The following is a 56458-nucleotide window of genomic DNA, read 5'->3' as shown; positions in this document are numbered from 1 at the left end:
CTATAGCCAACGCGGCCTTCTTTTGTGATTTCAAAAATGAGCGGTTGATTGTCTTTATGCATGAGTAGCCCCCATTTCCTGCACCGTCGCAGCCAAAACCTGCACAAATGCATCAATTTCTTCTTTTGTCCGTTGTTCGGTCACGGCGACCAGCACATGCCCTGCCAATTCTTCAAAGCTGCGGCCAAGGTCATAGCCGCCGATGATGCCTTGCTCCAATAGTGCAGCGTTCAATTCGCGGACATCGGCAGCTGCCTTGACGACGATTTCATTGAAATGTGCGCCTTCAAATGCAATTTCAAAGCCCGCTTGTTTTAATTGCTGTTTCATATAATGCGTTTTGGTGATGTTTTGAACCGCGATTTCTTTTGTACCCACTTTGCCTAGAGCCGTCATCGCGACTGACGCAGCTAATGCATTCAATGCCTGGTTCGAGCAAATGTTTGAAGTCGCCTTGTCGCGGCGGATATGCTGTTCGCGAGCTTGCAGCGTCAACACAAATCCGCGGCGTCCGTCTTCGTCTGTTGTTTCGCCGACTAAGCGGCCCGGAACTTTGCGCATCAACGCTTTTGTCACGGCAAAATATCCGCAATGCGGCCCGCCGAATGCTTCGGCAATCCCGAAAGGCTGTGCATCGCCGACTGTTATGTCCGCACCCAGTTTTCCAGGAGGCGTCAAGGCGCCAAGCGCAAGCGGATTTGCCGATACAGCAAACAAAGCGCCAGCTTCATGGATAATCGGCTCCAATGCTTGCAAGTTTTCCACTTGGCCGAAAAAGTTCGGGTATTGGATCATGACTGCAGCTGTGTTTTCATCGATCATTTCTTTTAATGCATCGATATCCGTATGGCCATCTTTCAATGGGATTTCTTCCACTTCAATCGATTGGCCAAGCGCATAAGTCCGGACCACGTCGCGGGATTCCGGATGAACCGCGCGAGACACAAGGATTTTTTTGCGGCGCGTATGGCCAGCCGCAAGCATTCCCGCTTCAGCTAAAGCCGTTCCGCCATCATACATGGAAGAGTTCGCCAAATCCATGCCCGTCAATTCGCTGATCATCGTTTGGAATTCAAAAATTGCCTGCAATTCCCCTTGCGAAATTTCCGGCTGGTATGGTGTATAAGCCGTATAAAACTCAGAACGCGAAATAACATGGTCCACAATGATCGGCTTATAGTGATCGTAGACGCCTGCTCCTAAAAATGAAGCAAAACGGTTTGTGTCCGCATTTTTAGCCGCCAGCTGCGCCAATTCTTTTGTCAACGAACTTTCGGATTTGGCCGGTTTGATGTTGTACTCGCCTTTAAAACGGACTTTTTCCGGAATATCGGCAAACAATTCATCGATCGACTGGATGCCAATCGCATCCAGCATTTCTTTTTCGTCTTGCGACGTCATTGGTAAATAGCGATGTTTCATGGAGTGCTGTCCCCTTTGCAAATTAGTTTAGTTGGATCGTTTATAAAATGGCGTTTCAACGGTCTTCGCTTTTAAACGTTTGTTGCGGATTTCAATTTCAACTTCCGTTCCAAGTTCCGCAAATTTCGCAGCAACAAGTGCCAGACCGATATTTTTCTTCAGTGTAGGAGATTGCGTCCCTGTTGTCACTTCTCCAACCTTTTGGCCGTCAATATGAACTGGGTAGCCGTGGCGCGGAATGCCTTTGTCGATCATTTCGATGCCGACCAATTTGCGCGGAACGCCGTTTTCTTTTTGAGCAGCCAGTGCCGCTTTGCCGTTAAAGTCTTCTTCTTTTTGCAATTTCACCACAAAATTCAATCCTGCCTCAAGGGGCGAAATGTCTTTTGACAATTCCTGTCCGTAAAGCGCGAGACATGCTTCAAAGCGCAATGTATCACGGGCGCCAAGGCCTGCCGGCACGACGCCTTGTTCTTTGCCTTCAGTTAAAATTTTATCCCAAAGCGCGACTGTGTCTTCCGGGCTTGCATAAATCTCAAAACCGTTTTCCCCTGTATAGCCTGTGCGCGACAGCAAGACCGTGTGTCCCGCGATCAACACATTTTCTTTAAAACGGAATGGACGGATTTCGGACAAGTCTTCTTCGGACATGCGCTGCAGCACCGATTCTGCCAATGGCCCCTGAAGCGCCAATAAACCGTACTGATCAGAAACGTTTTGAAGTTGGACATCGCCTGTTGCAGTTTGTTTCATCCATTCGAAATCCTTCTCAATATTGGAAGCATTGACCACCAGCAAAAAGCGCGTGTCGTTTATTTTATAAACCAATAAATCATCGACTGTGCCGCCGTCTTCATAGCACATTGCCGTGTATTGGGCCTGATTGTTTTTAATTTTTGAAACGTCATTGGTTACGAGGTGCTGCAAAAATGTTAAGCTGTCTGGCCCTTCCACTAAAATCTCGCCCATATGGGAAACGTCGAATAGCCCTGCTTTTGTTCTTACTGCTTCATGTTCTTCTTTAATGCTTGAAAACTGCACCGGCAATTCCCAGCCGCCAAAATCGATTGTCTTTCCGCCATACTTGGCGTATGCCTCAAAAAGAGGGGTGCGGTTCAGTTGCGTTGTTTCTCCCATGAAAAGATTCCTCCTCGGTTATCAAACTCCATTAATCAAACAGCGGCCCGTCCATTATGGACATGAAAAAGGACAGAGATTTCCCTTTAATAGGGAAATCTCTGTCCTGGAACCTGAAAGTTTACCGTAACGGCTTTCCTCTTTGGTAGCTGACATGCAGCGTTCTCCAGAGATGCGTCCTGCACGAGTCTGTTTGCCTGAGAGATTCATAACTTCCGTTATTTGCTCCTTCGGCGACGCTTTTGCGTACTCTCCCCGTGCAATCATCCGCCCAAACCCGATTGTTTGGTCCAAATCGCTATACAGAATAGTATAACTTCGTCTATATCCTAACATTGATAAGCGGTAAGCGCAATCACTTTTCATTAGATGTTTAAAACGCGAACTATTATCGCTTTAAAATAAAAAATCATTCGCCTTTTAAGCGAATGACTTGAAATGCCGCATATTGCGTAATTTGGCGGAGCGTACGAAATTCCGTCCGTATGGAAATGTGGGCTGCCGCTTTATAATGCGGATAACGCATTTTATACAACGCTTCTATTTCTTCCCGCGTGGATTTTGCCACAATCGGCCGGTTTGGATCTTTGTGGATTCTACGCCAAATTTCTTTGAATGGCGCATCCAAAAACAGCACGAGCCCGGTTTCCCGCATGATTTTCTTGTTGGCTTTCCGCATGACGGCCCCGCCGCCTGTGGAAATGATGCAATAATTGCCTGTGAAGTTCCGAAGAAATTCCGTTTCCAGGTCCCTAAAGTATTTTTCCCCATGCTGTTCGAAAATTTCCGGGATGGTTTTTCCAGTCTGTCGGACAATTTCTTTGTCCATATCGTAGAAAGGCAGTTTCAGCAAAAAGCTTAACCTTCTGCCGATGGCACTTTTTCCGCAACCCATAAATCCAATCAAATAAATTCTTTTCATCTTACCACCCGATGCTACCCCTACTCAGGAATATTATTTTTTTCGATTTCTTTTAGTAGTTGTATCGTAGCATGTCTATGAAGATTTTCCAATCCATCATATGTTTTGTAATGGACCGAATACAAGACAACGCTATGGGCTATTAAAACAAGAGCGGAGATAAAAAAAACAATTGAAATCGGATACAAGGCGCCCTGTTCGCTTTTAAGGATGCGTAACACGATATTCCGCCTCTTCCCTCTGGCCGGTAGAAAACTCCAGCTGCACCGTCAGCCGGTCGCCGTCCAACAAAAATTGGCACGTCTTGACTCCGGTGAGCATGATTTCATGGCCTTCCCTAAATTTTTGTTTTCGCAGTACATTGGCATAGGATTCAATATCGTATTCCGTTCCTTGCTGGATGATGCGGATTCCGCTTCCGCTAGTGATTGCTTCAACCGAATCCACTTGCGTTAAATACGAACGCAAGTCTTCTGTAAACAGCAGCCATTCCAATTGCTTGGCATCCAGATCTTCCGAAAACGACAACGCAAAACTGAAAAACAAAACAATCAGCGGCAGCAGCACCAACAACACCGCCAGGTCAAACAAGGAATTCAGGAACAGCATCCCTTTTTCGCTGCGCAAGGTCATTTGATGCAAATATCTCTTTGGGCATTCTGGTAATCCGTATACGCGACGCACAGGTTTTCGGTCTTCTCCCACGTGTAAACCACCCCATTGACTGTCCTCGCGCCTGTTCGAACCTGTTCCGAATGGATTTCCTTCGCCGCTTCGTGAAGCGTTTCATAGGCAGCCACCCGCTCTTTTTTCAGCTGCAGCGATTGATGCATATGCTGCATGATGGGCAAAAGGGATCCGAATAAAATAAACAGCATCAATAAGCTCACCATCGTTTCTGCCCATGAAATTCCTTTTTCATTCAGATAGAACCACTCTCCCATTACCCAAATGGACGATCAGCGACCGCTCACCCTTGCTTGTCCCAAAACGGATCGTCCCCGAACTCCTGATGGCTCCGTTCGACCGGAAATAAATTTCGGTGATGTTGCTGGATTTTTTCACCGTTACCGTTTTTGGCAATTTGCGGGTTGCCAGCGGCGCGTAAAGGTTCTGGACCACTTCATAGTTGCTGGCCCCTTCCCGAAACTTTACGGCTACGGCTGTTTGGGTGCGGTAGCTTTCGCTTTGGGCAAAATAAATATCATGGATCAATAATTGAAAAAAGCGCTGTTCTTCTTTTTCGGTTTCAAACGTTCGGTATGTCGGAATCAAAATGCCAACGACCGCCATTAAGATGGCCATGACCAGCACCATCTCAATCAGCGTAAATCCCCTTTCTTTTAAGAGGCTTTTGATGACACGATACCTTCAGTGGTGATTTCAACCAGGTCGCCATTTGGGCAACTGGTTTCATTTTCTTTTAAATAGCCTTTTGACACGAGATTTTCAATCGTTGGAATCGCTTTTTCATCCATTCGGTATGATTCCACTTGGCCTTGCACCATTTGCACAAACGCTTTACAGCCTTTTTGATCGACAGCAGACGTTTGCTTGGAAACATTCGGAATGGCGATGGCAATCAAAACCGTAATAATTAACATGACGATCAGCATTTCAATTAATGTGAACCCTTTTGAATTTTTTAATAGACGCATCAAATTTCCCCCTTAAATGGTTTGGACGAGACTGTACATCGGCAGCAAAATCGCCAAATAGGCGCCAATAATGCAAGCAGCGATCATCAGAAAAAAAGCCGGCTGGATAATGCGCATGAGCTGCTGCGTTTTTAATTCGATTCTCTCCATCAGCACTTCACTGAACAAAATCAATTCTTTTCCTAAATGTCCGGTCGCTTCGCCGTGCTGGACAAATGACGGCATGTCGCTGACGACAAAGGGAAACCGGGAAAGCGCAACCGACAGCGGCTGCCCCATGATGATTTCTTGTTCCGATGCATGGGCAATATAACCGATGGCTCTGTGATAAGTTTGGTTTTTCAGCATCCCGAGCGATTCCTGGATCGATATGCCGCTATGCAAAAGCGTACCGAGTTCGCGTGCCAATAGCTGAGACCAGTACATTTTCACGTATAGCCGGACGAGCGGAATGGACAAAAGCAGCGAAACTTGTTTTTCGATGGGCTGCTTTTTCAAGATCCACGAAAAAACAAAAGCGATTGTCCCAGTTACCAAAAACATGCCGATAAACAAATCCGGCAATTTCAGCAAATAGTCGGGCATGGCCGCTCCTTCGCTGCTAGACCTGAGAGATTCGGTCAGTTCCACCAAATTTGGCACGTAATTGGTCCGGAAAAACAAAAACAAAATGGAAGTGAACACCAATAACGAAACCGGATAAACAAGCAGGTTGCGCAATTTCTTTTGGACATTTTCCGTCCGTTCAAAACTTTTCGCGATGCTGCCAATGGATTCCGCCAGCCGCCCGTGGTACTCGGCAATTTCTATCGGAAACAGCACTTGTTCTTTAAAACCCAAAAAGTGAAGGATTTCAGCTGCGTTGCCGCCGCTTTTCAATATGGATGTTACTCCGTCGAGCGATGGCTGCAGTTTTTTTGTGTGCATCGGCAATAGCAGAGTCAACGCGGTCGGCAGCAAATAACCTTCCTGCATTAAAACAGCCAGCCGTTTTAGAAAATGGTGGCGGTCAAAAAGAACGGTCCGTTTTGATTTCGTACGAAGGTTCAATCGCACCGATTTTCACCCCTTCCCGGATTTGGCCGCCAAACGTCAAAAATTCCGGCAACGTGTAGGTTTTTTGTTCTTTAGCTGAATGCAAGGCTTCCGCAAGCCGGTCTCCGTGCAGGATCTCATATAGCGCCCGGTAGGAAACCTGCGGCTCATCCAGATCAGGAAACACCGGAATTATGCGCTGTGCAGATACCGCAATCAGCGTTTGTGCCATGTCTTCATAGGAAATCCCTAAATCAAACAGCCGGTGCAAGCATCCGACTGAATGCCGGGCGTGAATCGTTGAAAAGACCAAATGGCCAGTCAGTGCTGCCCGTATGGCAATATGCGCGGTATCGGCATCACGGATTTCACCGATCATGATGATGTCCGGGTCGTGGCGAAGAATCGCCTTCAACCCTGTTGCATAGCTGAGGCCGGCTTTTTCATTCACTTGAATCTGCAAAATCGATTGGTTTTTCCGTTCAACCGGATCTTCAAGCGTGATGATGTTGCGGCTCAGCTTTTCCGCGCAATGCTTGAGCAGCGAATACAGCGTCGTCGATTTCCCGCAGCCGGTCGGGCCAGTTAATAAGAAAAGGCCTTGCTGTGCTTCAGCTAGTTTTTCAAGCAGCCTCGCCGAGTCGCGAAAAGCCGCCAGTTCATGAATCGATTGCGCCACTTCGTCGGGAATGACGCGGATGACCACACTTTCTTTCGTCAAAACAGAAGGAAGCGTTGATATTCTAAAATAATAAGCTTGGGTGTCAATCGGCAATTGGAACGAGCCTGTTTGGGGTTTTCGTTTTTCACTCATGTCTAAAAGGGAAAGGTATTTGAAATAAGCAATCATTCGATCGCCTAAATCAAAGGGGATTTTTGTTACTTGCCGCAAAGTTTGAAACGATCGGAAAGAAACGTTGTAACAGGATGTTTCGGGTTTGATGTGGATATCGGTTGTGCCGCTTTCGGCTGCCTGTTTTAAGAGATCGGCACATCTCTTTTCGATTATCGCTTGCATAGCCACCTCCTGTTTTGAATTGAACAAAGGGCATCGCTTTGTTCCCCCATAGTATAGATGGCCATTTTTAAAATGGGAATACTTTTCCACATAATAATTATTTGAACGCTGGATTCGGGGCAAATTTCATTTTTGGACGCTATGCGCCGGATTGGGCCTGCAAATTGAGCATCAAAAAATGTTTTTATTCACTGGGAGTTGGACTATACACCGGTTTGTCACAAAGAATGGCCAACTCGTAGTTTACACAATCACTCTGATTCCTATATAATAACAAAGAGAATATTGTGTTGTGGCAAAGGAGGGATTACCCATGGATAAGATGTTCAAATTAATGGGATGGTGGACAGGAATTTTTGCTGTTCTTTTCTACGTAGGCGATATGACTGAAGTAGCGTTATTAATGGTAGCCAATACTGGATTTTTTGTACTTCTAGGATTCTTAAACATTTCAGAGCGTATGTACCTGTATATTTTCGGAGCTTACTTAACTGTATTCTTTGTCGGATTTACGTATTATACGACGTTCATCCATATTCCCGGTGCTGGACATTAATCAAAACAGAAAAGCAAAAAGCGGCCAAATTTGGCCGCTTTTTCCAATTCTTATCGTCCTTTTAAAAAAGGATTGCTGTTTTTTTCCTGCTCCGGCGTCGTGTCCGGCCCATGCCCTGGGAATAATACCATATGATTCGGCATCGTCAGCAACGATTCCCGTATGGATTGCAGCAATTTTTTCTCCGACCCGTCGATTAAATCCGTTCTGCCAATGCTGCCGCGAAAAAGCGTATCCCCGACAATCGCAAAGCCTTCATCTTTAAACGAATATGTCACACTCCCTGGTGAATGCCCTGGCGTATGGAATAAATCCATTGTAAACGAGCCGATTTGAAGCTGCTTTTCCCCGCTCAGTAAAACGTCCGCTGCGTTCATCCGGTAATCCGGCACCATGTCGTATTTGCCAGAGCCGTTTAAATTCGGTCGGCTCAGCCAGTCTTTTTCCAGCTCATGCAGATAAACTGGAATTTCATATGCTTCGCGCAAATCATCAATCGCTCCGATATGGTCGAAATGGGCATGCGTCAACAAAATTGCAAGCGGCTTCCAGTCTTTTTTCTTCAGCAACGCGATGATTTTTCCACTTTCTTCTCCCGGATCGAAAATCAGGCATTCATTTGAATCATTTATGATGATATAACAATTTGTTTGCACTGGACCGAGCTCCAGTTGATTGATTTTCAGCATTTTATTCACCTCAGCCCTATTATAACACGGCTCCATGCGCGTTCACTGTTCAACGGAATGACACTTTTAACGCTCGACAAACCGAAAGAAACTCTTTACAATATAAAGAGAACAAGACGGCACTGGCTGTTAAAGTTGAAGGGAGTGTCATAGATGAATTTACTTATGGTTATTTTTGGTCTGATTGCTATTTTTGCAGCAGTAGGCACTGTTCAAACCTTGAAGAAAAAACAAGTTTTAGGATTTCTTTTTAATTTAGTAACATTTTTGGTTTTCGGTGCATTCACTGTTGCAACCGTCATTACACAAGGTTATCCACCAGCCTTGCATTAATCATTAAAAGCTGATGCAGAAGCATCGGCTTTTTTGTTTGGCCATTTTTTCTCAGCTTCCTTCTTTAATTTATATCAATTATACTCTTTCTTTAAGGTTACATAATAAAAATATTGTCTTATGAATTTGTTTAGGAAAATATTGTTGCATCTACCGTCTTATTCTTGATTAATCTAATCCTTTGTAGGCTCATAACTGAACATGAAAAAATGCAGACCATCTCAGGATTTTGAGATTGCCTGCATTTAAATGCAAGTGTTAAAATGCTTTTTTATTTTTCGACCGGTTGAACTTGTGTCGTCAACTGCCCATTTTCTTCATTGTAAAACCTTAACAAATCGCCATTGATGATCGACTCTGAATAATCGAGTTCTGTCATCGCCTGTTCAGCGAATGGCTCACACAACGCCGGATCGGATTCTTCGCCGGTTCCCCTGTCATAGCAGACGTTTCCAGCAAACACATGGTCTTCCGTAATAAATCGGCCGTCGCGGAAAACGACAAATTCATCGTGTTCCTCAGAGAGCAAATCACCACCGAATTGGATGTCTTTCGTCGTATCCACTCCCATCATGTGAAGAATGGTTGGGCGAAGGTCAATTTGGCCGCCGACTTCTTCGTCAACATGTCCTTTTCCATAGCCCGGAATGTGGATGAAAAGCGGCACCCGTTGAAGCTGGGCCGTTTCATAAGGTGTGATTTCTTTTCCTAAATACTGTTCCATCGCAGCGTTATGATTTTCGGAAATGCCGTAATGGTCGCCATACATAACGATGACCGAATTTTCATATAGTCCGCTTTTCTTTAATTCATCAAACAGCACTTCAACCGATTCATCCATATAGCGGACAGTTTGGAAATAGCGGTTCACCGTTCCGGAAACGGAATCATACTCTTCGATAAACTGATCTTCTTCATCCAAATAAAACGGATGGTGGTTGGTCAGCGTGATCAGGCGGCTGTAAAACGGCTGCGGCATGTTTTCCATATGGGCAACTGACTGTTCCATGAAAGGAATGTCTTTCATGCCCCAGTTGACCGCATCGCCTTCTTTAATATCAAAGCTGTCTACATCAAGGAATTCGTCGATGTTCAACGATTCATACATCATGTCGCGGTTCCAAAAACTTTTTGCATTTGGATGCTGGACCGTGGAAAAATAGCCCTTGTTTCCAAGGCTTTCTGCCATCGAGTTGAACGTATTCCCGCTATGGGTGAAGAAGACGGCCCCGCCGCTCAGCGGATACAAGGAGTTCTCCAGCAAAAATTCAGAATCCGATGTTTTGCCAAGCCCGGTTTGATGATAGAAATTCGGGAAGTAAATCGTATCTTCGTCTTGCGTCAATTCGTTTAAAAATGGTGTGACAGTTTGTCCATTCACTTTATTGTTGATTGGGAACGTTTGCATCGATTCCAGCGAAACCACGATCAAGTTTTTGCCTTCTGCGATGCCATACATATCTTTTGATGGTTCCGGCTGGTTTGCACGGATAAAGTTGTTGACTTCCACCAGTTCCGAGCCATCTGCCAGAGCACGCTGCGCTTGCGACTTGGACTGAATGTAAATGTCATAAAGATGGTAATTGTACATCCCGATGTTTTTGACCAGCATTTCCCGATCAAAACTGCGGGTCAAGAGCTGCGGGCGCTCTGCTTCGGATAACCCCAAATTGAAAAACAAAATGGCGGCTGACAGCACAAAATAGGCTTTTCGCTGAGAGGCTCCACTCGTGCCTGCTTCTTTTTTCACCCGAAGAAATTTTATGGCCAGCAGCAACACGATGATATCCGCAAAATAAGCAATATCCGTCATAAAAATGCTTTCAGAGGCGCTCGATCCCAAATCACCGAAATTATCGGTTTGGAATAAAACCGGCAGCGTGATAAAGTCGCTGAAAAACCGGTAAAATGCGACATTGGCGTACAAGATGACCGAGGATAGAGTCATCACTGCAAGCAAATAACGGTGTCGGCCTTTTTCACTTTTAAAAAACAGCGCCAAGCCGTAAACAAACAAAACCAAACTTAGTGGATTGATAAACAAAATAAACTCCTGCAATGCATTATCAATGGTGATTGAAAAACTTGTTTTGTAAACGATGTAAGTTTTTATCCAAGTTGCAATAATTGCGATTGCCAGGATTGAATGTTTAGGCCATTCTTTTTTTAACACGCCGCACATCCTCCTTTACAAAAACGTCAAATTAATTTAGCCAATCTTTGCATAGGGCTCTTATCCCCTCTAGTTATCTAGTATAAACGGTTCTGTATGCAACTCAACTGAAGGCCCTCAATTCTAGACGGATTTTACAGGAAAAAGTTTCAGAATCCGAAGAACTTTTAGTTTTTTTCATTTTTTCTCTGGCGCAATATCAACAAAGCGGTTGAAAAGTCTTTAGCTGAAATAAATTGCATGCGGTAAAGTTCCTTGATTTCGTCTTCCATTAACGCCAAGTCCGCTTGGCGGTCTCCGGTATAAATGACGGTTCCGTAGCTTTTCAGCAGTTGCATGACGTCAAACAAGGTTTTCATCGATTCACCTTCTCTGTATCAATATAAACGCTTTCTGTATGTATACCCTTTACCGGGACATCATGCACCTCCACCGGCACAGATTTCTCGAGCTGCACATCAAAAGCCAGCGAACGCGTCTCGCCATTGAAAGAAACCAAATAGCGGTCGAAATAGCCGCCGCCAAAGCCGATGCGGTAGCCAGTTTCCGAATAGACGACACCGGGGACAACCATCAAATCGATGTCGTTTGCGCTGACGTATTCAGTTTCCGAAATTTTTGGCTCTTTCAGCTTCATGTAAACGGTTTCTAATTGCCCGAAATGGTCAATCGCATAAAAATCCATGGCATGGGTGAGCGGCTCGCATTTGGGGACCGCCACTTTTTTTCCGATGTTCCAGCAATGCTCGATTAGCGCAAGCGTATCCACTTCCGGAAAAGCCGAAACGGTAACGCCAATGGTTTTCGCGTTTTGGAATGCGGGATCCCCGAGCAAACTCGTTAGAATGGCCGCTGATTTTTGTGCGTGTTCCGTGCGATCCATTTTGGTTAAATGGGCTAACACTCGCTTTCTGCTCGTAACCTTATCCATTATAATCACTCCTTGGTAAAGAAAAAAAGCCAAAACCCGTAAAGGTTTTGGCGGTCAATGCATTACTTCGTTTCACGGTGTAAAGTCATTTTTTGTTCACGTGAGCAATATTTTTTCATTTCAAGACGCTCAGGGTTGTTGCGCTTATTTTTAACAGTGCTGTAATTACGTTCATTACATTCTGTACAAGCTAATGTGATGTTAACACGCATCGATATCCCTCCTAATTCTTTCAAAGATCGATTTGTTACTAAGCAGTTGATCTATACGACTTAATTATTATAGCATATCCGCATGTAAAGTCTACTGTGAAAGTTTAATATTTTATTTATTAATCAAAAAAATTCTCGGCATATTACCGCTGCCGAGAACTCTGTTAATTGTTCAAGTAATAATGCTTGCCTCGCACCAGGTAAAACAATTGCTCGGCGATGTTGGTGGCGTGGTCTGCCGACCGTTCCATATAGCGGGCAATAAAGGCCAGCTGCGTGATTTGGCTCAACTTATCCGGGTTCTGCGTGCCGCTCACCATTAGTTTGCGGATGGCTTCGCCGTACAAATCATCCACTTGGTCATCGAGCTCGGCAATTTCCTTTGCCTTAACGACATCTTCTTCGATAAATGCCTCGATGACTTGATTGAGCATCGCGGTGGCCAGTTGGCGCATCGGATTGATCAAAGCCGCTTGTTCGAGCAGCTCTTCTTTTCCAATGCGGATGGTTTCTTTCGCAATATTGACCGCATAATCACCGATGCGCTCTAAATCCGACGCAATCTTAATTAAGACAACCAAGCGCCGGAGGTCTGTAGCGACTGGCGATTGTTTGGCGATGATCAAAATGACGCGGTCATTAATGTCTTCTTCAAGTGCGTTGATATCGGCATCGTCTTCGATGACTTCTAGTGCTGCGTCAATGTCTGCGTCCATCAAAGCGTCCACTGCTTTGTTGAGCGCGGCGATGGCCAAGCCGCTGAGTTCAATCAAGTGCTGCTGCGCTTCATTTAATTCAAAATCAAATTTTTCGCGAACTGACATGGTTACTGCCTCCTTTAATCAACCGAATCGGCCTGATATATAATCTTCCGTCCGTTTGTCGGAAGGAGTGGAAAAGATGGTGTCGGTCTCGTCAAATTCAATGACTTCTCCGTTTAAAAAGAATGCCGTTTTATCTGATATCCGCGCTGCTTGCTGCATGTTGTGCGTGACAATGATGATGCTATAGTCTTTTTTCAATTCCTGAACAAGTTCTTCCACTTTCAGCGTGGAAATCGGATCGAGCGCCGAAGTCGGTTCGTCCATCAAAATGACATCCGGTTCAATGGCGAGCGCGCGGGCGATGCAAATACGCTGCTGCTGGCCGCCAGACACGCTATAGGCGTTTTCAGTGAGGCGGTCTTTGACTTCATCCCAAATCGCCGCTCCGCGCAAACTTTTTTCAACGATTTCATCCAATATTTTTTTATTTTTGATGCCGTGGATGCGCGGCCCGTAAGCGATGTTGTCGTAAATCGATTTCGGGAACGGATTCGGTTTTTGGAAAACCATGCCAACGCGCGTGCGCAATTCTTCCACGCTGTAGTCCGCGTCAAAAATATTACGGTCCCGGTATAAAATTTCTCCAGACGTTTTAACAGATGGCACCAGTTCCACCATGCGGTTCAAAGTTTTGATGTACGTCGATTTCCCGCAGCCGGACGGCCCAATAATCGCTGTCACTTCATTTTCTTTAATATCCAAATCGATGTTTTTCAATGCATGCTTGTCGCCGTACCAAAGGTTTAATTCTTTTGTTTGATAAACCGGCTTTTTGTTTGATTCAGCCGAGACGATTGTTGGTTGTTTCTTTTCCACTTTTGTAATGGTCGTCATAGTGATGCTCCTTCCGCATTCTTAAGGCTAGTAGCGTTTCTGGAATTTATTTCGGATCAAGACCGCAATTGAATTCATAATCAACAAGAAAATCATTAAGACGATAATACCGGCAGCGGCAACCACTTGGAATTCTTGCTGCGGGCGGCTCGCCCAGTCGAAAATCTGGATCGGCAAGGCAGTGAACGTATCCATAACGCCGGCCGGAAGAAACTGAATGATGACCGGCACCCCGATGACGATCAAAGGAGCCGTTTCCCCGATCGCTCGCGATAGCGCCAGAATGCTTCCTGTTAATATACCGGGAATTGCAGCTGGCAAAATGATTTGGACAATGGTCTGCCATTTGGTGGCGCCCATGCCGAATGACGCCTCACGCAAATCTTGCGGCACGGCACGAATGGCTTCTTGGGAAGCGACGATGATGACTGGCAATATGAGTAAACTCATCGTAAATCCTGCAGCCAGGATGCTGTTGCCGAGAGCCAAGGCACGGACGAAAATTGTCAAACCCAATAACCCAAAAACGATTGATGGCACACCAGCCAAATTGGCTATATTGATGCGGATAAACGCTGTAATTTTATTTTTCTTAGCGTATTCTTCAAGATAAATCGCTGAACCGACTCCTAGAATGATCGATGTTGGCGCAACTACGGCCATCAGCCAAAGCGAGCCGATGAGCGCCGCCTTGATGCCTGCCTGTTCCGGGAAGCGTGATGCAAAATTGTTCAAGAAGTCGAATGATAAATGGGCGGCGCCTTGGCCGATGATCCGGTACAGCAAAATCACCAATGCCAAAATGGCCAAAAGCGTTGCCGCTAAGAAAATGCCCTTGAATACACTATTTAATGCCTTGCGGCCGTTCATGCGTTTTATGACGCGTTCCTGTTCAATATACCTCATCTTAATATTCCTCCCTGAAGCGCTTCGATAGATAGCCTGCGAGGACGTTCATCAACATGGTAAAGACAAATAGAGTGAAGCCGACGGCGTAGATGGAATAATATATTGTCGTTCCATAGCCGGCATCCCCTTTTGATACTTGGACGATATAAGCCGTCATCGTTTGGATCGAACCGGTAAAATCGCCGTCAAATTTCGGCGTCGATCCGCCGGCTAGCGAGACGATCATCGTTTCGCCAATTGCCCGGGAAACTGCCAAAACGACAGAAGCGATTATGCCTGAAAGCGCAGCTGGAACAGTGATTTTCCAGGCCACTTCAAATTTCGTTGACCCCATCGCCAAGGCCCCTTCACGGATTTGCTTTGGCACGGAGCTCATGGCATCTTCCGATAAGGATGCGATCATCGGGATGATCATGATCCCGACAACAATGCCGGGGGAAATTGCGTTGAAGATTTTGATTTCCGGAAACATGCTTTGCAAAATCGGTGTAACAAACGTCAATGCGAAAAATCCGTAGACGATCGTCGGAATGCCAGCAAGCACTTCGAGCACCGGTTTGACGATGCGGCGGACCGTTTCGCTGGCGTATTCGCTCAAATAAATAGCGGACGCAATCCCAACCGGAACGGCAACAACGACGGCGATCAGCGTCACTTTCAGAGTACCTGCAATCAGCGGCCAAATGCCATAAAATGCTTCTTTATTCGAAAATGGCAGCCAGGTCGTGCCGAATAGAAAATCAGCAACGGATACCCGGGTGAAAAATGTAACCGTCTCTGCCACCAGCGTGATGACGATGCCGATCGTGGTCAAAACGGACACGGAGGCGATCAAAAATAAAATCACCGGCACCATTTTTTCTATGATTTTTTTGTTTTTCTTTCCTTTAGACTGCGCGATCATGTCCTGCACAGATAAGCCCATAACGAATCCCCTTTCAACCGCAAAAGGCGAGCAGTGGCTGCTCACCCCGAAATGATTTTTTAACCGCCTTTATTTCAAAGCTTCTAAGTCTTTCATCCCTTTTTCGTATTCTTCTTCAGGCAAAGCCACGTACCCGACTTCTTCTGCCATTTCCCCTGCATTTTCAATTGTGTATTTTAAGAAATCGTAAACCACTTCTTCTTCAGCTGCTGCTTTGTTGTTGGCATAAGTGAACAATGGGCGCGAAAGCGGTGCGTATTCCCCCGAAGCAATCGTTTCATGTGTCGGTTCGATGCCTCCGATGTTCACAACTTTCAAAGTGTCTTGGTTCGCCATGTAATACGCAAATCCGAAGAATCCGATGGCGTTCGGATCAGCTTGAATACCTTGCACCAAAACGTTGTCATCTTCTGAAAGCGTTGCTGCACTTACCAAGTCTTCTTCTTCAAGAATCACTTCATTGAAGTAATCAAATGTTCCGGAGTCAGTTCCTGGTGCATAAAAGACCACTTCTTCATCCGGCCATTCCGGATTGATATCGGACCATTTTTTTGTCGTGCCATCTTCTACCCATAATTTTTTCAAATCTTCAACAGACAGGTCTTCAACCCAATCATTTTCTTTGCTGACTACTACAGACAATCCGTCATAAGCTAATAAAATCTCAGTATAGTCGATGCCCGCTTCTTCAAGGCTCGCCGCTTCTTCTTCTTTTATCGGGCGCGACGCATTCGCAAAATCAGTCTCGCCTTGGATGAATTTTTCAAATCCTCCGCCTGTTCCTGAAACTCCGACCGTTACTTGGACGCCTGGCTGCGCTCCTGCGTATTCTTCAACAATTCCTTCCATGATCGGAGCAACTGTGGAAGATCCGTCGCCGGTAACTTGCCCTTCCAACTGCTCTCCTGATCCTGAAGCGTTGCCTTGCTCAGCATTGTTGCTTCCGCAAGCACCAAGCAGAAGAGATGTTCCAAGAATTGATGAAGCCATGACGAATTTCCAGTTTTTCATTGAGTAGTCCTCCTAGTGGATGTGTTTGCTTTACAAGTTTTACTATAGACTTGCTTTGTTGAGGACATATAAAGCAATTGTTAAGAAAATGTAAATGTGAAAAATAAAAAAACCGCGGCAGCTGCATGTTTCCATGCGGCTGCCGCGGTTAACGCGAGAATCTATTCTTCGTCCTTACCCTTTTCTTCTTTGCTGGTATAAGGCCCTTTGATTTCAGTCGGAGATTGTTCCGAGTGCTTGCCCTTCAATTCAAAATACTTGTCTACTGCTGCACGGGCGATTTCCGGCGTCGTTTTCGGAATAAAGCTCGTATTCGTGGTGATGTATGGAATCACAACCGCGTAGGCAATTTCCGGATCTTCATATGGAGCAAATCCAACATGAGTGGTATTGATGGAATCCGTGTTATAAAATGGACTTTCCGAATCGTCATAATACCTAATTTCCGCTGTGCCCGTTTTGCCGGCTGCCGTGTACTTGGCATCGCCAAAATAAGCTCTTGCTGACCCGGTGGCGCCCGTATAAACGCGACGCATCCCGGTTTTGATGTGATCAATTTCCTGCTGGCTGTTGTTGATGCGGTTTAACACTTGCGGTTCAATTACCGTTTCAACCGGCCCCAGTGTTTTGCCGTCATCGGAAGGTTCGCGGATTTCTTTCACCAAATGCGGCTTCATCCGGTAGCCGTCATTGGCAATAGTTGAAACATACTGGGCCAATTGAATCGGCGTGTACGTATCGTATTGGCCGATTGCCAAATCGAGGAAAGTCCCCGGTTCGCTGGCAATCGGAGTTCCTTTAAAACCGCTGCCTTCATTCGGCAAGTCGATGCCAGTTGCAACGCCTAGCCCGAATTGGGCAAATGAATTTCTAAAAACATTGTATTCGTTTGCTTTTACGCTAAAGCCACGCTTTGGCTGATACGTATTGCCGGATAGTGCAAGCGCGACTTTGAACATATACACGTTGGAAGACCGTTCAATCGCCTGCAGATCGCTCATCGGAATCCGGTTGTTCAATGATCTGTTGAAAACGGAGCTTTTCTTTTTTCCGCCAGGCAATTGCAGCGGCTCGTCAATCATGACTTGGTTCATTTCAATGGCATTTTCCTTATAGCCTGTAAGCAAGGTTGCCGGTTTGACTACTGAACCAGTCGGATAAGCGGCAGTGATGGCACCAAATGAATAATCATTAACAATCGTTTTGCCATTTTCGTCTTTGCCGATTTGTTTGCCGACCATTGATAAAACTTCTCCAGTATTTGGATCCATCATAACCAAATAAGCATCTTTGACCAATTGCGAGCTTGGTCCTGCTTTTAGTTCAAGCAGCTTGGTTTCCACTATTTTTTCCAATTCCGTCTGCAATTCCGTGTCAATCGTTAAAATCAAATCCCGGCCAGGCGTTCCTTCATCGACCGGAACCGTGTCAATCACACGGCCGCGGCCATCGGTGATGTTTTTGACCACTGATTTTTGCCCTTGCAGCACTTCTTCGTATTGCTGCTCAAGGAATGAAATGCCGACGCGGTCATTGCGGGAATAATCGCGGGCAAGATAATATTCCAGTTTATTGGCCGGTATGCCTTGTTCCGGCTTTGTCGTGCTGCCTAGAAGTGTCAAATCGCTCGTTTTGACCCGTTCCCAGTCGGTTACCGTATTGACGCCGTTCAATTTCGGATCGGTGAGCCGTTCGGAAACACGGGCGAATTCTTCCGGCGTCACATCATCGTTTTTGATGATCTGCGGCGTCATTGCATAGCCTGATGTCATTTCGCGGAAAATCGCCAAAACTTCCAGCTGGTCTTTCGTCAAGCTGCCCAGTTCTTTTTCGGAGATTTTATCCCGGATGAGTTTGTCCAGCTTTTGCTGTTTCTCTTTTTCTGGAATGTCTTCAGCTTCAATCGCTTTTCTTTCTTCGTCTGTCACTTTAGCTGTCGCTTTTTCCGTGTTCAGCATAATATAGAAATCCTGCTTATCTCGCAAGGTCACTTTTTTGTCATCTTTTTCAATCAATGATGCGAGTTCCGTCGCCACGTCCATCATTTCTTCTCTTTTGGTCGTTTGCATGGCCGTGTAGGTGATTGCATTGATGGGTTTATTGTCTACTTGGACGCGCCCTTCGCTGTCAAAAATGCGCCCTCTTGGCACATTTGTATTGACTGGAACTTCTTCCGTCCTCGCCAATGCTCGCGCAAAATCTTCCCCTTTTACAATCTGCAAATAGCCCAAACGCAAAATCAAGAGCGAAAACAAAAGGAAAATGGAGAAAAAGAGGATATTCATCCGGAAGACGGTATGAGATTTCAACTTGGACTTTGCCAAAATAACCCGTCTTTTTTGAGGGGTTTTCATGCTCGATGCACTCCTTTCACTAAAATGTGCAATTGTAAGTATATCATCCTCCATAAAAAAACACACACTTTTTCAGACGAAAAAGTGTGTGTAGAAGTTTCAATTATTGGAAATTATTTCGCAGCTTCAAAGCGGCGGGATACTTCTTCCCAGTTTACAACGCTCCAGAACGCAGCCAAATAATCCGGGCGTCTGTTTTGGTATTGCAAGTAGTAAGCATGTTCCCAAACGTCAACGCCAAGGATCGGCGTTTGGCCATCCATCAATGGAGAGTCTTGGTTAGCAGTTGAAGTTACTTCAAGGTCGCCGTTGTTGACAATCAGCCAAGCCCAGCCAGATCCAAAGCGAGTTTTTCCTGCATTTTCAAATTTGGCTTTAAATTCATCAAAGCTGCCAAATTTGCTGTCGATCGCTTCAGCCAAAGCACCAGTCGGGTTACCGCCTCCGTTTGGAGAAAGCAATTGCCAGAATAGCGAGTGGTTTGCGTGTCCGCCGCCGTTATTGCGCACTGCTGTGCGGATTGCTTCAGGAACTGAACTTAAATCAGAAATCAATTCTTCCACTGATTTTGAAGCAAGTTCTTCGTGGCCTTCTAGAGCCGCATTTACGTTAGTTACATACGTGTTGTGGTGTTTCGTGTGGTGAATGTTCATCGTTTCTTTGTCGATGTGTGGTTCTAGCGCATCGTATGCATAAGGTAGTTCGGGTAATTCGTAAGCCATGATCAAATTCCTCCTTGAGTCTATTGTTCTACTTTCATAGCGTATCAAAATTTCCAAGACCGCACAAACAAAATGCACGCCTTTGCCTGAGATTCAGACCTTTGACTGATTTAGATGACAAAAAAGAAAATGGCGACCATGACGATTTGGATCACGCCTTTTGTGATGACCGACGTTACAAAGCCAACAACCGAACCAACGCCTGATTTAATGGAAGCTTTTATGGTAGAACGGTTAAACAGAAGTTCCGCGGCAATCGCCCCTACAAATGGCCCAATCAAGATGCCGACGATAGGAATGATGAACGGCCCGACAATCAAGCCGATCGTGCTTCCCCAGAGCCCCGCTTTTGAACCTCCAAACTTTTTGACGCCGAATGCGTTCGCAGCGGCATCTGCTCCAAACAGCAGCACAACAAATAAAATTTCAATTGCCCAGAACCACCAAGGCAAATCTGCAAAATCAAAAAACAAGCCGTATACTAAAAATCCGCCGATTAAGAATAATGACGCCGGGATGATTGGATAAACCAATCCGATAAAGCCGATGAGAAAAAACAGCAGCACAACTGTCCAACCGATTGCTTCCATTTTATGTGACCCCCTAATTAAAAAACTCTCTTTCATCCTGCCTTACATTTTTTCGAATGTAAAGAAATGAAAGAGAGAATGTTTTTTTATGCCCGATTGCCTAGGATTGATTCAGCAATATTAACCGAATGGTCGCCGATTCGCTCCAGGTTGCTGACAATATCAACAAAGACAATACCGGCCTGTGCCGAACAAGCGCCTTCGTTCACCCGCAAAATATGCTTTTTGCGGAATTTCCGTTCCATTTTATCGATCAAGTCTTCTTGTTCTGCGACTTCACGCGCCAATTCATGGCTGGTTGTGTCAAGTGCATTCAGCGCTTTTTGAACGGTTTGGATGGTCAACGTGAACATTTCCGTCAGATCCTCCATTGCTTCTTTAGTCATCGATACCCGGTTTTCTTCTTGGTAATCAACCAATTCCAAAATATTCTCGAAATGATCACCAATCCGTTCGATGTCTCGGACCGTTTCCATCAGCACCGTATGGCTTGAAGAATCGGCAGCTGAAATGGATTCAGCAGAAATCAACACAAGATACTCGGTGATTTTTTGGTCCAGATTGTTGATAGCCTGTTCTAGCTGGTAACCGAGTTCTGCATTTTTTTTGCTCTTCGTCATTAAGTATTCATATGTTTCTTGAAGCCCTTGCACCGACAAGTTCCCCATGCGGATGATTTCCTCTTTTGCCTGTCCAAGCGCAATCGAAGGCGACTGCTCAATAAAGTGGACATCCAAATGTTTCGGCTTGTATTCAATTGTCACATCTTCTCCTGGAATGAATCGAGTCACCAAGTAAGCCCATGCCCCGATCAACGGGAATTGAATAATGGTATTGACGACATTGAAAGATCCGTGTGCAAATGCAATTTGCATTTTCGCTTCCAGATTGAGAACTCCGGAAATCCAGCCAACATACGCCGTAAATGGCACCAACAAAATCATGAAGATAATGGTGCCGAGCACGTTGAACAACACGTGGACTGCCGCTGCACGGCGCGCAGCAATTGAAGCTCCGATCGAAGCTAAAACGGCTGTAATCGTTGTTCCGATATTATCGCCAAATAAAACAGGAAGCGATGCCTGGAGATCAATTACGTTTTCAGCATACAACCCTTGTAAAATGGCTACAGTTGCACTGGAGCTTTGGACGATTAAGGTGAAGACAGTTCCTACTACTACACCTAAAATAGGCAAATCGCTTAAACTGACGGTCAAATCAATGAATGCGGGCAATTCGCGCAGTGGCTTCATGCCTTCACTCATCAGTTCCAATCCGAAGAAGAGCCCGCCGAAACCAAAGATCACTTCCCCGGCGTTTTGAATACCATGTTTCTTAAAGAAAAAGATCAAAAGCGCGCCTAAGGCCATAATAGGCAAGGCATAAGCGCCCACATCCAGTCCGATGATAAATGCCGTAATCGTTGTACCGATATTGGCTCCCATAATAACACCGATTGCTTGGCGCAGTGTCATAAATCCAGCACTCACCAAACCAACGACGATTACGGTCGTCCCTGAACTTGATTGAATGAGGACAGTTACTAGAATACCGACAAGCACTCCCATGAATGGATTGGTAGTGAAACGGTCAAGAATGCCACGCAGCCTGTTGCCCGCCGCTTTTTGCAAACCGTCCCCCATGTATTTAATGGAAAATAGGAATATCCCTAATCCTCCAAAGAATGTAAAGAGCATCTCTTGCCAGTTCGTTTCCATGATGTTCAACCAACTCCTAAATTAGATTTTCTAGTTTTATTATGCCTAGATTGTGAAGGCTGTGTGAAGGCTTCCTGAGAATCTTTACAAAACCTTAACAATCGAGAATAAATTTTTGAGTGCTGCATGGTAGGATATAAATAGGAACGAAAGGAAGATGGCTGTGAATTTATTTCAGTTGTTTAAAGCAAGTTTAATGGAACCAAAAAAGCAAGCCGCCGTCCGTATACTGACGATCGGAAAAATTTTAAAGTTTGTTTTCGCCATCATTGCCACCATGGCGGTCATCTCTTTTTTTGAGCTGGCGGCCGGATTAACTGTCTCGGCACAAGGGCTAGATGGTTTGTTGCAATACGTGGAAGATATCAAATGGCTGCTATATCCATTTGCACTTGTTTTCTTGTTTGTCAGCACGACGGTTTACCATTTTGTGAAAATCAGCATTTTTGCGTTTATCGGATTGGGCATGGTGAAAATGCGGAACCGGCGAGGCGAATACCGCCATCTTTGGCGGACGGCAGCACTGTGTGTAACGATTCCCACGCTTGTGTCTTTTGCCTTTAGCTTTTTCTACACCCATTGGTTTGTTTCGGCAGCTACTGCGGTATGGACGCTGATCTATCTTTATTTGGCGGTTGCGTATTATCCGAAAATGCCGCAAGCGCAAAAGAAACAGGGATAATCGTCTTTCTTGTATTTTCGGTTGTCAGACTGCTAAAATGGCTATAGGTATTGGAAACGCCAGCGAGCTTGCTGGCCCAAGAAATGAGGAATTGGCTGCTCGTATAGCTGTTCCCCAAAAGGAGAGAAATTTAATGAGTGAAATTCTTCACCGTACAAAAACACGCCCCGTTAAAGTCGGAAATTTGACTATTGGCGGAAGCAATGAATTGTTCATTCAAAGCATGGCAACAACAAAAACCCACGATGTGGAGGCGACCGTAGCTGAAATCCTTCGCCTCGAAGAAGCCGGCTGCCAAATCGTCCGTGTAGCTTGCCCGGATGAGCGTGCCGCTTATTCAATCGGCGAAATTAAAAAACGCATCAATATCCCGCTTGTTGTTGATATCCATTTTGATTATAAATTAGCGTTGATCGCAATCGAACAAGGAGCGGACAAAATCCGAATCAATCCTGGCAACATCGGACGCCGCGAAAAAGTGGAAGCTGTCGTGAATGCGGCTAAAGCAAAAGGCATTCCAATCCGCATTGGTGTTAACGCAGGTTCACTGGAACGCAAAATCCTTGAAAAATATGGTTACCCGACTGCAGATGGCATGGTTGAAAGCGCCCTTCACCACATCAAAATTCTTGAAGACTTGGATTTCCATGACATCATTGTTTCCATGAAAGCGTCGGATGTCAGCCTAGCAATCGAAGCGTATGAAAAAGCTTCTAAAGCGTTCGATTACCCGCTTCATTTGGGAATCACTGAATCGGGCACACTCTATTCCGGTACGATCAAAAGTTCTGCCGGCATTGGCGCACTTCTTGCAAAAGGCATCGGCAACACGCTTCGCATTTCCTTGAGCGCAGACCCTGTTGAAGAAGTGAAAGTGGCACGTGAATTATTGAAAGTGTTCGGCTTGTCTTCAAATGCCGCTACCTTGATTTCTTGCCCGACCTGCGGGCGCATTGAAATCGATTTGATTTCGATTGCCAACGAAGTGGAAGAATACATTTCTCATATTAAAGCGCCGATCAAAGTGGCCGTTCTTGGCTGCGCGGTCAACGGCCCCGGCGAAGCACGCGAAGCGGATATCGGCATTGCCGGCGCTCGCGGCGAAGGACTTCTCTTCATGCACGGAAAAACAGTCCGCAAAGTGCCTGAAGAAACGATGGTCGAAGAATTGAAAATTGAGATCGACAAAATCGCACAAGAATATTTCGATAAACAAGCAGCGGAAAAAGCAGAAAAAGAAGCGCTTGAATCACAAGTATAAGGTTGTGGCCTGATGAGATACCGTTTTGGAATAGACATTGATGGAACAGTGACAAGCCCGACGTCATTGATTCCGCATATCAATGAAGCATTCAATAGCGCATTAACACTGGATGACATTAAAGAATACGATTTGACGGCTGCTCTTCCCCAGCTGGCGCCGGAAGAATTTTATACGTGGTTCCGCGGAGCTGAATCCAAAATATACGCAAGCTCCCCTATCTCGGAAAATGCAAAAAGCATTTTAACCGAGTGGAAAAACCATTACGAGTTGTATTTCATTTCTGCCCGCGGCGAAAACGTTCGGGACATTACGTTTGACTGGTTTAAAGAGCACGCAATTGCTTACGACCACATCGAATTGATCGGCACGCATAAAAAAATCGAAACAGCCAAACGCCATAACGTCGATTTGTTTTTCGAAGACAAGCACGACAACGCCGTGGAAATTTCCGAAGAACTCGACATTCCCGTCTTGTTGTTCGACACTCCGTACAACCGGGACCCCATTCCTAAAAACGTCATTCGCGTCTTTAACTGGCTCGAAGCAGACGAATGGGTAAAACGTGAGTTTTCATCGGTAAAAGCATAGAAATAGTTAAGGCGCATGCATTTTTGCAGGCGCCTTTTTTGTTCAGTTTCATTATAAGAATTTTTAACGCTTCTTACCATTTACTTGCGCTTCCCCTTAAAAGCAAAAAAAGCGGAAACGGAAAAATCCGCTTTCGCTTTTTACCTGCAATCCGGGCATTTGCCGTAGATTTCGAATTTATGGTTGGCGATTTCGTATGCCGGCAAAGCCGCACCGAGCATATCCATCGGGCAAACCGGAATTTCTTTGATTTTGCCGCAATCCAAACAAATAAAATGGTGATGGTGATGGTCGCTTTCGCATTGCATGCGGAAATGCCGTTCGCCCGACAATTCCGTTTCTTCCAAAATGCCGAGTGAGACAAAAGTGGCCAAGTTGCGGTACACCGTATCGTAGCTCATGCTTGGATAGTCTTTTTGCATAACATCCAGCAAATCACGCGCTGTCAAATAGCGGTCGTCATCTGAAAACAATTCCAAAATCTGCTGGCGTTTTGACGTTTCCTTATAGCCGTTTTCTTTTAAAATGTCCCATGCTTTTGGCAAGTTCATGCGGCAGCCCCCTTTTTCATTGAAACCGAGATTTTCTTATAGGCAATGACAAGCAGCAGCAATAAAATCGACGTCACCACTATGGTGCCTCCGGGAGCCAAGTTAAAGTAAAAGGCGGTAATCAGTCCAGTGATGACCGACACTTCGCCAAAGACGATGGACAAAATAATGGTTTGCTTGAAGCTCGTTCCGACGCGCATTGCTGCAGCTACCGGAATGGTCATCAATGAGGACACCAACAAAATGCCGACAATGCGCATCGATCCGGCAATGACAAGCGCTGTCACAATCATAAATAAAAAGTGAATCGCTTTTGCGGGCAATCCCGAAGCTTTCGCGTATTCATCGTCAAAGGACAAGACAAACAATTCTTTGAAAAACAAGCGGACAAACAATAAGACGACCACTGCGATGGCAATGACGATGCCCAGATCTTCCCTGCTGACTGCGGATACCGTGCCAAACAGGTAGCCGAACAAATCAGAAGAAAACCCTTCAGCGAGTGAAATGAAAATCGCGCCAAAACCGATGCCTGCTGACAAAATAATCGGTATCGCTAATTCCTCGTAATGCTTGTACAGGCTCCGCAGCCGCTCAATCAATACCGAACCGCCGACGGAAGCCGCAATTCCTAAAAACAATGGATTTAAGGTAGAAAACAACGCGACGCTTTGGCTCAAATAAAGGCTCCCGGCAATTCCGGCAAGCGTCACATGGCTGAGTGCATCCGCAATGAGCGACAACCGCCTAACGACGATAAAGACGCCAAGGAGCGGTGCGATAATGCCGATAATCAATCCTGCCGCAAAGGCATTTTGCAAGAATTCATAAGTAAAAATAGCTTGGATCATCAATGGCTTCCTCCGATATGGTGTATTTTCCGTACCGAGTGGCCATACCAGGCTTCGCGCTGTTCATCGCTCATTGTATGAAGCTGGTCTTTAAATCCGTGGAAATGAATGGTCTGGTTGAGGCAAGCGACATGCGTAATGCGGTCTGTCACCGTATCGACGTCATGCGTCACCAAAACGAGCGTGATGTGCTTGTCGCGGTTGAGCGATGCCAGCATATTATAAAACGACTGGACGTTTTTATGGTCAATACCGACTGTCGGCTCATCGAGTATCAGCATTTTCGGCTTCGCCACAAGCGCCCTTGCAATAAATACACGCTGCTGCTGGCCGCCGGACAATTCACTGATGCGGTTGTCTTTAAAAGCTTCCATCCCGACAGCTTGTAATGCTTCATCGACTTCCGCTTTTGCCGACTTTGGCATCCGGCGGAACAAGCCGGTTTTTTTCGCCAGTCCGCCGGCTACGACTTCTTCCACCGTTGCCGGAAATCCGGAATTGAACGAATTGGATTTTTGCGAAACATAGCCGATCCATTCCCGGTGCTTGAAGTTTTTCGAATCCACACCGAACAACTGGATTGCCCCTTTTGTCGGCTTGATTAAACCCAGCATGATTTTCAACAGCGTCGACTTGCCCGAACCGTTCGGGCCAAGAATCGCGAGAAAATCCCCTGCTTCGACTTTTAACGAAATGTTTTCCAATGCTTTTGTTTGTTCATATTCATAACTGATGTTTTCAATGGCAATTAATGGCGCATCCATTTGGCCGCCTCTTTTCTAATTAATAATCATTACGATTTACATTAGAAAAGTATAAGACAGTTCGAGGACATTGTAAATAGAAAGAACTCAAAAAAAAAAGCCCCTCTACTTAAAGAGGAGCTTTCATGTCTTCGATTACGCCGGGCATGAACACACCAGATTTGAACATTTCGATTTCAAACGCGTATGGCGGTTTTTTGTTTTTGGCATCCAAGCCAACATACGGCGTTTCCAAAATTTTGGGCACATGCATCAAGTCCGGATGATGGACGATGCCGTTTAGCGCTTCAAAACCGATTTCGCCAAATCCGATGTTTTCGTGGCGGTCTTTTCCAGCCCCGCGGATGTTTTTGCTGTCATTGATATGCAGCACTTGCAGGCGATCGATGCCGACAGTGCGGTCGAAATCTGCAAGCACTCCGTTAAAATCTTCTTTAATATTATAACCGGAGTCGTGAGTATGGCACGTATCAAAACAAACAGACAGCCGTTCGTTGTGCGTCACGCCGTTGATGATCGCAGCGATTTCTTCAAAATTGCGGCCGCATTCTGTCCCTTTTCCAGCCATCGTCTCAAGAGCGATGTGGACCGGGAAATCCTGCGACAGCACTTCATTCAAGCCTTCTATGATTTTTGCAATGCCTGCCTCTGTTCCGGCTCCGACATGCGCACCGGGATGCAAGACAATTTGCTTGGCCCCGAGTGCCGCAGTCCGTTCAATTTCTTTTTGAAGAAACTCGACGGCCAGTTCAAACGTTTCCGGTTTTACCGTATTGGCAAGGTTGATGATGTAAGGCGCATGGACGACAATATTCGACAAATTGTTCGCCGCCATATGCGCTCGTCCTGCTTCGATATTCAATTCTTCAATTGGCTTGCGGCGCGTGTTTTGCGGAGCTCCGGTATAGATCATGAACGTAGAAGCTCCGTATGAAGCCGCTTCTTCGCTGGCTGCCAGCAGCATTTTCTTGCCGCTCATGGAAACATGAGATCCTAATAACATGGGAAAATCTCCTTACTTTTTGCGATTTTTGCGGCGTTCTACTTTTTTGATTTCGTCCATTTTCCATTTCATTTTCTTTTTATACATCGGTTTAACGCTTTTCGGTTTATGGACCATCGATTTCGCTTTTGTATCAGCTTCGTTTGCTGTTCTTACACGGTTTTTGCGGCCATGGCGCTCTTTCAAATCAATAAATTCGCCTTTAACAATGTCTTTTTGCTGGAACGGAATGCCCATTTTCTCAACGCGGACAATCGCATCTTCTTCTTCCGGTTTGAACAGTGTAATGGCCAAACCTTTCATGCCGGCGCGTGCTGTACGGCCAACACGGTGGATGAAGAATTCCAGGTCTTCTGGCAATTCGTAGTTGATGACATGGCTGACGCCTTGGATGTCGATACCGCGCGCTGCTAAATCTGTCGCGACAATATACTGGTATTCCAAATCGCGGATTTGCTTCATCATTTTGACGCGTTCACGCGGTGCCAAATCTCCGTGCACCCGTCCGACGCGAATGCCTTTTTTCGACAATTCCGTTGCTACATAATCAGCATTGGTCCGTGTGTTGACAAAAATGATCGCCAAATACGGGTTGATGATGTCCATCACTTCGATCAAGCGCTCGACTTTTTTCTTGCTGCGCACTGGCACCAAGTAGAAATCCAATCCTTCAGCAGTTGGGCGTTTGTCGCCGATGTTAATGTGGACTGGCGATTCCATGTATTTTTTCAAGAATGGCTTTAATTTTTCAGGAATGGTTGCTGAGAACACGTACATTTCCAAGTTGTCCTGCATCTTGCCAGCCACTTGGTCAATTTCTTCTATAAAGCCCAAATCGAATGCCAAATCGGCTTCATCGACTACTAAAATTTTCGCCGTGTGGACCAACAATGCGTTCTCGTTGACCAAATCTTTCAAACGCCCAGGCGTTCCGATAACGATATGCGGTTGCGTCTTTAATTTATTGATTGAACGCTGTTTGTCTGTTCCACCAATAAAAGACTTGACTTCAATATCGGATCCTTCGACCAATTTTAAGATTTCGTTGTAAATCTGAGTTCCTAGTTCACGTGTAGGAGCCGCAATCACTGCTTGGACTTCCTGTTTTTCCACGTCGATGCGTTCGACGATCGGAATGATAAAACTATGTGTTTTCCCTGTTCCTGTATGGGATTGTCCGATTGCTGAGCTGCCTTTTAATATATGGGGCATCATTTCTTTTTGAATCGGGGTCGGTTCCTGGAAACCGAGTTTTGCTACCGCTTCCTGCAGAAACGGTTTGAATGGATAATCGTTGAATTTTGTCATGGGATGAATCTCCCTCCTTAAGCTTTGACCATTATAGCACGAATTAACACCACTTTGCATTTCATCTTTTGTAATAGATGGCCGTCTCCGTTATAATGGATGTATGATTGTCGAAAGGAGTGCGGTACATGAAAGTCAAGAAAATATCGCCAAGAGGTTATTGCTACGGAGTGGTAGATGCGATGGTCATTGCAAAGAACGCTGCGATGGATGAAACCTTGCCCCGCCCGATTTATATATTAGGTATGATAGTGCACAATAAGCACGTAACAGATGCATTCGAAGAAGACGGCATCATCACATTAGACGGCAAGAACCGTTTGGAAATCCTGGAAAAAGTCGAATCAGGCACGGTGATTTTCACTGCTCACGGCGTTTCGCCGCAAGTGCGGGAACTGGCAAAACGAAAAGGCCTGGTGTCCATTGACGCAACTTGCCCGGACGTAACAGTGACACATGATTTGATCCGTGAAAAAACGGCGGAAGGCTACCAGATCGTCTATATCGGCAAAAGCGGCCACCCGGAACCTGAAGGCGCTATTGGCGTTGCACCCGGCATGGTGCATTTAGTTGAAACCGTGGAAGACGTCAATCAGTTGGAACTGGATTCCGAAAAAATCATCGTGACCAACCAAACGACTATGAGCCAATGGGACGTAGTCGAAATGATGAAACGCTTGAAAGAAAAATTCCCGCATTCGGAAGTCCACAAAGAAATTTGTTTGGCAACGCAAGTGCGGCAAGAAGCTGTGGCTGAACAAGCAGTGGATGCTGACTTGTTGATCGTCATTGGCGACCCGATGAGCAACAACTCGAACCGTTTGGCACAAGTGTCCCAAGACATTGCCGGCACGCCTGCCTACCGTATTTCCGATTTGTCGGAATTGAAACTTGAGTGGCTTGAAGGCATCGACAACGTAGCGATCACTGCAGGCGCATCGACGCCGACACCGATTGTCAAAGAAGTGATGACTTTCCTGGATAAATACGATCCAGCCGATCCTTCTACACACGATTTAACGCGCAGCGTACCGCTCAACAAGATTTTGCCGAAAATCAAACACCCGAAACCATCTGACCGGATCGAACCGTATCCAGTCGGCGAATAAACGATGAAAACCCGCGCGTTCTGCAAAAGAACTCGCGGGTTTTCAAACTGTCGAGAAAGTTAGATACCCTTCTCATTCCGCTTCAGGCGGACGCTTTCCGCGGGCACGGCTTCAGCTTCCTCGTCGCTTGCGCTCCTGCGGGATCTTCAGCTCGTGCTGTCCCGCAGGAGTCGCCGCCTTCCGCTGCATTCGAAGAGAGAGGTTACTCGAAGAATTTCCAGAAATAGAAAGCAACTAAGAGCCCGTACACTTGAGTTGTCTTACTTATAGCGGAATTTTTATTGAGAAGTGATCCATTTATGCTATGGAGCAAACCAGCGGAGACGCCTGCGGGAAAGCGAAGTGCCGAAATCCACTCGGACGCGAGTCCGAGTTAGTTCGGCGCGAGCCCGAGTTAGTTCGGCGCGAGCCCGCGGCAAGCGCAGCTGGTTTGCGGAATAGCCACTACAAAAGAATACTCTCTACCAGTTGAAAAGATTTTTTCAACAAGCTGAAAACCCGCGCGTTCTGTAAAAGAACTCGCGGGTTTTCTTTGTTCATTAATCTTATTCCAAAAAATGTAAATCATCGAAATTGAAACGGTTCGGTATCCACTTCAGACGCCAGAAATTCGCATTGCCAGTTTTGTGCATTGGCCAGTTTGTCGACGACGCCTTGGATCATGACTTTTTCGACGTGATGTCCTGGGTCTACAACGGCAAGGTCCATCGCTTCGGCATCTTGGGCTACATGGAAATACAAATCGCCTGTCACGTAGACATCGGCACCGGAGCGCTTTGCCGCTTGAATGTATTTATTGCCATCTCCGCCGAGCACGGCCACTTTTTTCACCGTTTTTTTCAAATCCCCAACAACGCGTGCTGCCGGAACGTCCAGCCTTTTTTTCACGAGTTCTGCAAAATCGGCAAGCGGCAGTTCTGCTGGCAGTGTACCGACTCGGCCAAGCCCCATTGCCACTTCTTTGTTTTCCAACGTAAACACATCGTACGCCACTTCTTCGTAAGGATGCGCAGCGATCATCGCACGGATGGCTTGGTCTTTTTTGGTTTTTGGAATGACGACTTCAATTTTCGACTCTTCCACGGTCTCCATCTTGCCCGGTTCGCCGATATACGGATCAGCGCCTTCTGTTGGAAGGAAACGCCCAGTGCCTGCCAATGAATAACTGCAATATTCGTAATCACCGATTGCCCCTGCCCCTGCTTTTCCAAGCGCATCCCGCACGGCATCTGCATGGCTTTCCGGAACAAATACTGCGATTTTCACCAGTTCCGCTTCATATGTCGGCACGAGCACTTTCGTGTCTTTCAAACCGAGCGCTTCGGCCAATAAATCGTTGACGCCGCCTTTTGCAACATCGAGGTTGGTATGAGCTGCATATACCGCAATATCGTTTTTGATTAATTTTTCCATCAAGCGGCCTTGTGGGAAATCTGTCTGCAGCGATTTTAATGGCCGGAAAATCGGTGGATGGTGCGCGATGATAAGCCCCGCACCTTTTTCAATCGCTTCATCAGCGACTCGTTCGTTGACATCGAGCGTCACCAGCACACGCTCGATTTTTTTATTCAGCGTGCCGACGTGCAAACCGATGGGATCGTTTTCCATCGCTAAATATTTAGGCGCCCACTTTTCAAACTCATCGATGATTTGTTGGCCATTAGGTATTTTCACCATTCAACACCTCTTCTGCAAGTTCAATTTTCTTCTGCAATTCGTGTTTTCGCTTGGCAATTTCTTCGGTTTCTGTCGTGGCTTCCATCGACTGGATGATTTTTTGCCATTGGGAACTTTCCCGGCGCCATTTTTCTTGGAAAACCGGCGAAAATTCTTTTATGAGCATCGGCCCCATCAGCAGTTCCGCTTCGCTGAACGCTGCTGGCTGCTGGTGTGGTTCCAATACGAGAATTTCGTAGATTTTGTCGTTTTCTTTCAAGATTTCTTCCTGGACCAAAGCCCAGCCGTTTGTTTGGGCCCATTCCCGTATGGCTTTAGCATGGACATTCGGCTGCAAAATCAAACGGCCGACGCCCGTAAGCTTGTCTTTTCCTTGATCGAGTATGGAAGCGATCAACGGGCCGCCCATCCCGGCAATCGTAACGGCAGTAATGCCGTCTTCATGAAAAATAGCATCCAAACCGCTCGCCAGCCGGACGTCGATTTTCTCGCTTAATTGTTCAAGCCGGACTTGTTTTTTTGCGGATTCGTACGGCCCTTTCACGACTTCTCCGGCAACGGCGCGTTTTGCCTTACCGTTCAGCACCAGGAAACACGGCAAATACGCATGGTCGCTGCCGATGTCCGCTACGACCGCTCCTTGCGGCACATAGTGGGCTACGCGCAAAAGACGTGTTGATAATTGTTGTGCATTCATTGAAACCCTCCTAATCGAAAGAAAAACCCTTAGCTCTGGAAGAACTAAGGGTTTTTTTGTGCTATTCGAGTGATAATACCCACTCTGCCATTGCTGGAATGTTTTCGCCTTCAACAAGTCCGCCTGGCATTGCGCCTTTACCGTTCGCAATAATGTCTTCAATTGCTGCTTGGTCAAGTTCTGTAGCTACTAATGAAGGACCAACTTGGCCTTCGTAACTTGAACCGTGGCAAGAAACACAGCTTTGTTGAGCTTGAGCTTCAGGATCGAATTCAGTAGATTCAGTGCTTCCGCCGTCTTCGCCTTGAGCGTCGCCAGCTGCTCCGCCTTCTTCGCCTGTTGCCTGTTCTTCGTCTTGGCTGGCAATTTCTTCTTGGTTATTGACTCCTTCTAATGATAGGAAGAAAATAAGGCCAATCCCAAATGCCATGATTAAGATATAAGGTACAATTGCATTTTTTTGCATCAGTTACCCTCCTTCTCTATGTTCTGCTATTGATAGTATTCGTATCAATCATTATTGTACTGTATTATTGGCAAAACGAAAAGTATTAACGGATAACTTTTGCCTGATTGTGACAAAATCAGTAATTTAACAACCGATTTGTCTTGCAATGACCATGCGCTGAACTTCTGAAGTTCCTTCGCCGATTTCTAAAAGTTTCGCATCGCGCATATAGCGTTCGACTTCGTATTCTCTCATATAGCCATAACCGCCATGGATTTGAATCGCTTCATCCGCCACTTCCATGGAAATTTCCGATGCATATAATTTCGCCATCGATGCTTCTTTTGTAAAAGGACGGCCTTGGTCTTTCAGCCACGCCGCTTTGTACACCATGTTCCGTGCCAATTCGATTTTCATCGCCATGTCAGCCAACTTGAATTGCGTAATTTGGAATTGGGATAATGTTTTGCCGAATTGCTTCCGTTCTTTGGAATAGCTCAAAGCACGGTTAAATGCCGCCTGAGCAATTCCAACTGCCATAGCAGCGATTCCAATGCGTCCGCCGTCCAATGTTGTCATAAACTGCTTAAAGCCTTCTCCGCGCTTGCCAAGCAGATTTGCTTTGGGCACGCGGACATTTTCAAATACCAATTCCGTCGTATTGGATGAATGAAGGCCCATTTTTTCGTAGTTATCGATAATCGTGAAGCCTTCTGCGTCGGTTGGGACAATAATGGCGCTGATTTCTTTTTTGCCGTCCACCATGCCCGTAATGGCCGTGATTGCCAAATGCTTGGCATAGCTCGCGTTCGTAATGTAGACTTTTGATCCGTTGATGACCCAATCGTCGCCGTCTTCAATAGCACGCGTCTCGGTGCCGCCAGCATCCGATCCGGCATTGGGCTCCGTCAATCCGAATGCTCCAAATGATTCGCCTGAACAAATCGGCGTCAAGTATTTTTCTTTCTGCTCTTCAGTGCCGAATAAATTCAGCGGAGCGCCGCCAAGTGAAATGTGTGCCGAGTACGTGATGCCCGTCGAAGCACAGGCACGGCTTAATTCTTCTGTGACGATCGCAAAGCTTGTGGTATCTGCTCCAGCGCCGCCGTACTTTTCATCAAACGGCAATCCCATCATCCCCATATCGGAAAGCTGTTTGAAAATTTCTTTCGGAAATGCTTTTGTCCGGTCGCGGTCAATTGCGCCAGGAGCTACTACCTTATCGGCAAATTCTTTAATGGTTTTTTTAATCATCTGCTGTTCTTGTGTTAAATCGAAGTTCATTTCTGACATCCCCTTTGTTATGAATACGCTTACAACATTCATTATATCGCTAAAATTCAGACAAACTCAACATTTAACCAAAAAAAGTCGTTTTCCCACCTTAAAATATAATAAAAGTAAAAAATGCCGCTCTTTTAAAAGAGCGGCATTCAGGCAATCGTATTTTATTCAAGAAAGTCTTTCAAACGTTTGCTGCGAGACGGGTGGCGAAGCTTGCGAAGCGCTTTTGCTTCGATTTGGCGGATGCGCTCGCGCGTAACGCCGAAAACTTTGCCTACTTCTTCCAGCGTCCGCGTACGGCCATCATCTAAACCAAAACGCAGACGCAATACGTTTTCTTCACGGTCAGTCAACGTATCCAAAACGTCTTCAAGCTGTTCTTTCAACAATTCATATGCTGCGTGGTCAGACGGCGACTGAGCATCTGAATCTTCGATAAAGTCGCCCAAATGCGAATCGTCTTCTTCCCCGATCGGCGTTTCAAGCGATACCGGCTCTTGAGCGATTTTCAAGATTTCCCGGACTTTTTCTGGCAAAAGGTCCATTTCCTCGCCGATTTCTTCCGGAGAAGGTTCGCGGCCAAGATCTTGCAGCAATTGGCGCTGCACGCGGATCAATTTGTTGATGGTTTCCACCATATGCACCGGAATGCGGATCGTCCGCGCTTGGTCGGCAATGGCGCGTGTAATGGCTTGGCGAATCCACCAAGTGGCATACGTACTGAATTTAAATCCTTTGGAGTAGTCGAATTTTTCTACGGCTTTGATCAAGCCCATATTCCCTTCTTGGATCAAATCCAAGAACAGCATGCCACGCCCAACATAACGCTTCGCAATGCTGACAACAAGGCGCAAGTTTGCTTCAGCCAAACGTTTTTTCGCTTCTTCGTCGCCTTGTTCGATCAATTTGGCCAAACGGACTTCTTCTTCCGCTTTCAGCAAATCCACACGGCCGATTTCTTTCAAGTACATGCGGACCGGGTCGTTGATTTTCACGCCCGGCGGGACGCTCAAATCATTCAAATCAAATTTTTCTTCTGTCGGTTTCATCAAACGGTCCAAATGTTCTTCGTCATCGTTTTTGCGTTCCAGCTCAATGCCATGGCCTTCCAACTGGTCGATAAATTCTTCCACTTGGTCGGATTCCATTTCAAAAACCGCTAATTTATCGGCAATCTGCTCATAGTTCAGTTCCCCTGTTTTTTTGCCCGATTCAATCAATTGTTTTTTTGCATCTTCCAGGCTCACTTCTGGAACTTCGGTAGTTGTTAATGGGACATTGCTTGCTTCGACTTCATTTGAGCGTTCAGACTTTTCAGCCATACGACTTCCTCCTTGTAAAACGGAATGCATTCACAACGATTTCTTTAACGTGATCACTTCTTGTGCCAGAAGCAAAGCCCGTTTTAAATCATGTTGTTTTTCCGCTTCTTTTGATTGCTGGATTTTTAATTTAATTTGTTGTTCGATTCGATGTTTTTCAAGATGCTTTAAACAATCGGCGATTTCTTCATCCGGATGTTCCGGATCGCGTTCGGACAACGCGGTTTCCATGACCAGTTTGCGAAGTTCTGCATCTTGCAGCGTCTCTAAAAACTTATGGAAATCCGCTTTGTCCCATTCTTCATAGAAACCGAGCAATTGCACGTAAAGTGCTTGGAATTCCTCGCTGACAAACGGTATGCCCGTGCGTTCGACCGCCACTTTCTCCATCACAGATGCATCGGCCAGAAGATGTGAAAAAAGCAGCCGTTCTGCCCGGTGCAACGCCGTCACTTGCTTTACCGCTTTTTTTTGCGGCTTTGCAGGCGCTTCTGGGCGCGTCCGTTCAATGGAGCGGTTTTCTAGTTTCCGGTAATGCTGAAGAATTGCTTCTTCTGAAAGGCCGGTTTCATTCGATAGCTGTTTGATATACAAGTCACGCTCGATGGGCGTTGAACGGCCAGCGAGCAATTGCAGCACTTCTTGAATATATTGCAACAGGTCATTTTCATACTGAAAATTTTTATGCCTGCGCGCATGCATCATGCCGAATGCGATAAACGCATGAGGCTTGCCGATGATCTGCTCTTTAAATGCTTCAGCGCCATGTTCGCGGACATAATCATCCGGATCCATTTTACCCGGCAGTACAGCAATTTCCACTTTGAAATTTTCTTCATTCAATGCAATTGCGGCTTTTTTAGCTGCTTCCCACCCGGCGTCATCACCGTCAAAACAAACGACCACTTCCTGGGCAAAACGCTTCATAAGCCGGATATGCTGGCTAGTCAAAGCAGTCCCCATTGTTGCCAATGCGTTGTCGACTCCAGCTTTGCCAGCGGCAATCACATCCATAAATCCTTCAAACAAAACAATTTTCCGATTTTTCCGTATGGCGTTTCTCGCCTGATGGACATTATAAAGCACTTGGCTTTTCTGGAAAATTGGCGATTCTGGGCTGTTCATGTATTTGGCTTCTTGCTTGGTGTTTTCCATAATTCGACCGGAAAAAGCAATCACTTTTCCATTTTCGTTCGTGATGGGAAACATGATTCTTCCCCGAAACCGGTCAAAATAGCCATTGGACTGCTCTCGCGGAATAGCAAGGCCGCTGGTTTCCAGTTCTTCTTCGCTATAGCCTTTTCGCTGCAGCGCACTAGCAATGTAGTTCCATTCCGGAAGCGACCAGCCGATCCGATTTTTTTCAATCATTTCCCGCGAAAATCCCCGATTCTCCAAATAATCCAGCGCGGCTTGGCCTTCTTCGGTATTCAATAAAATATGATGGTACATATCCGCAGCAAATTCATGCATGGCAATCAGCTGTTGATCGCTTTTTGATGGAGCAGCTGCTGATTCAGCCGGTGCACTCACTTCCACGTCGACGCCTGCACGGCCGCCTAGTTTTGACAAAGCTTCCTGAAATGAAAGGTTTTCTATATCCATCAGAAAGGTGATTACATTTCCGCCTGCCCCGCAGCCGAAACAATGAAAAATCTGCTTGTCGGCGGTAACAGAAAACGACGGAGTGCTTTCGCCATGAAACGGACAAAGGCCAAACCAATTTCGGCCTCTTTTGGTCAATTGGACATACTCTCCAACAACATCCACGATATCCGTACTGGAACGAATTTTCTCAACCACTTCTTCAGGCACTCGATTAGACACTTTATCACCATCTTTGTATGTTCACTTTAAGTTAATTCGTGATATAGCGGCAAATCCCTTTATTTTTCCGATAAAAAGATAGACCTTCTGAAAAATCTTGCTATATAGCTTTAGCCACAAAACTATATTATAAAACGTTTTTCTTTAAAAATCTACTAAGAAACTACGCTCTTTTCGTAGAAATATATCTTTAGCCCCTGCCTTTAATTATAACCGTAGAGATTTAGGCGCTGAAAATAGAATCTATTACGAATCCCAAGTACTTAGCCGGTTTCTGTTCGTTGAAGCAGAGCTCAAAAAAAGCAGAAAAACCGCCTTTTCAGGGGGCTTTTCATGCTTCATCCTTTTTGTTTGCTCAGTATAAGGTTGGCTGTTTCTTCGACTGCCCGATTGGTCACGTCAATCACTTCGCAGCCGATTTTGCCGACGACTTTTTCGAAATGCGTAATTTCTTCGTGGATGCGGCTAATGCGCGCGTAATTGGCGTCGTCGTTTAAGCCTAACGCAATCAAACGTTCCTTGCGGATGGAATTTAATTTATCCGGTGAAATGACCAGCCCGAAACATTTTGCAGGATCGACTTGGTACAATTCTTCCGGCGGATCCACTTCGGGAACAAGCGGCACATTCGCTACTTTCAGGCGTTTGTGGGCCAAGTATTGGGATAACGGCGTTTTCGACGTCCGAGAAATGCCGACGAGGACGATATCTGCCATTAAAATGCCGCGCGGATCGCGCCCGTCATCGTATTTCACGGCAAATTCGATCGCTTCGACTTTTTTGAAATAATCGTCGTCTAATTTGCGCACCAGCCCCGCTTCTTCAAGAGGTGCTGCTTTCAGCTCTTTTTCAAGCGCATCAAGCAACGGCCCCATTAAATCAACAGCAGATACGTCGCGTTTGCTTGTTTCCGATACAATGTATTCCCTTAATTCCTTTGAGACAAGCGTATAGACAATAAATGCTTGTTGCTCAGCCGCTAATTTTATAATTTCCTGCAAGTGCGCGATGGAATCGATATACGGAAATCGTTTTAACACGACATTTTGGTCCGCATTTAAATATTGGCTAATGGCTGCTTTGGCAACCAGTTCGCCCGTCTCTCCTACTGAATCAGAGACGACAAACAAGCGGAGTGAATTCATTTGCTAGCACCTCACAATTCGTGGCTTTCCGATAACGATAAAAACGCACGGGTAATATTCGTCTTCGTTAAACGGCCAATGACTTTAAAGCCTTCCGGCTGTTCAACGACGACCGGCAGCGCATCGATTTGCTGGTTGATCAGTCGATGCGCTGCTTGGATAAGCGACTCGTTTTTGAAACAATACGTAATGTTCGGCATTCGGGTCATGATAATATGTACAGGCATGTTTGCTAAGTCTTGATTGCCAAGGCTTGTCCGAAGAAGATCTTTTCTAGAAAGAACTCCGGTCAAGATGGATTGCTTGTCTACAACAAAAAGCGTTCCGACATCATCCAAGAACATTTGGCTAATGGCGTCATAAACGCTCATGTCTTCCCGTACTACGACCGGAATCGATTGAAAGTCGCCAACTTTCATGTTGTTCATCGTTTCTGCAATATCTTGCCCTGGTTTTTTGCCCGAATAAAAATAGCCAACACGCGGGCGGGCATCTAAAAAGCCGGCCATGGTCAAGATGGCTAAATCGGGCCGCAAGGTAGCTCGTGTTAAATGCAGACGGTCTGCAATTTGCTCTCCCGTAATCGGGCCATTGCCTTTGACGATCTGCAAGATTTCTTCTTGCCTTTTATTGAGTTCGATCGGACTCACCGCCTCAAAATATGTTATACTCAATGTTCATTATTATATACTAATGAACGCTATATTGCGAAGAAAAGTTTGCCATGATACAATTAGTCATGAATTGCATACGAGACAATGAAGGATACAAAAGTACTGTCGCATCAAGCGAGCGGGGACTGGTGAAAGCCCGCAAAGACAGGAACAGGCAATCTGGAGTCTATTTTTTTAAGAGGGCTGCAATTGCAGCCAATCGAGGTGGAACCGCGGGTCTTAACGTACTCGTCCTCGGACATTTGTCCGAGGGCGTGTACGATTTTTTATTTTATGGAGGTTTTTTTATGTTAATGGAAGATGTAGTAAATTTAGCGAAACACAGAGGGTTTGTGTTCCCAGGTTCAGAAATCTACGGAGGACTAGCCAACACATGGGATTACGGCCCACTCGGCATTGAATTAAAAAACAATGTCAAAAAAGCATGGTGGAAAAAATTCGTCCAAGAATCCGCTCATAATGTCGGCTTAGACGCTGCTATTTTGATGAACCCGAAAACATGGGTAGCTTCAGGGCATGTCGGCAATTTCAACGATCCAATGATCGATTGCAAAAGCTGCAAAACGCGCCACCGCGCTGATAAATTGATCGAAGATGCATTGGATGCAAAAGGCATCGAAATGATCGTAGACGGCTTGTCATTTGAACGCATGGCTGAACTGATCGACGAACACGACATCAAATGCCCGGTATGCGGTGCGAAAGATTACACCGATATCCGCCAATTCAATTTAATGTTCAAAACTTTCCAGGGAGTTACGGAATCATCGACAAACGAAATTTTCCTGCGCCCGGAAACGGCTCAAGGAATTTTCGTCAACTATAAAAACGTTCAGCGTTCGATGCGCAAGAAAATGCCGTTCGGCATCGCCCAAATCGGCAAAAGCTTCCGCAACGAAATCACTCCAGGGAATTTCACGTTCCGTACGCGTGAATTCGAACAAATGGAATTGGAATTTTTCTGCAAGCCGGGTGAAGACCTGGAATGGTTCGCTTACTGGCGTGAATTCTGCAAAAACTGGCTGCTTGAATTGAATATGACTGAAGAAAATATGCGTCTTCGCGACCACGATGAAGACGAATTGTCGCATTACTCCAATGCCACAACGGATATTGAATACAAATTCCCATTCGGCTGGGGCGAACTATGGGGCATTGCTGACCGCACCGACTTTGACTTGAAGCGCCATATGGAGCATTCAGGCGAAGACTTCAACTATATCGATGCTGCAACAAACGAACGCTACGTGCCTTATTGCATCGAGCCATCGCTTGGCGCGGACCGTGTCACACTTGCTTTCCTTATTGATTCGTATACGGAAGAGCCATTGGATAACGACGACAAGCGCACTGTCTTGAAATTGCACCCGGCGCTTGCACCTTATAAAGCAGCGGTATTGCCGCTATCGAAAAAATTGGCTGAAGGTGCAACTGACGTATTTGCATCATTGGCGAAACACTTCATGGTCGATTATGATGAGTCTCAGTCGATCGGTAAACGCTACCGCCGCCAAGACGAAATCGGAACACCGTTCTGCATCACGTACGATTTTGATTCAGTCGAAGATGGCCAAGTAACCGTACGCCACCGCGATTCGATGGAACAAACACGCATGCCAATTGCCGATGTGCAAGCGTATATCGAAAAACACATTCAATTTTAAAATCAAAACGCGCTGCCCTCTTATATTGGGTGCAGCGCGTTTTTTAATGTCTATATAAGTTGAACTAATGATTCTCACTTGTCGATATTCCGCAAACCAGCTGCGAGGATATTGGCCAAAGGCAGTTTGGCCAATATTTTTGCGACGAGCTTGCGCAGGAGCACTATTCTTTGCCTTGCCCAAAGCGACCGAAGCGGTGTGTAAAAGCTCGTTTCTTTAGTTCAACATATATAGATAGTATTTTAGCCAGCTCGGATAATATTTTGCCGTTTCCGGACAGTATTTTCACCATTCCGGACAGTAAATCCAATAAACGGAAAAAGGATGGCCCAAAAACCGCAAGTTCAGCGGTCTTTCGGGTCATCCTCTTCTTTTTTCGGAAAAAATTCCGGCGTCCGTTCGATTTGTTCCAAAAAGCTGCGGGATTTCAAGCGAATCCCCGCCTGCTCTTCGTAGATCGTACGGACGATTTGTTTTAACAGCGATTTGGATTCTTTTTTCAGCGTCAATGAGCCGACTCGTTCGATCGGCACAAAAAAGAATGTGCGGATCAATTTTACGAGCGCGGGGCTAAGCCGGATAATGTAGCGGTCGATTTCAAAACAGCGGTGGCATAAAAAACCAAGCTCTTGAAATGAAAACGCGAACTCGCCTTCAGTCGCTCCGCAATTGGCACATTGATGCAGCGTCGGCGTCAGACCGGCATACGGCAGCATCTTCCACTCCACAAACAAGGTGATCGCTTCCGGGTCATAGCCTTCGTCGATGGCGTGAAGGGCTTGAAACAGAATCTCGTAAACGACTGGCTGCGGTTCATCCTGCTCGGTCAGACGGTCAATCAATTCGGTGATGTAGCTGGCATGCGCCGTCGCCATGATGTCTTCCCGGATATGGCGCAGCGACTCTAATGGATCGCCGTGCTGGATCGTCCCCATGCCTCTTCCTTTGTAGATGGAAAAAGAGCCGTGCGTAAACGGCTGCGTGATGGCAGCGAGCCGGCTGGCCGGTTTTTTCGCACCTTTAGCCATGCAGGTGATTTTGCCGGCTTCCCTCGTAAACAAGGTCACGATTTTATTGGTTTCGCCATACGGGCGTGCACGGATCACAATGCCTTCTAATTGGTTTTGCATGGCGGCCGCTCCTTAGTATTCGTCGTCCCGGAAACCGAAGTCGCGCAAATGCATGGCTTTGTTGCGCCAATCTTTCTGCACTTTTACCCATAGCTCCAAATACACTTTAGAACCAAGCAAGTTTTCAATATCTTGACGTGCGCGTGTGCCAATTTCTTTCAGCAGCGCGCCTTTTTTGCCGATGACAATGCCTTTTTGCGAATCACGTTCAACCATGATGGTTGCCTCAACCCGGATCATGTCTTTGGTTTCGGAATCCGGAGCGATTTTTTCAATGACCACTGCGATCGAATGCGGAATTTCTTCACGCGTTAAATGCAGCGCTTTTTCGCGGATCAACTCGGAAATGATAAAACGTTCCGGATGATCTGTCACTTGGTCTGCCGGGTAGTATTGCGGGCCTTCAGGCAGACGTTCGGTAATTTTAGCCAAAAGATTTTCTACATTGTTTCCTTGAAGCGCAGAAATTGGAATGGCTTCTGCAAAATCAAATTCTTTTCGGTAGGATTCGATCATCTTCGGCAAATCATTTGGATGCACTTGGTCGATTTTGTTGAGCACCAAAAATACTGGAACTTCAAGCCCTCTCAGCATATCTAGAACAAAGCGGTCCTGTTTTCCGATGCGCTCGTCCGCACTGGCGACAAATAGCAGCACATCCACTTCCCGGAATGTATTCTTTGCCACTTTCAACATGAAATCGCCCAGTTTATGGCGAGGTTCGTTAATGCCTGGGGTATCGATAAAAATCATTTGGCTGTCGTTTGTCGTGACAACGCCTTGCACTTTGTTGCGTGTTGTTTGCGGCTTATCGCTCATGATGGCGATTTTTTGTCCGACTACGCGGTTTAAAAACGTCGATTTACCGACATTTGGGCGGCCGATGATCGAGATGAACCCTGATTTAAAGCCGTTATTTTCTAGCTGCATAGTCTAAATCCTCCGTAGAAAAAGCGCCAGGAAGCAATTCTTGTACAGACGTTTCCTGAACGTCTCCTTTTAAATTTGTTAAATAAACCGGCATATCCGGAGGGCAAAATTCAGCAAGCACTTGGCGGCATGCACCGCAAGGCGATACAGGCCCGTTCGTATCTGCTGCAACCGCTATAGCAGCAAACTTCAAATCTCCTTCTGAAACCGCTTTAAACATCGCGGTGCGTTCAGCGCAATTTGTCATAGAGTAGCCAGCGTTTTCAATATTGACGCCGCTGTATACTTTTCCGTCTGCAGTTAAAAGTGCTGCCCCTACCGGAAAATTTGAATAAGGCACATATGCATTAGCTCGTGCTTCTACTGCTTGTTTCATCAACTGTTCTTTTTCCATTTAAAATCACCTCAATAAGATTAAAACCACTTAGGTATAAAAATAAGTAACCCAATTATAGCACTTGCAATAGCAAAAACCAAAACTGCACCTGCTGCCATGTCTTTTGCCTGTTTTGCAAGCGGATGAAATTCGGCGGTTGCCAAATCCACCACCCGCTCCAAAGCAGAATTGACCATTTCCAGCGCGATTGTCCCGCCAATCAATCCAATGACGATGATCCATTCGGTATCGGACAATCCGGTTAGGAAAGCCGCTGTTAACACCACTGCTGCAGCAAACGCGTGGAAGCGGACGTTTTGTTCGGTTTTCAACGCCGTTTTTATTCCTTCAGCAGCAAACTTGAATGAACGGAAAAACCTATTCGCGTTCATCTGAGTTGCGGGTGATGCCTAAGGAAGATAAGATTTCTTCTTGTCTCGAAAACATCTTTATCTCGTCTTCTTTATTCATATGATCATAGCCAAGCAAATGCAAAAAGCCGTGTACCGCCAAAAATCCGAGTTCCCGTTCGAACGAATGGCCGTAATCCGCTGCTTGCTCTTTTGTGCGGTCCAGCGAAATAATGATGTCGCCTAGAACGCGCGGCGCCAGTTCCCCGACAATTTCCACTTCGCCATCACCCATTTCTTCCATGGCAAACGAAATCACATCCGTCGGCTCGTTTTTTCCGCGGTATTGGTTGTTGATGTCCCGGATCATGTCATTTGTCACAAAGGTAACTGATAGTTCCGCTGCTGCAATGGCTTCTGTCTCTGCCGCATGCTGGAGCACTTTTTCTACAAATTGAAGATTGGTTTCGTCTACACTCGCTGTTTCATCCATAAAGTCAATTGACAACAATAGAAGCCCCTCCTGTCATTTTGGGTATTCGATTCGCGAATGGAAAAAGCCATTCAACGTTTCACACATGACGCTTTTCACTTTTTTCAATTCTTTCATCGTTAAATCACACTCATCAAACTGCCCATCTTTCAGTTTATCTTCAACAATGGCATCCACCAATTTTTTTATCTTTTCTGATGATGGCTCTTTCATCGACCGGACAGCGGCTTCGATGCTGTCCGCAATGGCGATAATGGCAATTTCTTTTGTTTGCGGTTTCGGGCCGGTGTATCGGAACGCTTCTTCATCTACATTCGGATCCGCTTCTTTCGCTTTATGGAAGAAATACTTTAGCAAGCTGGTGCCGTGGTGCTGGGCGGCAATATCGATAATTTCTTTCGGCATTTTATGTTTTTTCAACAAGTCTGCGCCTTGTTTTCCATGAGCCAAAATAATGTCCCGGCTCGTTTCCGGAGGCAAGGAATCATGCGGATTGCGGATATTCACTTGGTTTTCAATGAAAAATTGAGGCTGCTTGGTTTTGCCGATATCGTGGTAATAACATCCAACCCGGGCCAGTAATCCATTTGCTCCGATGGCTTCACACGAAGCATCTGCAAGATTGGCGACCATGACGCTATGGTGATAAGTGCCGGGCGTTTCCGTTAAAATCTTTTTCAATAGCGGGTGGTTCGGGTTCGACAACTCAATCAAGCGCATCGTCGACAGCATACGAAATGCCGATTCAAAAAACGGCATCAGCCCAATTGCCAGTGCACCGGATAACAAACCGGAGATTAGGGCGGCCGCAAAATAAAAGCCGATTTCAGCCCAATCGTACTGGCTTTGCCCAACCAACAAATAAAAGCCGACATACAGCACATTGACCGCTGCCACTGCTAAACTTGCCTGCATAAGCCGCGCCCGCTTGTCATCCCGTTCGATCAAATAAACCCCGGCAATTCCGCCGAATAAAATGTAAAGGACGATGTTCATTTCGAGCAGTTCAGCATAGCCGCCTTGCAGCATGATGCCGGCACTGACCGCAATTAAAAATGTGGCAAACAGCGCATAGCGTTCGCCAATCAACAGGCGGATGACAATTCCGGCCATAGCCGTCGGAAACAAAAACGCAATCTTCACATCAAAATTGCCGCTGACCACGCTGATCAATTTCATAACGGCCAAAGAAATGGTAAGGACAATGCCGATGATCAGCAAAGCAGTCATTTTTTCCTGTTCAGTTCCTGATGAACGCACAAGTACAGCGAGCAGCAAGCCCATTGCGATGACCACGAATAAGAACAAGCCGATCGATGGTTTGAGGTTGGCTTGTTCGTCTGTCATTCCAGCAAGTTCCAGCTGGCGGTATACTTCTCGGTCAATAACTTGCCCTTCTTGGACCAGCACTTGTCCCTGCAAAATCCGCGTCGGTTCAACGCTTGCCCGAACTTGCTCCACTTGTGCAGCCGTCAAGTCTTTGTTGACGGTTTCGTTCGGCACAATGCTGAAACGGGCAATGGCGATCACTGCCTGCAAAACAGATCCCGGAATTCCTTCGTTTCGCCGCAACTCTTGTTCCACCGAATTCCGGACTTCCGGTACCCGTTCATCCCTAATCGATTCACTCAAGTGTTTTTCAGCCATTGCTGAAACCGTCGATTGAATGGCAGCAATGGTTTTATTCGGCATGACCAACAAGCTTCTTAACATGTCATCCGTCAGACGAAAACCGTTTTCGCTGGTTTCCATTAACCGCAGCTTTTCCCTCAATTTCGGGATGAGCGCTTCCACATCCGGTTTTTCGTCCGTTTCTGCTTCCGCTTCTTGTTTTGTTTCCAGGACATAGCCGAAAAGCGAATCAATGACAGCCGCTTGGTTGCCCGCTACAGCATCATCAAATTGGTAGCTCGGCGGGATTTCCCCTGCTGCCCGTTCTCGTTCTTCTTCCGTCTTGATCGGATCTTCCACGGTTTTCTCGGAACGGATCGTTTCTTCGGATAGCTGGAAAAGCTCTACATCATATGTATCGCCTCTTACTGAACTATATAAAAACGCATAAACAATCATTCCAATTAAAATAATCAAAGCCGCTGCAATCGATTTATAGCCAGCTTGGTAGTATAGCTGTTTTGCCCGTTTCCTCATGAAACCACCCCACTCTTTATAAAACCATCATATCAATAGTAGGGAGGGATTTCACGGCCTATTTCAAGAATTTTGAAAATCACCAGTTCTTTCATACGATTATAGAGCAAGAAAACCAACCTGTTAAGAAGGTTGGTTTTCATAAGCTTCGATAATTTTAGCCACCAGCGGATGGCGCACGACGTCGCCGCGCTCAAGGTACTGGAAATGAATGCCCTTGACGCCTTTAAGCGTTGTTTCTGCCGCAATTAGGCCCGACTCCGCGCCGCGAGGCAAATCAATTTGTGTTTTGTCTCCAGTGATGATCATTTTCGAATCAAATCCCAGGCGGGTCAAAAACATTTTCATTTGTGCTTTTGTTGTGTTTTGCGCTTCATCCAAAATAACAAACGCTTGGTCAAGCGTCCGGCCTCTCATATAAGCAAGAGGAGCGATTTCAATGATGCCCCGTTCAAGGAAGCGGTTGGTTTGTTCTACACCCAGAACATCGTGCAGCGAATCGTAAAGCGGGCGCAAATACGGGTCCACTTTTTCTTTTAAATCTCCTGGAAGAAAACCAAGGCTTTCCCCTGCTTCTACAGCTGGGCGCGTTAAAATGATGCGGTTGACTTGGCCATTTTTCAAGGCTTGGACAGCCATCACAACTGCAAGATACGTTTTCCCGGTACCAGCAGGCCCTATTCCAAAAACCAAGTCTTGCCGGCGCACGGCATGAACATAATGGCGCTGTCCGATCGTTTTTGCACGAATCGATTTGCCGTTGGCATTTTTAGCTACTTCTTCTGCATAAAGCTCCGCAAAATATTCGATAGTTCCGGCTTTTGCCATTTCGATCGCAGAAACGATGTCGCGCTGGTCAATGTTGATGCCTTTGCGGATGACCATCAGTAATTGTTCTATTAAAATTTTCCCCGTTTGTTTGCCTTCTTCTGTGCCTGAAAGCCGAATGACATCTCCACGGGTAATAATTTGGATTTCTAGTGCTTCTTCGATTAAAGTCATGTGATTATCCGAAATTCCAAGCAACAGCAAGGCTTCGTTTGGATCTTTTACATGAAGTTCGAGTAATTGGTTTTCAGTCATGCCGTCTCTCCTTGAAATTGAGTATTTTCTACTAACTTCACTCTATCACTAAACACAAGATTCTGTAAAACAATTCGGCGCTTTTTGCCGGCAAATCACGGTGCAAAAAAGCCGGCCAACTTTCGCTGGCCGACCGCAATTTTTACCTTTTCGATTTTGGCGGCATAAGAATTTCTGCCAGTATGATGCCTTTTGAGATATCGTTTTTGTCCAAAGGAAACAGCTTGTCGCCAGAAGCCGGTTGTTCGTTCCGAACGAGCGGGCGGTTTTGATGCGCCGACAATCTTCCTGTGCCTTCTCTTTCTTGAACTTCTTGCCGCGTTTCACGAGAAGACGCAGCTTTCGCAGCTTTTTGCACCACTTGTTTTACTTGTTCGGTTCGTTCCGGCTGGTCTTTCATCTGGTTTTGCAATTCGCCGTAAATTTCTTTTGCATAGTCTTCGACACGCTTATAGTTTCTTTGCCTGCTGGCGCCCGGTTGACTGCGGGTTTCTTGTGGGCGTGCAGGTTTCTTAGCGGGAGCTTCTTCTTTTTTCTTTTGGCCAAACATTGCGCCAACAGCCATTACGATCAAAGCGATAATAAAGCCTTCCATTCGTCAAACCTCCTTTGACCGGCAAGCGTTTATTTGCTTTCGGAAGCTTCTGTCCCGGTTCTGGCAATCGAATCGCGCATGCTTGTATCAGCTTGGATGTTTTTGTAATTGATATAATCCATGACGCCGAAATTACCCGCTCGCAGCGCTTCGGACATGGCCATCGGCACTTCCGCTTCCGCTTCGACGACTTTCGATCGCATTTCCACAACTTTCGCTTTCATTTCCTGCTCGCTTGCAACTGCCATTGCACGGCGTTCTTCCGCTTTTGCCTGGGCAATTTTTTTATCTGCTTCGGCTTGTTCCGTTTGTAGTTCTGCACCGATGTTTTTGCCGATGTCTACATCCGCAATATCGATTGACAGGATTTCAAATGCCGTACCGGAATCGAGTCCCTTTGATAATACCGTTTGGGAAATTAAATCCGGATTTTCAAGCACTTGTTTGTGGCTTGTACTGGAACCAAGCGTCGAGACAATCCCTTCGCCTACTCGGGCAACGATTGTGGCTTCTCCGGCACCACCGACAAGGCGGTCGATGTTGGCCCGCACCGTAATCCGGGCTTTTACTTTCACTTCAATCCCATTCATTGCGACACCCGCGATAAACGGCGTCTCAATGACTTTCGGGTTAACGGACATTTGTACCGCTTCCAGTACGTCGCGGCCTGCCAAATCGATCGCAGCGGCACGTTCAAACGGCAATTCAATGTTTGCCCGGTGTGCAGCAATTAACGCGTTAACGACACGGTCAACGTTCCCGCCTGCAAGATAGTGGCTTTCAAGCTGGTTGATGGTCACTGTCAATCCGGCCTTTGAAGCTTTGATCAATGGGTTCACAATCCGCGATGGAATAACTCGGCGCAGCCGCATTCCAACCAATGTGAAAATACTGACTCTGACGCCTGCCGCAATTGCGGAAATCCAGAGTGTAATTGGAACGAATGTGAAAAATATGGCCAGTACAACAATGATGGCGATTATTGCAGCGCCCAATCCTAGTGTTTCAAGTCCCATTTCTTATTCCTCCCCTTCTTGGTCAATCTCTCGTACAACAATGCGTGATCCTTCTACTTTAATGATTTTGACGCTTTTTCCAGGATTGACAAAACGGCCTTCCGACACGGCATCAATCCGTTCGTCATTAAATTTGATGGTTCCGGATGGCCGAAGCGCTGTCATGGTTTCAGCTACTTGGCCAATTAATTCCGTCCGGTTGACGTTTGATACATAACCGCTTTCAGTATCGGTCGCGTCCATCAAAATAATCCGATTGAATAAGTGAAGACGCTTGCCAAAAAATTTCAACAAAATCACCATCCCTGCTGAAGCTACAATCAATGCAATAAGTATGGCAATGGACGTTGTTTGAAAATCACCGCCGGCCAATAAAATACTGCCAAAAATTGCCGCTAATCCTAAAAAGCCGATTATTCCACCCGGCACAAAAAACTCGGTTGCTAAAAGACCAAACCCGATAACTAGCAAAACAACGGCTTCATATCCTGCCAGCCCTGCTACAAGATGGCCATAAAAGAACAACAGCAAGGACGACAGCCCAATAATTCCCGGAATGCCGACACCAGGCGTGAACAGCTCCAAAATCAATCCAAGAAAAGCAATCGACAGCAAGATGGGCACGACAAACGGACTTGTCAAAAACCGGGCAAGTTTCTCAGAAAAAGTTTCACTGACGGAAACGAGCTGGGCATTGTCGTAATTTTTTAAAGCCAGCAATTCATCGACCGACGAAACGGTTCCTTCCGAATATCCCACTTCCTCTGCTTCCGTTGCATTCAACGTAAGCAATTTGCCATCTCCAGCCTGAAGCTCCGGCAAAGCGATGGAAGCGTCTGCCATGGCCAATGCGTAGACAGGATTCCTTTTGGACGATCTGGCTGCATTTTCCATCGAAGTCAGCCAGGCGCTATTTGCTTTCGCTTCTGCAGCATTGCCGGCTTGGTCAATTATTTGCGCTGCGCCCATGCGCCCGTTCGGATGCATGTATATTTCATCGCTGTTGAGCGCCAGAAAAGCTCCGGCTGACAACGCATCCGGATTGATAAATGCCAAAGTTTCAATCTCGGTCTTGTTCATGAGCCTAGCAATGCCGTCTGCTGCATTTACAAATCCTCCGGGAGTATCAATCTCTAAAATAATCGCTTCAGCTTCTGCATCTTCCGCTTCCTCAAATCCCCGCTCCAAAAATGCCTGCAGCCCTCTTTCAACTTCTGCTTTAACCGGAATCACATAAACGACAGGTGCTGCCGCATGAATAAACGGCACAATAAAAACAAATGACAACAGCACAAGAGCAAAAGCACTCACAATCTTGGCGCTGCGCAAAGGAATTCCTCCTTTCGTTTTACTGCACACTTTGTTTACGTATCAATCTCAAAATAGTTTCAACATTTTGCTATTCATCTACTATATTACAGAAGATTTCCTCCCAAGCAAAAGAATGCGCTTACAAATTGCCATTCAATCGAAAAGAGAAATATTTTTATAGCCTTCGGCAATGCGAACTGACAGCCCTTGGTTCATTCGTAAGCCTGCAAAGAAAAAAATCGGCTGCACGAAAAAAATTCGTACAACCGATTTTAGCTGATCGTTCATATTATTTTAATAGTCGATTTTAAAAGAAAGTCAATTAAAATTTACGTTTACGCGCAGCTTCTGATTTCAGTTTGCGTTTTACGCTTGGCTTATCATAAAATTCACGCTTTCTTACCTCTTGCATTGTCCCGGATTTAGAAACAGTGCGTTTGAAGCGGCGAAGAGCATCTTCAATCGATTCGTTTTTACGAACGGTAGTTTTTGTCATCTCTTTTTCCCTCCCTCCGAACACACGTTGAAACAAATAACAACAAGTGTTATATATTAAGAAATTATATCGTATTTTCCTATATAGGTCAATAGTTAATAATCTGAATTAGAAGTAAGGCCTTGCATAATTTTAACTCCTGAACTAGCGCCAATGCGAGTTGCGCCCGCATCGATCATCGCTTGGACATCCTCAAGGCTGCGGACGCCGCCTGAAGCTTTTACCCCAAGTTCTGCGCCAACGGTTTTACGCATCAATTTCACGTCTTCCACTGTAGCGCCGCCTGTAGAGAATCCAGTGGACGTTTTTACAAAATCAGCGCCTGCTTCTTTTGTTAAACGGCTTGCCACTTCTTTTTCTTCATCTGTCAAAAGTGCAGTTTCGATGATTACTTTGACGATCGCTTTTCCTTTTGCTGCTGCCACAACCGCTTGGATGTCTTGTTTCACTATATCGTTGTTGCCGCTTTTCAATGCGCCAATGTTAATGACCATATCGATTTCGCCTGCTCCTTTTGAAATAGCATCTTTTGTTTCGAATGCTTTTGTCTCAGAAGTTGAAGCGCCTAAAGGAAAACCGATAACCGTGCAAACTTTCACGGTGCTGCCTTGAAGTTCTGCCGCTGCTGTTGCAACCCATGCAGGATTAACGCAGACAGATGCAAATTTGTATTCTGCCGCTTCTTTGCAAAGCTCAACGATTTGTTCTTGTGTAGCTTCTGCTTTTAATAAAGTGTGGTCAATGTAAGATGCAATGTTCGTCATGTAAAAAATCTCCATTCTCTTTTCGGTTTTTGTTAAACAGTCAGTTCTTCCATTACGCGGACAAATTGTCCTGCGTTATGCGGATAGCCGGCTTTTGTTATTTTCACTTTGACAATTTTGCCGATCAGCGAATCCTCACCCGGTATCACGACTTTCAAATAATTATCGGTATAGCCTTCGACCATTTCAGTTTTGCCCTCGCCTGCTGCCCGCTCTTCCGGGATGATTTCAAGCAGTTCGCCTTCAAAACGAGAAGCATATTCTTTCGCTAGCTGGTCATTCAACGAAATCAAGCGATGGACCCGTTCATTTTTAACATCCTCATCAATTTGGCTATCCATTCGCGCAGCAGGAGTTCCTGTGCGCTGTGAGTACGGAAAGACATGCAGCTCAGAAAATTTTTGGTCATTGATGAAATTGAACGTTTCCCTGAATTCTTCTTCCGTTTCTCCTGGGAATCCGACGATGACGTCAGTTGTGATTGCCAAATCCGGCAGCGCTTTGCGCAGCTGTTCCAGCCGCTCAGCAAAAAAAGCCATCGTGTACTTGCGGCGCATTCTTTTTAACACGGTATCTGATCCCGATTGAATGGGAATGTGCAAATGGCGGACGACAATTTTAGACTCCCGGAGCACAGCGATCACTTCATCGGTCAACTGGCTCGCTTCGATGGAAGAAATCCGCAGCCGCTTTAACCCTGTGACTTGCGTTTCCAAATCGCGCAAAAGCTGGGCCAGATTGTAATCTTTCAAATCCGCGCCGTAGCCCCCAGTATGAATGCCGGTCAAAACGATTTCCAGATAGCCTGCATCCACTAATTGCTGAGCTTGGCGGACCACTTCTTTTGGGTCACGCGACCGCAAAAGCCCGCGGGCCCAAGGAATAATGCAGAACGTGCAAAAATTATTGCAGCCTTCTTGGATTTTCAAGGAAGCCCGGGTGCGATCCGTAAACTCCGGCACATCCAGTTCTTCATAAATCCGGTTTTTCATAATATTGCCGACCGCATTAATCGGCTTGCGTTCCTGTTTAAACTGCTCGATATAGCCAAGCAGTTTCGTCCGGTCCTGAGTCCCGACCACAATGTCCACTCCAGGAATTGCCAGTATTTCTGCCGGAGAAGTTTGGGCATAGCAACCCGTTACGCAAATGACAGCATCCGGATTTTGGCGCACCGCTCGCCGGATGACTTGGCGGCTTTTCTTGTCTCCTGTGTTGGTAACCGTACACGTATTGATGACATAGACATCAGAATGATGATCAAACTCGCCGCGGTCATAGCCTTGTTCTTTGAACAACTGCCAGATCGCTTCAGTTTCATAATGATTCACTTTACAACCTAAGGTATGGAACGCTACCGTCGACATAAGTGGCCACCTCTTTCATTCAAATTCATAAGACATTGCGGACAATGCATATAAAGGTGCGGTTTCTGTCCGCAAAATTCGCGGACCCAAAGACGTGAATAAAGCCCCGCTTTCTTTCAAACGGAAAATTTCCTGTTCAGAAATTCCGCCTTCCGGACCAAAAACAAGCAGGATTGAATCTTTATCATACAATGTTTTTAAAACATCGGCAAATCGAGTTGGAGCGCTTTGGCGCGCTTCTTCTTCATAAGCAACGACAACAGCATCAAAAGAAGAAGCAGTCTCCATCAATTGGTTAAAGCTCTGGACATTATGTATTTCGGGAATATGGGTGCGATGGGATTGCTCTGCTGCCTCTTTTGCAATTTTTTGGAGCCGCGCCGTTTTTTTGTCATTTTTTGAACTGTCCCATTTGACGATCGACCGTTCGGCTGCAAACGGAATCAGCGAAAACATTCCTAGTTCAGTCGCTTTCTGGGTAATCAGTTCCAGCTTGTCGCCTTTTGGCAAACCGCAGGCAATGGTCACACGCTTCGGCATTTCAGCTGTCGCTTCAATAATTTGGCCGAGTTCCACTTTCACATCAAAATCAGCAGATAAGATTGTCGCAAAATAAGCCCGTTCTTCCAAGACCACAATTAGCTGGTCCCCGATGGTTTGGCGCATAACTTTGGCGATGTGCTTTGCATCATCGCCAGTTATCACCGTTATGTGGTTATCAGGAACTTTGCCAGTTAAAAAATATCGTTGCATCGTTGCACCCCGTTATTCCGGTTTTTTTGAAATGATTGTGACCCAGTCTTCCATCATCATCACGTCTTCTATAACAAAGCCGGAAGCTTCGAGCGCTTCTTTCACATCATTTTTCTTCGGTGAAATGATGCCGGACGTAATATAATAGCCGCCTGGTTTAACCACCTGAAACGCATCATCGGTAAAGGAAATAATGATTTCAGCCAAAATATTGGCCACTACGACATCTCCTGGCTCTTGGATGGTTTCGAGCAGATTGCCATGGACGACGTCCACTTTGTGCTGCATTTTATTTAAATTGACGTTAAATTCAGCTGCCTGTACCGCGACTTCGTCTAAATCTAGGGCGTGAATGTGATCAGCGCCAAGCAATGCAGCGCCAATCGCCAACACACCGGATCCAGTCCCGACATCGATTACTTGCTGGCCCGGCTGGACAGTTTTTTCCAAAGCCTGCAAGCTCATCACCGTTGTCGGATGAGTGCCCGTACCAAACGCCATGCCGGGATCCAGTTCAATGATCAATTCATCGCTTGAAACCGGATGATAGGTTTCCCAAGTAGGGACAATCGTAAAGCGTTGCGAGATTTTCACCGGATGGTAATATTTTTTCCACGAAGTTGCCCAATCTTCTTCGTTGACTTCACTGATGGTCACTTTGTTTGCACCAAGGTCAATATCAAATTTTACCAGGTTATTAATCGCTAATTTTACCGCTTCAACGGTTTCGCCTATAAAACTGTTGACAGGCAAATAAGCTTTCACGATGACCCCTTCTTTCGGGAAATCATCTGGGTTCAGTGAATAAATTTCCCCAAAGCGGTCTTCCCGTTCTTTTCCAAAATCTTCCGAGTCTTCAATGACGACTCCGCTTGCGCCCGCTTCATGCAAAATATTCGAAACAGATTCAATTGCTTCATTCGTTGTATGAATCGACAGTTCTGACCATTTCATATACGTCCGGCTCCTTTTTCCTGGGTTCAGCTAATGAAACATGAGTCTAGCCCTATTTTCAGTAGGCCGTTTAATCGCCTTTGATGGTGCGTTTGATTTTATCAAATAATGAACTGCTCTGCTCTTCTGGAATATCGCCGCTCACTTCCGCAAATTCACGCAATAGCTGCTTTTGTTTCTCGCTTAGCTTGGTTGGCGTCTTGACGCGGATGATGATGTGCTGATCGCCCGTTCCGTAGCCGTGGACGTTTTTGATTCCTTTGCCTTTCAAGCGGAATTTGGCACCGCTTTGTGTACCGGCCGGAATTTTCAATTTTACTTTTCCAGTCACCGTTGGAACTTCGATTTCGTCCCCTAAAGCAGCTTGGGCAAATGTAATCGGCAATTCCAAGTAAATGTCGTCGCCGTCGCGCTGGAATTCTTTATGCGGTTTTACGCGGAATACCACATACAAGTCGCCTGCCGGACCGCCGTTGACGCCTGGGCCGCCTTGGCCGCTGACGCGCAATTGCTGTCCATCATCGACGCCTGCTGGAATCGTAACTTTGATCTTTTTGACTTTGCGCACTTTGCCTTCGCCTTTGCAAGTCGGACATTTTTCTTCGATAATTTGTCCCGATCCAGAACAATGGTGGCAAGCTCTGCGGTTGACCATGCGGCCAAACGGCGTGTCTTGCGTGACATTCAACTGGCCGCTGCCTTCGCAATACGGACATGTTTTCTTTTTGGTTCCTGGTTTTGCGCCCGAACCGTCGCATGTTCCGCACGTTTCGTCTTTTGGCAATTCAACGGTTTCTTCTTTGCCGAAAACCGCGTCCATGAAATCAATGTCCATCGTGTATTGCAAATCGTCGCCTTTTCGCGGCGCATTTGGATCGCGGCGTCTTGTGCCGCCGCCGAAAAACGTGCTGAAGATGTCTTCAAAGCCGAAGCCGTCAGCTCCTCCGCCGCCGAAACCTTGGTTCGGGTCTTGATGGCCGAATTGGTCGTATTGCGCTCTTTTTTGGTCATCGCTCAACACTTCATAAGCTTCTTTTACTTCCTGGAATTTTTCAGATGCATCTGCTGCTTTATTGATATCCGGATGGAATTGTTTGGACAATTTCCGGTAAGCTTTTTTGATTTCTTCTTTCGAAGCGGTTTTGGAAACGCCAAGCACTTCGTAATAATCTCGTTTGTTCATATTGTCACTCTCCTGTTATTGCAATCACCTGTAATTGTACACGGTTCTATTTGCTGTTGCAAAGACTCCGAAAAAAGCGCGGGTGCCCAATTTTCCGCGACCGGCGTAACTCAGCCCAGCAAAGCGGCTTTACTGGCCGCGCAGCTGGGCTGAGTTTTGCTTTAGCGGAGGCGCGGCATTAAAGAAAAATTCTTGTCCGGCGCTTTGGACCTGGCCATGCATGTTTTGATCGAGCCTTTCTATTGCAAACGATCCGTTTTTATAACCAAGAAAAAGCCAAAGCATGTGCTTTGCTTTGACTTTTTCGGGTCTTACTTATTATCGTCGTTTACTTCTTCGAATTCAGCGTCGACTACGTCGTCTCCCGGATTGGAAGAAGCTGCGCCGTCTTGAGCGCCTTGTTGAGCAGCTGCTGCTTGCTCGTAGGCTTTCATGGCCAATCCTTGAAGAATTTCGTTCAATTTATCTTTTTTCTCACGGATATCCTCGATGCTGCTGCCTTCTAAAGCAGTTTTCAATTCGTCGCGTGCAGCTTCAGCTTGTTGTTTTTCTTCATCTGTAACAACTTCGCCAAGGTCTGTGATTGTTTTATCGGTCGTGAAGACAGCTTGGTCCGCTTCGTTGCGAAGTTCCACTTCTTCTTTCACTTTTGCATCTGCTTCCGCATTTTCTTCCGCT

Annotated in this window: 61 protein-coding genes and 1 riboswitch (2 of these 62 running past the window's edge); of the genes, 7 read left to right on the top strand and 54 right to left on the bottom strand. The window is 46.0% G+C overall.

Annotated elements, in window-relative coordinates; genetic code table 11:
• The 10 genes from gcvPB to comGA all read right to left on the bottom strand — a co-directional run.
• Positions 1–62, bottom strand: partial view of an aminomethyl-transferring glycine dehydrogenase subunit GcvPB gene (gcvPB, locus tag ACRRQV_RS01785; RefSeq protein ID WP_432527037.1) — the start only. It extends 1402 nt beyond the left edge of the window; the window shows 62 of its 1464 coding nt (coding positions 1–62); it begins with the start codon at positions 60–62; its stop codon lies beyond the left edge, outside the window.
• Complete coding sequence (gcvPA, locus tag ACRRQV_RS01780) at positions 55–1422, bottom strand: aminomethyl-transferring glycine dehydrogenase subunit GcvPA (RefSeq protein ID WP_432527035.1); 1368 nt, start codon at positions 1420–1422, stop codon at positions 55–57. Before gcvPA ends, gcvPB begins: the two co-directional genes overlap by 8 nt.
• Positions 1423–1449: 27 nt before the next feature.
• Positions 1450–2559 carry a glycine cleavage system aminomethyltransferase GcvT gene (gene gcvT / locus ACRRQV_RS01775; RefSeq protein WP_432527033.1) on the bottom strand — a complete coding sequence of 370 codons (1110 nt, stop codon included), beginning with the start codon at positions 2557–2559 and terminating at the stop codon, positions 1450–1452.
• 175 nt (positions 2560–2734) lie between these two features.
• Positions 2735–2826: riboswitch (glycine riboswitch) on the bottom strand.
• A 142-nt stretch (positions 2827–2968) separates the two neighbouring features.
• Positions 2969–3481 (bottom strand): shikimate kinase, encoded by a 513-nt coding sequence (locus ACRRQV_RS01770; protein ID WP_432527031.1) that lies wholly within the window; start codon positions 3479–3481, stop codon positions 2969–2971.
• 204 nt (positions 3482–3685) lie between these two features.
• Positions 3686–4114, bottom strand: a complete 429-nt coding sequence (gene comGF, locus ACRRQV_RS01765) for a competence type IV pilus minor pilin ComGF (protein ID WP_432527029.1) — start codon at positions 4112–4114, stop codon at positions 3686–3688.
• Positions 4111–4425, bottom strand: coding sequence for a hypothetical protein (locus ACRRQV_RS01760; protein WP_432527027.1), 315 nt, complete (start codon positions 4423–4425; stop codon positions 4111–4113). Before ACRRQV_RS01760 ends, comGF begins: the two co-directional genes overlap by 4 nt.
• Positions 4400–4840 (bottom strand): competence type IV pilus minor pilin ComGD, encoded by a 441-nt coding sequence (gene comGD, locus ACRRQV_RS01755; protein WP_432527713.1) that lies wholly within the window; start codon positions 4838–4840, stop codon positions 4400–4402. The genes ACRRQV_RS01760 and comGD overlap by 26 nt, the downstream gene beginning before the upstream one ends.
• On the bottom strand, positions 4825–5139 hold the full coding sequence (gene comGC / locus ACRRQV_RS01750; protein ID WP_432527025.1) for a competence type IV pilus major pilin ComGC: 315 nt from the start codon (positions 5137–5139) through the stop codon (positions 4825–4827). The genes comGD and comGC overlap by 16 nt, the downstream gene beginning before the upstream one ends.
• 12 nt (positions 5140–5151) lie before the next feature.
• Positions 5152–6195, bottom strand: coding sequence for a competence type IV pilus assembly protein ComGB (gene comGB, locus ACRRQV_RS01745; protein WP_432527023.1), 1044 nt, complete (start codon positions 6193–6195; stop codon positions 5152–5154).
• Positions 6149–7192, bottom strand: a complete 1044-nt coding sequence (comGA, locus tag ACRRQV_RS01740; protein WP_432527021.1) for a competence type IV pilus ATPase ComGA — start codon at positions 7190–7192, stop codon at positions 6149–6151. Before comGA ends, comGB begins: the two co-directional genes overlap by 47 nt.
• A gap of 313 nt (positions 7193–7505) precedes the next feature.
• Here comGA and ACRRQV_RS01735 point away from each other — a divergent pair, with 313 nt between their 5' ends.
• Positions 7506–7748, top strand: a complete 243-nt coding sequence (locus ACRRQV_RS01735; protein ID WP_432527019.1) for a DUF2626 domain-containing protein — start codon at positions 7506–7508, stop codon at positions 7746–7748.
• Positions 7749–7798: 50 nt separating this feature from the next.
• Here ACRRQV_RS01735 and ACRRQV_RS01730 read toward each other — a convergent pair whose 3' ends face one another.
• Complete coding sequence (locus tag ACRRQV_RS01730; RefSeq protein ID WP_432527711.1) at positions 7799–8437, bottom strand: MBL fold metallo-hydrolase; 639 nt, start codon at positions 8435–8437, stop codon at positions 7799–7801.
• A 153-nt stretch (positions 8438–8590) separates the two neighbouring features.
• Here ACRRQV_RS01730 and ACRRQV_RS01725 point away from each other — a divergent pair, with 153 nt between their 5' ends.
• Entirely contained in the window at positions 8591–8770 is a 180-nt protein-coding gene (locus tag ACRRQV_RS01725; RefSeq protein WP_432527017.1) for a DUF2759 domain-containing protein, read from the top strand.
• 271 nt (positions 8771–9041) lie between these two features.
• On the opposite strand, the gene ACRRQV_RS01720 is transcribed toward ACRRQV_RS01725, so the two are convergent.
• From ACRRQV_RS01720 to ACRRQV_RS01660, 13 genes are all read right to left on the bottom strand, one after another.
• Complete coding sequence (locus ACRRQV_RS01720; protein WP_432527015.1) at positions 9042–10952, bottom strand: LTA synthase family protein; 1911 nt, start codon at positions 10950–10952, stop codon at positions 9042–9044.
• Positions 10953–11110: 158 nt separating this feature from the next.
• The gene (locus ACRRQV_RS01715; protein WP_432527013.1) at positions 11111–11302 is read right to left on the bottom strand and encodes a YqgQ family protein; all 192 of its coding nucleotides are present in this window, start codon (positions 11300–11302) and stop codon (positions 11111–11113) included.
• Entirely contained in the window at positions 11299–11874 is a 576-nt protein-coding gene (locus ACRRQV_RS01710) for a 5-formyltetrahydrofolate cyclo-ligase (protein ID WP_432527011.1), read from the bottom strand. The genes ACRRQV_RS01715 and ACRRQV_RS01710 overlap by 4 nt, the downstream gene beginning before the upstream one ends.
• Positions 11875–11936: 62 nt before the next feature.
• Positions 11937–12086 (bottom strand): 50S ribosomal protein L33, encoded by a 150-nt coding sequence (rpmG, locus tag ACRRQV_RS01705; protein WP_106532675.1) that lies wholly within the window; start codon positions 12084–12086, stop codon positions 11937–11939.
• 164 nt (positions 12087–12250) lie between these two features.
• Entirely contained in the window at positions 12251–12910 is a 660-nt protein-coding gene (gene phoU, locus ACRRQV_RS01700) for a phosphate signaling complex protein PhoU (protein WP_432527009.1), read from the bottom strand.
• Positions 12911–12928: 18 nt separating this feature from the next.
• A complete protein-coding gene (gene pstB, locus ACRRQV_RS01695; RefSeq protein WP_432527008.1) occupies positions 12929–13744 on the bottom strand; it encodes a phosphate ABC transporter ATP-binding protein PstB in 816 nt (271 codons plus the stop codon).
• A 27-nt stretch (positions 13745–13771) separates the two neighbouring features.
• A complete protein-coding gene (gene pstA / locus ACRRQV_RS01690; protein ID WP_432527006.1) occupies positions 13772–14650 on the bottom strand; it encodes a phosphate ABC transporter permease PstA in 879 nt (292 codons plus the stop codon).
• A 1-nt stretch (position 14651) separates the two neighbouring features.
• On the bottom strand, positions 14652–15578 hold the full coding sequence (pstC, locus tag ACRRQV_RS01685) for a phosphate ABC transporter permease subunit PstC (RefSeq protein WP_432527004.1): 927 nt from the start codon (positions 15576–15578) through the stop codon (positions 14652–14654).
• Positions 15579–15647: 69 nt separating this feature from the next.
• Positions 15648–16589 carry a PstS family phosphate ABC transporter substrate-binding protein gene (locus tag ACRRQV_RS01680; RefSeq protein ID WP_432527002.1) on the bottom strand — a complete coding sequence of 314 codons (942 nt, stop codon included), beginning with the start codon at positions 16587–16589 and terminating at the stop codon, positions 15648–15650.
• A gap of 161 nt (positions 16590–16750) precedes the next feature.
• Positions 16751–18943 carry a peptidoglycan D,D-transpeptidase FtsI family protein gene (locus tag ACRRQV_RS01675; protein ID WP_432527000.1) on the bottom strand — a complete coding sequence of 731 codons (2193 nt, stop codon included), beginning with the start codon at positions 18941–18943 and terminating at the stop codon, positions 16751–16753.
• A 113-nt stretch (positions 18944–19056) separates the two neighbouring features.
• Positions 19057–19665: a superoxide dismutase gene (locus ACRRQV_RS01670; RefSeq protein WP_432526998.1), complete on the bottom strand. Its 609-nt coding sequence runs from the start codon at positions 19663–19665 to the stop codon at positions 19057–19059.
• A gap of 110 nt (positions 19666–19775) precedes the next feature.
• A complete protein-coding gene (locus tag ACRRQV_RS01665; protein ID WP_432526996.1) occupies positions 19776–20255 on the bottom strand; it encodes a DUF456 domain-containing protein in 480 nt (159 codons plus the stop codon).
• A gap of 86 nt (positions 20256–20341) precedes the next feature.
• A complete protein-coding gene (locus ACRRQV_RS01660) occupies positions 20342–21973 on the bottom strand; it encodes a Na/Pi cotransporter family protein (RefSeq protein ID WP_432526994.1) in 1632 nt (543 codons plus the stop codon).
• 163 nt (positions 21974–22136) lie between these two features.
• On the opposite strand from ACRRQV_RS01660, the gene ACRRQV_RS01655 reads away from it, so the two are divergent.
• The 3 genes from ACRRQV_RS01655 (at position 22137) to ACRRQV_RS01645 (ending at position 24507) form a co-directional block, all read left to right on the top strand.
• A complete protein-coding gene (locus ACRRQV_RS01655) occupies positions 22137–22655 on the top strand; it encodes a DUF1189 family protein (protein ID WP_432526992.1) in 519 nt (172 codons plus the stop codon).
• Positions 22656–22788: 133 nt separating this feature from the next.
• Entirely contained in the window at positions 22789–23916 is a 1128-nt protein-coding gene (gene ispG, locus ACRRQV_RS01650; protein WP_432526990.1) for a flavodoxin-dependent (E)-4-hydroxy-3-methylbut-2-enyl-diphosphate synthase, read from the top strand.
• Between the two features lie 12 nt (positions 23917–23928).
• A complete protein-coding gene (locus ACRRQV_RS01645; protein WP_432526988.1) occupies positions 23929–24507 on the top strand; it encodes a hypothetical protein in 579 nt (192 codons plus the stop codon).
• A gap of 140 nt (positions 24508–24647) precedes the next feature.
• Here ACRRQV_RS01645 and ACRRQV_RS01640 read toward each other — a convergent pair whose 3' ends face one another.
• The 5 genes from ACRRQV_RS01640 to ACRRQV_RS01620 form a co-directional block, all read right to left on the bottom strand.
• Positions 24648–25058, bottom strand: coding sequence for a Fur family transcriptional regulator (locus tag ACRRQV_RS01640; protein ID WP_432526986.1), 411 nt, complete (start codon positions 25056–25058; stop codon positions 24648–24650).
• Positions 25055–25909 carry a metal ABC transporter permease gene (locus ACRRQV_RS01635; RefSeq protein ID WP_432526984.1) on the bottom strand — a complete coding sequence of 285 codons (855 nt, stop codon included), beginning with the start codon at positions 25907–25909 and terminating at the stop codon, positions 25055–25057. The genes ACRRQV_RS01640 and ACRRQV_RS01635 overlap by 4 nt, the downstream gene beginning before the upstream one ends.
• Positions 25909–26673: a metal ABC transporter ATP-binding protein gene (locus ACRRQV_RS01630; RefSeq protein WP_432526982.1), complete on the bottom strand. Its 765-nt coding sequence runs from the start codon at positions 26671–26673 to the stop codon at positions 25909–25911. The genes ACRRQV_RS01635 and ACRRQV_RS01630 overlap by 1 nt, the downstream gene beginning before the upstream one ends.
• Positions 26674–26782: 109 nt before the next feature.
• Entirely contained in the window at positions 26783–27676 is an 894-nt protein-coding gene (locus ACRRQV_RS01625) for a deoxyribonuclease IV (RefSeq protein ID WP_432526980.1), read from the bottom strand.
• Between the two features lie 12 nt (positions 27677–27688).
• On the bottom strand, positions 27689–28984 hold the full coding sequence (locus ACRRQV_RS01620; protein WP_432526978.1) for a DEAD/DEAH box helicase: 1296 nt from the start codon (positions 28982–28984) through the stop codon (positions 27689–27691).
• 128 nt (positions 28985–29112) lie between these two features.
• Between ACRRQV_RS01620 and ACRRQV_RS01615 the strand changes: the two genes are divergently transcribed.
• On the top strand, positions 29113–30093 hold the full coding sequence (locus ACRRQV_RS01615; RefSeq protein ID WP_432526976.1) for a 4-hydroxy-3-methylbut-2-enyl diphosphate reductase: 981 nt from the start codon (positions 29113–29115) through the stop codon (positions 30091–30093).
• Between the two features lie 564 nt (positions 30094–30657).
• Here the strand turns inward: ACRRQV_RS01615 and ACRRQV_RS01610 are convergent.
• The 8 genes from ACRRQV_RS01610 to ACRRQV_RS01575 all read right to left on the bottom strand — a co-directional run bounded on the left by ACRRQV_RS01610 (position 30658) and on the right by ACRRQV_RS01575 (position 39143).
• Positions 30658–31770 (bottom strand): Nif3-like dinuclear metal center hexameric protein, encoded by a 1113-nt coding sequence (locus tag ACRRQV_RS01610; RefSeq protein ID WP_432526974.1) that lies wholly within the window; start codon positions 31768–31770, stop codon positions 30658–30660.
• Positions 31754–32467 (bottom strand): tRNA (adenine(22)-N(1))-methyltransferase, encoded by a 714-nt coding sequence (locus ACRRQV_RS01605; RefSeq protein WP_432526972.1) that lies wholly within the window; start codon positions 32465–32467, stop codon positions 31754–31756. The genes ACRRQV_RS01610 and ACRRQV_RS01605 overlap by 17 nt, the downstream gene beginning before the upstream one ends.
• A 61-nt stretch (positions 32468–32528) precedes the next feature.
• Positions 32529–32933, bottom strand: a complete 405-nt coding sequence (gene cccA, locus ACRRQV_RS01600) for a cytochrome c550 (RefSeq protein WP_432526970.1) — start codon at positions 32931–32933, stop codon at positions 32529–32531.
• Between the two features lie 126 nt (positions 32934–33059).
• Positions 33060–34199 (bottom strand): acyl-CoA dehydrogenase, encoded by a 1140-nt coding sequence (locus ACRRQV_RS01595; RefSeq protein WP_432526968.1) that lies wholly within the window; start codon positions 34197–34199, stop codon positions 33060–33062.
• 164 nt (positions 34200–34363) lie between these two features.
• Complete coding sequence (gene rpoD / locus ACRRQV_RS01590) at positions 34364–35521, bottom strand: RNA polymerase sigma factor RpoD (protein ID WP_432526966.1); 1158 nt, start codon at positions 35519–35521, stop codon at positions 34364–34366.
• A gap of 30 nt (positions 35522–35551) precedes the next feature.
• Complete coding sequence (gene dnaG, locus ACRRQV_RS01585; protein WP_432526964.1) at positions 35552–37348, bottom strand: DNA primase; 1797 nt, start codon at positions 37346–37348, stop codon at positions 35552–35554.
• A gap of 338 nt (positions 37349–37686) precedes the next feature.
• On the bottom strand, positions 37687–38493 hold the full coding sequence (locus ACRRQV_RS01580; RefSeq protein ID WP_432526962.1) for a pyruvate, water dikinase regulatory protein: 807 nt from the start codon (positions 38491–38493) through the stop codon (positions 37687–37689).
• An 11-nt stretch (positions 38494–38504) separates the two neighbouring features.
• Positions 38505–39143: a helix-turn-helix transcriptional regulator gene (locus ACRRQV_RS01575; protein ID WP_432526960.1), complete on the bottom strand. Its 639-nt coding sequence runs from the start codon at positions 39141–39143 to the stop codon at positions 38505–38507.
• Between the two features lie 317 nt (positions 39144–39460).
• Between ACRRQV_RS01575 and ACRRQV_RS01570 the strand changes: the two genes are divergently transcribed.
• The gene (locus ACRRQV_RS01570) at positions 39461–40831 is read left to right on the top strand and encodes a glycine--tRNA ligase (RefSeq protein WP_432527709.1); all 1371 of its coding nucleotides are present in this window, start codon (positions 39461–39463) and stop codon (positions 40829–40831) included.
• Between the two features lie 344 nt (positions 40832–41175).
• On the opposite strand, the gene recO is transcribed toward ACRRQV_RS01570, so the two are convergent.
• The 17 genes from recO to dnaK all read right to left on the bottom strand — a co-directional run.
• On the bottom strand, positions 41176–41961 hold the full coding sequence (recO, locus tag ACRRQV_RS01565) for a DNA repair protein RecO (RefSeq protein ID WP_432526958.1): 786 nt from the start codon (positions 41959–41961) through the stop codon (positions 41176–41178).
• Positions 41962–41973: 12 nt separating this feature from the next.
• Positions 41974–42891, bottom strand: coding sequence for a GTPase Era (gene era, locus ACRRQV_RS01560; RefSeq protein ID WP_432526956.1), 918 nt, complete (start codon positions 42889–42891; stop codon positions 41974–41976).
• On the bottom strand, positions 42875–43285 hold the full coding sequence (locus tag ACRRQV_RS01555) for a cytidine deaminase (RefSeq protein WP_432526954.1): 411 nt from the start codon (positions 43283–43285) through the stop codon (positions 42875–42877). Before ACRRQV_RS01555 ends, era begins: the two co-directional genes overlap by 17 nt.
• A gap of 20 nt (positions 43286–43305) precedes the next feature.
• The gene (locus tag ACRRQV_RS01550) at positions 43306–43659 is read right to left on the bottom strand and encodes a diacylglycerol kinase family protein (RefSeq protein ID WP_432526952.1); all 354 of its coding nucleotides are present in this window, start codon (positions 43657–43659) and stop codon (positions 43306–43308) included.
• Positions 43646–44128, bottom strand: a complete 483-nt coding sequence (gene ybeY / locus ACRRQV_RS01545) for an rRNA maturation RNase YbeY (protein WP_432526950.1) — start codon at positions 44126–44128, stop codon at positions 43646–43648. The genes ACRRQV_RS01550 and ybeY overlap by 14 nt, the downstream gene beginning before the upstream one ends.
• A 15-nt stretch (positions 44129–44143) precedes the next feature.
• The gene (locus ACRRQV_RS01540) at positions 44144–46258 is read right to left on the bottom strand and encodes an HD family phosphohydrolase (protein WP_432526948.1); all 2115 of its coding nucleotides are present in this window, start codon (positions 46256–46258) and stop codon (positions 44144–44146) included.
• A 123-nt stretch (positions 46259–46381) separates the two neighbouring features.
• On the bottom strand, positions 46382–47341 hold the full coding sequence (locus ACRRQV_RS01535; RefSeq protein ID WP_432526946.1) for a PhoH family protein: 960 nt from the start codon (positions 47339–47341) through the stop codon (positions 46382–46384).
• A gap of 142 nt (positions 47342–47483) precedes the next feature.
• The gene (locus ACRRQV_RS01530) at positions 47484–47936 is read right to left on the bottom strand and encodes a hypothetical protein (RefSeq protein WP_432526944.1); all 453 of its coding nucleotides are present in this window, start codon (positions 47934–47936) and stop codon (positions 47484–47486) included.
• Positions 47937–47965: 29 nt separating this feature from the next.
• On the bottom strand, positions 47966–48952 hold the full coding sequence (gene floA, locus ACRRQV_RS01525) for a flotillin-like protein FloA (protein WP_432526942.1): 987 nt from the start codon (positions 48950–48952) through the stop codon (positions 47966–47968).
• Positions 48953–48955: 3 nt separating this feature from the next.
• A complete protein-coding gene (locus ACRRQV_RS01520) occupies positions 48956–50281 on the bottom strand; it encodes an NfeD family protein (RefSeq protein WP_432526940.1) in 1326 nt (441 codons plus the stop codon).
• 304 nt (positions 50282–50585) lie between these two features.
• Positions 50586–50759 carry a 30S ribosomal protein S21 gene (gene rpsU / locus ACRRQV_RS01515; protein ID WP_106532713.1) on the bottom strand — a complete coding sequence of 58 codons (174 nt, stop codon included), beginning with the start codon at positions 50757–50759 and terminating at the stop codon, positions 50586–50588.
• Between the two features lie 95 nt (positions 50760–50854).
• On the bottom strand, positions 50855–51523 hold the full coding sequence (gene deoC, locus ACRRQV_RS01510; RefSeq protein WP_432526937.1) for a deoxyribose-phosphate aldolase: 669 nt from the start codon (positions 51521–51523) through the stop codon (positions 50855–50857).
• 32 nt (positions 51524–51555) lie between these two features.
• On the bottom strand, positions 51556–52890 hold the full coding sequence (gene mtaB, locus ACRRQV_RS01505; RefSeq protein WP_432526935.1) for a tRNA (N(6)-L-threonylcarbamoyladenosine(37)-C(2))-methylthiotransferase MtaB: 1335 nt from the start codon (positions 52888–52890) through the stop codon (positions 51556–51558).
• A gap of 15 nt (positions 52891–52905) precedes the next feature.
• The gene (locus ACRRQV_RS01500; RefSeq protein WP_432526933.1) at positions 52906–53643 is read right to left on the bottom strand and encodes a 16S rRNA (uracil(1498)-N(3))-methyltransferase; all 738 of its coding nucleotides are present in this window, start codon (positions 53641–53643) and stop codon (positions 52906–52908) included.
• A gap of 12 nt (positions 53644–53655) precedes the next feature.
• A complete protein-coding gene (prmA, locus tag ACRRQV_RS01495; protein WP_432526931.1) occupies positions 53656–54597 on the bottom strand; it encodes a 50S ribosomal protein L11 methyltransferase in 942 nt (313 codons plus the stop codon).
• A 70-nt stretch (positions 54598–54667) separates the two neighbouring features.
• Positions 54668–55780 (bottom strand): molecular chaperone DnaJ, encoded by a 1113-nt coding sequence (dnaJ, locus tag ACRRQV_RS01490; RefSeq protein ID WP_432526929.1) that lies wholly within the window; start codon positions 55778–55780, stop codon positions 54668–54670.
• A gap of 311 nt (positions 55781–56091) precedes the next feature.
• Positions 56092–56458: the 3' portion of a molecular chaperone DnaK gene (gene dnaK, locus ACRRQV_RS01485; protein ID WP_432526927.1), read on the bottom strand. It continues 1463 nt past the right edge of the window; only the last 367 of its 1830 coding nucleotides appear in the window; the start codon falls outside the window, past its right edge; it ends in the stop codon at positions 56092–56094.

The organism is Planococcus sp. YIM B11945 (assembly GCF_050864155.1).
Classification (GTDB): domain Bacteria; phylum Bacillota; class Bacilli; order Bacillales_A; family Planococcaceae; genus Planococcus.
The sequence above is the reverse complement of the archived record's forward strand: the minus strand, read 5'-3'. Positions and strand labels throughout refer to the sequence as shown.

Bases quoted from the DNA above. Each gene is read 5' to 3' on its own strand.
- gcvPA (WP_432527035.1), bottom strand. From the start codon at position 1,422: ATGAAACATCGCTATTTACCAATGACGTCGCAAGACGAAAAAGAAATG.
- gcvT (WP_432527033.1), bottom strand. From the start codon at position 2,559: ATGGGAGAAACAACGCAACTGAACCGCACCCCTCTTTTTGAGGCATAC.
- ACRRQV_RS01770 (WP_432527031.1), bottom strand. From the start codon at position 3,481: ATGAAAAGAATTTATTTGATTGGATTTATGGGTTGCGGAAAAAGTGCC.
- comGF (WP_432527029.1), bottom strand. From the start codon at position 4,114: ATGACCTTGCGCAGCGAAAAAGGGATGCTGTTCCTGAATTCCTTGTTT.
- ACRRQV_RS01760 (WP_432527027.1), bottom strand. From the start codon at position 4,425: ATGGGAGAGTGGTTCTATCTGAATGAAAAAGGAATTTCATGGGCAGAA.
- comGC (WP_432527025.1), bottom strand. From the start codon at position 5,139: ATGCGTCTATTAAAAAATTCAAAAGGGTTCACATTAATTGAAATGCTG.
- comGA (WP_432527021.1), bottom strand. From the start codon at position 7,192: ATGCAAGCGATAATCGAAAAGAGATGTGCCGATCTCTTAAAACAGGCA.
- ACRRQV_RS01735 (WP_432527019.1), top strand. From the start codon at position 7,506: ATGGATAAGATGTTCAAATTAATGGGATGGTGGACAGGAATTTTTGCT.
- ACRRQV_RS01730 (WP_432527711.1), bottom strand. From the start codon at position 8,437: ATGCTGAAAATCAATCAACTGGAGCTCGGTCCAGTGCAAACAAATTGT.
- ACRRQV_RS01725 (WP_432527017.1), top strand. From the start codon at position 8,591: ATGAATTTACTTATGGTTATTTTTGGTCTGATTGCTATTTTTGCAGCA.
- ACRRQV_RS01720 (WP_432527015.1), bottom strand. From the start codon at position 10,952: ATGTGCGGCGTGTTAAAAAAAGAATGGCCTAAACATTCAATCCTGGCA.
- ACRRQV_RS01715 (WP_432527013.1), bottom strand. From the start codon at position 11,302: ATGAAAACCTTGTTTGACGTCATGCAACTGCTGAAAAGCTACGGAACC.
- ACRRQV_RS01710 (WP_432527011.1), bottom strand. From the start codon at position 11,874: ATGGATAAGGTTACGAGCAGAAAGCGAGTGTTAGCCCATTTAACCAAA.
- rpmG (WP_106532675.1), bottom strand. From the start codon at position 12,086: ATGCGTGTTAACATCACATTAGCTTGTACAGAATGTAATGAACGTAAT.
- phoU (WP_432527009.1), bottom strand. From the start codon at position 12,910: ATGTCAGTTCGCGAAAAATTTGATTTTGAATTAAATGAAGCGCAGCAG.
- pstB (WP_432527008.1), bottom strand. From the start codon at position 13,744: ATGACGACCATTACAAAAGTGGAAAAGAAACAACCAACAATCGTCTCG.
- pstA (WP_432527006.1), bottom strand. From the start codon at position 14,650: ATGAGGTATATTGAACAGGAACGCGTCATAAAACGCATGAACGGCCGC.
- pstC (WP_432527004.1), bottom strand. From the start codon at position 15,578: ATGGGCTTATCTGTGCAGGACATGATCGCGCAGTCTAAAGGAAAGAAA.
- ACRRQV_RS01680 (WP_432527002.1), bottom strand. From the start codon at position 16,589: ATGAAAAACTGGAAATTCGTCATGGCTTCATCAATTCTTGGAACATCT.
- ACRRQV_RS01675 (WP_432527000.1), bottom strand. From the start codon at position 18,943: ATGAAAACCCCTCAAAAAAGACGGGTTATTTTGGCAAAGTCCAAGTTG.
- ACRRQV_RS01670 (WP_432526998.1), bottom strand. From the start codon at position 19,665: ATGGCTTACGAATTACCCGAACTACCTTATGCATACGATGCGCTAGAA.
- ACRRQV_RS01665 (WP_432526996.1), bottom strand. From the start codon at position 20,255: ATGGAAGCAATCGGTTGGACAGTTGTGCTGCTGTTTTTTCTCATCGGC.
- ACRRQV_RS01660 (WP_432526994.1), bottom strand. From the start codon at position 21,973: ATGGAAACGAACTGGCAAGAGATGCTCTTTACATTCTTTGGAGGATTA.
- ispG (WP_432526990.1), top strand. From the start codon at position 22,789: ATGAGTGAAATTCTTCACCGTACAAAAACACGCCCCGTTAAAGTCGGA.
- ACRRQV_RS01645 (WP_432526988.1), top strand. From the start codon at position 23,929: ATGAGATACCGTTTTGGAATAGACATTGATGGAACAGTGACAAGCCCG.
- ACRRQV_RS01640 (WP_432526986.1), bottom strand. From the start codon at position 25,058: ATGAACTTGCCAAAAGCATGGGACATTTTAAAAGAAAACGGCTATAAG.
- ACRRQV_RS01635 (WP_432526984.1), bottom strand. From the start codon at position 25,909: ATGATCCAAGCTATTTTTACTTATGAATTCTTGCAAAATGCCTTTGCG.
- ACRRQV_RS01630 (WP_432526982.1), bottom strand. From the start codon at position 26,673: ATGGATGCGCCATTAATTGCCATTGAAAACATCAGTTATGAATATGAA.
- ACRRQV_RS01625 (WP_432526980.1), bottom strand. From the start codon at position 27,676: ATGTTATTAGGATCTCATGTTTCCATGAGCGGCAAGAAAATGCTGCTG.
- ACRRQV_RS01620 (WP_432526978.1), bottom strand. From the start codon at position 28,984: ATGACAAAATTCAACGATTATCCATTCAAACCGTTTCTGCAGGAAGCG.
- ACRRQV_RS01615 (WP_432526976.1), top strand. From the start codon at position 29,113: ATGAAAGTCAAGAAAATATCGCCAAGAGGTTATTGCTACGGAGTGGTA.
- ACRRQV_RS01610 (WP_432526974.1), bottom strand. From the start codon at position 31,770: ATGGTGAAAATACCTAATGGCCAACAAATCATCGATGAGTTTGAAAAG.
- ACRRQV_RS01605 (WP_432526972.1), bottom strand. From the start codon at position 32,467: ATGAATGCACAACAATTATCAACACGTCTTTTGCGCGTAGCCCACTAT.
- cccA (WP_432526970.1), bottom strand. From the start codon at position 32,933: ATGCAAAAAAATGCAATTGTACCTTATATCTTAATCATGGCATTTGGG.
- ACRRQV_RS01595 (WP_432526968.1), bottom strand. From the start codon at position 34,199: ATGAACTTCGATTTAACACAAGAACAGCAGATGATTAAAAAAACCATT.
- rpoD (WP_432526966.1), bottom strand. From the start codon at position 35,521: ATGGCTGAAAAGTCTGAACGCTCAAATGAAGTCGAAGCAAGCAATGTC.
- ACRRQV_RS01580 (WP_432526962.1), bottom strand. From the start codon at position 38,493: ATGAATTCACTCCGCTTGTTTGTCGTCTCTGATTCAGTAGGAGAGACG.
- ACRRQV_RS01570 (WP_432527709.1), top strand. From the start codon at position 39,461: ATGGAAGATGTAGTAAATTTAGCGAAACACAGAGGGTTTGTGTTCCCA.
- recO (WP_432526958.1), bottom strand. From the start codon at position 41,961: ATGCAAAACCAATTAGAAGGCATTGTGATCCGTGCACGCCCGTATGGC.
- era (WP_432526956.1), bottom strand. From the start codon at position 42,891: ATGCAGCTAGAAAATAACGGCTTTAAATCAGGGTTCATCTCGATCATC.
- ACRRQV_RS01555 (WP_432526954.1), bottom strand. From the start codon at position 43,285: ATGGAAAAAGAACAGTTGATGAAACAAGCAGTAGAAGCACGAGCTAAT.
- ACRRQV_RS01550 (WP_432526952.1), bottom strand. From the start codon at position 43,659: ATGAACGCGAATAGGTTTTTCCGTTCATTCAAGTTTGCTGCTGAAGGA.
- ACRRQV_RS01540 (WP_432526948.1), bottom strand. From the start codon at position 46,258: ATGAGGAAACGGGCAAAACAGCTATACTACCAAGCTGGCTATAAATCG.
- ACRRQV_RS01535 (WP_432526946.1), bottom strand. From the start codon at position 47,341: ATGACTGAAAACCAATTACTCGAACTTCATGTAAAAGATCCAAACGAA.
- ACRRQV_RS01530 (WP_432526944.1), bottom strand. From the start codon at position 47,936: ATGGAAGGCTTTATTATCGCTTTGATCGTAATGGCTGTTGGCGCAATG.
- floA (WP_432526942.1), bottom strand. From the start codon at position 48,952: ATGGGACTTGAAACACTAGGATTGGGCGCTGCAATAATCGCCATCATT.
- rpsU (WP_106532713.1), bottom strand. From the start codon at position 50,759: ATGACAAAAACTACCGTTCGTAAAAACGAATCGATTGAAGATGCTCTT.
- deoC (WP_432526937.1), bottom strand. From the start codon at position 51,523: ATGACGAACATTGCATCTTACATTGACCACACTTTATTAAAAGCAGAA.
- mtaB (WP_432526935.1), bottom strand. From the start codon at position 52,890: ATGTCGACGGTAGCGTTCCATACCTTAGGTTGTAAAGTGAATCATTAT.
- ACRRQV_RS01500 (WP_432526933.1), bottom strand. From the start codon at position 53,643: ATGCAACGATATTTTTTAACTGGCAAAGTTCCTGATAACCACATAACG.
- prmA (WP_432526931.1), bottom strand. From the start codon at position 54,597: ATGAAATGGTCAGAACTGTCGATTCATACAACGAATGAAGCAATTGAA.
- dnaJ (WP_432526929.1), bottom strand. From the start codon at position 55,780: ATGAACAAACGAGATTATTACGAAGTGCTTGGCGTTTCCAAAACCGCT.